General features: G+C 55.9%; 52 protein-coding genes and 1 tRNA gene (1 of these 53 cut by a window edge). 19 read left to right on the top strand and 34 right to left on the bottom strand.

Going from position 1 to position 57,671, the window contains the following annotated elements; translation table 11 throughout:
- Positions 1-23: 23 nt before the first annotated feature.
- Entirely contained in the window at positions 24-1,199 is a 1,176-nt protein-coding gene (gene pncB, locus W822_RS35960) for a nicotinate phosphoribosyltransferase (RefSeq protein ID WP_024005507.1), read from the bottom strand.
- Positions 1,200-1,315: 116 nt separating this feature from the next.
- Here pncB and fdxA point away from each other — a divergent pair, with 116 nt between their 5' ends.
- From fdxA to nth, 5 genes are all read left to right on the top strand, one after another.
- Positions 1,316-1,639, top strand: coding sequence for a ferredoxin FdxA (gene fdxA, locus W822_RS35955; RefSeq protein ID WP_024005506.1), 324 nt, complete (start codon positions 1,316-1,318; stop codon positions 1,637-1,639).
- 20 nt (positions 1,640-1,659) lie between these two features.
- On the top strand, positions 1,660-2,439 hold the full coding sequence (locus W822_RS35950) for a ferredoxin--NADP reductase (protein WP_024005505.1): 780 nt from the start codon (positions 1,660-1,662) through the stop codon (positions 2,437-2,439).
- 257 nt (positions 2,440-2,696) lie between these two features.
- A complete protein-coding gene (locus W822_RS35945) occupies positions 2,697-3,959 on the top strand; it encodes a polyhydroxyalkanoate depolymerase (RefSeq protein ID WP_024005504.1) in 1,263 nt (420 codons plus the stop codon).
- A gap of 73 nt (positions 3,960-4,032) precedes the next feature.
- Positions 4,033-4,737, top strand: a complete 705-nt coding sequence (gene rsxB / locus W822_RS35940) for an electron transport complex subunit RsxB (RefSeq protein ID WP_024005503.1) — start codon at positions 4,033-4,035, stop codon at positions 4,735-4,737.
- A gap of 5 nt (positions 4,738-4,742) precedes the next feature.
- The gene (gene nth, locus W822_RS35935) at positions 4,743-5,489 is read left to right on the top strand and encodes an endonuclease III (RefSeq protein WP_024005502.1); all 747 of its coding nucleotides are present in this window, start codon (positions 4,743-4,745) and stop codon (positions 5,487-5,489) included.
- Positions 5,490-5,593: 104 nt separating this feature from the next.
- Here nth and W822_RS35930 read toward each other — a convergent pair whose 3' ends face one another.
- From W822_RS35930 to W822_RS35915, 4 genes are read right to left on the bottom strand one after another with little or no spacing between them, the layout of a single operon-like run.
- Positions 5,594-6,364, bottom strand: coding sequence for an ABC transporter ATP-binding protein (locus W822_RS35930; protein ID WP_024005501.1), 771 nt, complete (start codon positions 6,362-6,364; stop codon positions 5,594-5,596).
- Positions 6,361-8,211: a branched-chain amino acid ABC transporter ATP-binding protein/permease gene (locus tag W822_RS35925; RefSeq protein WP_024005500.1), complete on the bottom strand. Its 1,851-nt coding sequence runs from the start codon at positions 8,209-8,211 to the stop codon at positions 6,361-6,363. The genes W822_RS35930 and W822_RS35925 overlap by 4 nt, the downstream gene beginning before the upstream one ends.
- A gap of 3 nt (positions 8,212-8,214) precedes the next feature.
- The gene (locus W822_RS35920) at positions 8,215-9,252 is read right to left on the bottom strand and encodes a branched-chain amino acid ABC transporter permease (protein ID WP_024005499.1); all 1,038 of its coding nucleotides are present in this window, start codon (positions 9,250-9,252) and stop codon (positions 8,215-8,217) included.
- Between the two features lie 32 nt (positions 9,253-9,284).
- A complete protein-coding gene (locus tag W822_RS35915; protein WP_024005498.1) occupies positions 9,285-10,454 on the bottom strand; it encodes an ABC transporter substrate-binding protein in 1,170 nt (389 codons plus the stop codon).
- A gap of 319 nt (positions 10,455-10,773) precedes the next feature.
- Here W822_RS35915 and msrB point away from each other — a divergent pair, with 319 nt between their 5' ends.
- The 4 genes from msrB to W822_RS35895 are packed head-to-tail and all read left to right on the top strand — an operon-like array spanning position 10,774 to position 12,887.
- On the top strand, positions 10,774-11,166 hold the full coding sequence (gene msrB / locus W822_RS35910; protein ID WP_024005497.1) for a peptide-methionine (R)-S-oxide reductase MsrB: 393 nt from the start codon (positions 10,774-10,776) through the stop codon (positions 11,164-11,166).
- Positions 11,163-11,756 carry a septation protein A gene (locus tag W822_RS35905; protein ID WP_024005496.1) on the top strand — a complete coding sequence of 198 codons (594 nt, stop codon included), beginning with the start codon at positions 11,163-11,165 and terminating at the stop codon, positions 11,754-11,756. The genes msrB and W822_RS35905 overlap by 4 nt, the downstream gene beginning before the upstream one ends.
- Positions 11,749-12,015 (top strand): BolA family protein, encoded by a 267-nt coding sequence (locus W822_RS35900; protein ID WP_024005495.1) that lies wholly within the window; start codon positions 11,749-11,751, stop codon positions 12,013-12,015. The genes W822_RS35905 and W822_RS35900 overlap by 8 nt, the downstream gene beginning before the upstream one ends.
- A gap of 14 nt (positions 12,016-12,029) precedes the next feature.
- Positions 12,030-12,887 carry a peptidylprolyl isomerase gene (locus tag W822_RS35895; RefSeq protein WP_024005494.1) on the top strand — a complete coding sequence of 286 codons (858 nt, stop codon included), beginning with the start codon at positions 12,030-12,032 and terminating at the stop codon, positions 12,885-12,887.
- Between the two features lie 164 nt (positions 12,888-13,051).
- Here the strand turns inward: W822_RS35895 and ligA are convergent, their stop codons facing one another.
- From ligA to smc, 3 genes are read right to left on the bottom strand one after another with little or no spacing between them, the layout of a single operon-like run.
- Positions 13,052-15,091: an NAD-dependent DNA ligase LigA gene (gene ligA / locus W822_RS35890; RefSeq protein WP_024005493.1), complete on the bottom strand. Its 2,040-nt coding sequence runs from the start codon at positions 15,089-15,091 to the stop codon at positions 13,052-13,054.
- A gap of 12 nt (positions 15,092-15,103) precedes the next feature.
- Complete coding sequence (locus W822_RS35885) at positions 15,104-16,192, bottom strand: cell division protein ZipA C-terminal FtsZ-binding domain-containing protein (protein ID WP_024005492.1); 1,089 nt, start codon at positions 16,190-16,192, stop codon at positions 15,104-15,106.
- Positions 16,193-16,212: 20 nt separating this feature from the next.
- Positions 16,213-19,740 carry a chromosome segregation protein SMC gene (gene smc, locus W822_RS35880; protein WP_024005491.1) on the bottom strand — a complete coding sequence of 1,176 codons (3,528 nt, stop codon included), beginning with the start codon at positions 19,738-19,740 and terminating at the stop codon, positions 16,213-16,215.
- 600 nt (positions 19,741-20,340) lie between these two features.
- Here smc and lplT point away from each other — a divergent pair.
- Positions 20,341-21,654, top strand: a complete 1,314-nt coding sequence (lplT, locus tag W822_RS35875; protein ID WP_024005490.1) for a lysophospholipid transporter LplT — start codon at positions 20,341-20,343, stop codon at positions 21,652-21,654.
- A gap of 45 nt (positions 21,655-21,699) precedes the next feature.
- On the opposite strand, the gene W822_RS45870 is transcribed toward lplT, so the two are convergent.
- Together W822_RS45870 and W822_RS35865 are read right to left on the bottom strand one after the other, a co-directional pair.
- Positions 21,700-22,830 carry a uracil-DNA glycosylase gene (locus W822_RS45870; RefSeq protein WP_081724392.1) on the bottom strand — a complete coding sequence of 377 codons (1,131 nt, stop codon included), beginning with the start codon at positions 22,828-22,830 and terminating at the stop codon, positions 21,700-21,702.
- 5 nt (positions 22,831-22,835) lie between these two features.
- The gene (locus tag W822_RS35865; protein WP_024005488.1) at positions 22,836-24,167 is read right to left on the bottom strand and encodes a bifunctional tRNA (adenosine(37)-N6)-threonylcarbamoyltransferase complex dimerization subunit type 1 TsaB/ribosomal protein alanine acetyltransferase RimI; all 1,332 of its coding nucleotides are present in this window, start codon (positions 24,165-24,167) and stop codon (positions 22,836-22,838) included.
- A gap of 387 nt (positions 24,168-24,554) precedes the next feature.
- Here W822_RS35865 and ompR point away from each other — a divergent pair, with 387 nt between their 5' ends.
- The 4 genes from ompR to W822_RS35845 all read left to right on the top strand — a co-directional run bounded on the left by ompR (position 24,555) and on the right by W822_RS35845 (position 27,987).
- Positions 24,555-25,298 (top strand): osmolarity response regulator transcription factor OmpR, encoded by a 744-nt coding sequence (ompR, locus tag W822_RS35860; protein WP_024005487.1) that lies wholly within the window; start codon positions 24,555-24,557, stop codon positions 25,296-25,298.
- Between the two features lie 14 nt (positions 25,299-25,312).
- On the top strand, positions 25,313-26,710 hold the full coding sequence (locus W822_RS35855) for an ATP-binding protein (protein ID WP_031242846.1): 1,398 nt from the start codon (positions 25,313-25,315) through the stop codon (positions 26,708-26,710).
- Positions 26,711-26,863: 153 nt separating this feature from the next.
- Positions 26,864-27,412 (top strand): peroxiredoxin, encoded by a 549-nt coding sequence (locus tag W822_RS35850; protein WP_024005485.1) that lies wholly within the window; start codon positions 26,864-26,866, stop codon positions 27,410-27,412.
- A 56-nt stretch (positions 27,413-27,468) separates the two neighbouring features.
- Positions 27,469-27,987: a carboxymuconolactone decarboxylase family protein gene (locus W822_RS35845; RefSeq protein ID WP_024005484.1), complete on the top strand. Its 519-nt coding sequence runs from the start codon at positions 27,469-27,471 to the stop codon at positions 27,985-27,987.
- A gap of 50 nt (positions 27,988-28,037) precedes the next feature.
- Here W822_RS35845 and ispF read toward each other — a convergent pair whose 3' ends face one another.
- The gene (ispF, locus tag W822_RS35840) at positions 28,038-28,520 is read right to left on the bottom strand and encodes a 2-C-methyl-D-erythritol 2,4-cyclodiphosphate synthase (RefSeq protein ID WP_024005483.1); all 483 of its coding nucleotides are present in this window, start codon (positions 28,518-28,520) and stop codon (positions 28,038-28,040) included.
- A 133-nt stretch (positions 28,521-28,653) separates the two neighbouring features.
- On the bottom strand, positions 28,654-29,370 hold the full coding sequence (locus W822_RS35835; RefSeq protein ID WP_024005482.1) for a 2-C-methyl-D-erythritol 4-phosphate cytidylyltransferase: 717 nt from the start codon (positions 29,368-29,370) through the stop codon (positions 28,654-28,656).
- Between the two features lie 247 nt (positions 29,371-29,617).
- Here W822_RS35835 and mfd point away from each other — a divergent pair, with 247 nt between their 5' ends.
- The 5 genes from mfd (at position 29,618) to W822_RS35810 (ending at position 37,074) form a co-directional block, all read left to right on the top strand.
- Entirely contained in the window at positions 29,618-33,055 is a 3,438-nt protein-coding gene (gene mfd, locus W822_RS35830) for a transcription-repair coupling factor (protein ID WP_024005481.1), read from the top strand.
- Between the two features lie 43 nt (positions 33,056-33,098).
- On the top strand, positions 33,099-33,974 hold the full coding sequence (serB, locus tag W822_RS35825; RefSeq protein ID WP_031242845.1) for a phosphoserine phosphatase SerB: 876 nt from the start codon (positions 33,099-33,101) through the stop codon (positions 33,972-33,974).
- An 80-nt stretch (positions 33,975-34,054) separates the two neighbouring features.
- The gene (locus W822_RS35820) at positions 34,055-34,405 is read left to right on the top strand and encodes a VOC family protein (RefSeq protein ID WP_024005479.1); all 351 of its coding nucleotides are present in this window, start codon (positions 34,055-34,057) and stop codon (positions 34,403-34,405) included.
- A 64-nt stretch (positions 34,406-34,469) separates the two neighbouring features.
- Positions 34,470-36,356 (top strand): DUF294 nucleotidyltransferase-like domain-containing protein, encoded by a 1,887-nt coding sequence (locus W822_RS35815; RefSeq protein ID WP_024005478.1) that lies wholly within the window; start codon positions 34,470-34,472, stop codon positions 36,354-36,356.
- Complete coding sequence (locus W822_RS35810) at positions 36,346-37,074, top strand: 3'-5' exonuclease (protein ID WP_024005477.1); 729 nt, start codon at positions 36,346-36,348, stop codon at positions 37,072-37,074. The genes W822_RS35815 and W822_RS35810 overlap by 11 nt, the downstream gene beginning before the upstream one ends.
- Before the next feature lie 126 nt (positions 37,075-37,200).
- Here the strand turns inward: W822_RS35810 and W822_RS35805 are convergent, their stop codons facing one another.
- From W822_RS35805 to W822_RS35705, 22 genes are all read right to left on the bottom strand, one after another.
- Positions 37,201-37,707: a DUF2818 family protein gene (locus tag W822_RS35805; RefSeq protein ID WP_024005476.1), complete on the bottom strand. Its 507-nt coding sequence runs from the start codon at positions 37,705-37,707 to the stop codon at positions 37,201-37,203.
- A 13-nt stretch (positions 37,708-37,720) separates the two neighbouring features.
- Positions 37,721-39,205 (bottom strand): NADH-quinone oxidoreductase subunit NuoN, encoded by a 1,485-nt coding sequence (nuoN, locus tag W822_RS35800; RefSeq protein WP_024005475.1) that lies wholly within the window; start codon positions 39,203-39,205, stop codon positions 37,721-37,723.
- Positions 39,206-39,214: 9 nt separating this feature from the next.
- Positions 39,215-40,696, bottom strand: coding sequence for an NADH-quinone oxidoreductase subunit M (locus tag W822_RS35795; protein WP_024005474.1), 1,482 nt, complete (start codon positions 40,694-40,696; stop codon positions 39,215-39,217).
- A gap of 10 nt (positions 40,697-40,706) precedes the next feature.
- Positions 40,707-42,767, bottom strand: coding sequence for an NADH-quinone oxidoreductase subunit L (nuoL, locus tag W822_RS35790; protein WP_024005473.1), 2,061 nt, complete (start codon positions 42,765-42,767; stop codon positions 40,707-40,709).
- A gap of 9 nt (positions 42,768-42,776) precedes the next feature.
- A complete protein-coding gene (gene nuoK / locus W822_RS35785; RefSeq protein ID WP_024005472.1) occupies positions 42,777-43,103 on the bottom strand; it encodes an NADH-quinone oxidoreductase subunit NuoK in 327 nt (108 codons plus the stop codon).
- Entirely contained in the window at positions 43,100-43,738 is a 639-nt protein-coding gene (locus W822_RS35780; RefSeq protein WP_024005471.1) for an NADH-quinone oxidoreductase subunit J, read from the bottom strand. The genes nuoK and W822_RS35780 overlap by 4 nt, the downstream gene beginning before the upstream one ends.
- Positions 43,739-43,758: 20 nt before the next feature.
- Positions 43,759-44,247: an NADH-quinone oxidoreductase subunit NuoI gene (nuoI, locus tag W822_RS35775; RefSeq protein WP_024005470.1), complete on the bottom strand. Its 489-nt coding sequence runs from the start codon at positions 44,245-44,247 to the stop codon at positions 43,759-43,761.
- Positions 44,248-44,259: 12 nt separating this feature from the next.
- On the bottom strand, positions 44,260-45,354 hold the full coding sequence (nuoH, locus tag W822_RS35770) for an NADH-quinone oxidoreductase subunit NuoH (RefSeq protein WP_024005469.1): 1,095 nt from the start codon (positions 45,352-45,354) through the stop codon (positions 44,260-44,262).
- A complete protein-coding gene (nuoG, locus tag W822_RS35765; RefSeq protein ID WP_024005468.1) occupies positions 45,354-47,693 on the bottom strand; it encodes an NADH-quinone oxidoreductase subunit NuoG in 2,340 nt (779 codons plus the stop codon). Before nuoG ends, nuoH begins: the two co-directional genes overlap by 1 nt.
- 8 nt (positions 47,694-47,701) lie before the next feature.
- Entirely contained in the window at positions 47,702-49,063 is a 1,362-nt protein-coding gene (gene nuoF, locus W822_RS35760; RefSeq protein ID WP_024005467.1) for an NADH-quinone oxidoreductase subunit NuoF, read from the bottom strand.
- Positions 49,060-49,554 (bottom strand): NADH-quinone oxidoreductase subunit NuoE, encoded by a 495-nt coding sequence (nuoE, locus tag W822_RS35755; protein ID WP_024005466.1) that lies wholly within the window; start codon positions 49,552-49,554, stop codon positions 49,060-49,062. Before nuoE ends, nuoF begins: the two co-directional genes overlap by 4 nt.
- A gap of 25 nt (positions 49,555-49,579) precedes the next feature.
- Entirely contained in the window at positions 49,580-50,836 is a 1,257-nt protein-coding gene (locus tag W822_RS35750) for an NADH-quinone oxidoreductase subunit D (RefSeq protein ID WP_024005465.1), read from the bottom strand.
- Between the two features lies 1 nt (position 50,837).
- The gene (locus W822_RS35745) at positions 50,838-51,452 is read right to left on the bottom strand and encodes an NADH-quinone oxidoreductase subunit C (RefSeq protein WP_024005464.1); all 615 of its coding nucleotides are present in this window, start codon (positions 51,450-51,452) and stop codon (positions 50,838-50,840) included.
- A gap of 42 nt (positions 51,453-51,494) precedes the next feature.
- Positions 51,495-51,983 (bottom strand): NuoB/complex I 20 kDa subunit family protein, encoded by a 489-nt coding sequence (locus W822_RS35740; RefSeq protein ID WP_024005463.1) that lies wholly within the window; start codon positions 51,981-51,983, stop codon positions 51,495-51,497.
- 24 nt (positions 51,984-52,007) lie between these two features.
- Complete coding sequence (locus W822_RS35735) at positions 52,008-52,367, bottom strand: NADH-quinone oxidoreductase subunit A (protein WP_024005462.1); 360 nt, start codon at positions 52,365-52,367, stop codon at positions 52,008-52,010.
- Positions 52,368-52,754: 387 nt separating this feature from the next.
- The gene (locus W822_RS35730; protein ID WP_024005461.1) at positions 52,755-53,960 is read right to left on the bottom strand and encodes a porin; all 1,206 of its coding nucleotides are present in this window, start codon (positions 53,958-53,960) and stop codon (positions 52,755-52,757) included.
- Between the two features lie 272 nt (positions 53,961-54,232).
- Positions 54,233-54,409, bottom strand: coding sequence for a hypothetical protein (locus W822_RS46335; RefSeq protein WP_155848147.1), 177 nt, complete (start codon positions 54,407-54,409; stop codon positions 54,233-54,235).
- 182 nt (positions 54,410-54,591) lie between these two features.
- Positions 54,592-55,050, bottom strand: a complete 459-nt coding sequence (gene azu, locus W822_RS35725; RefSeq protein WP_031242844.1) for an azurin — start codon at positions 55,048-55,050, stop codon at positions 54,592-54,594.
- 265 nt (positions 55,051-55,315) lie between these two features.
- A tRNA-Leu gene (locus tag W822_RS35720) sits at positions 55,316-55,400 on the bottom strand.
- Between the two features lie 43 nt (positions 55,401-55,443).
- A complete protein-coding gene (gene secG / locus W822_RS35715) occupies positions 55,444-56,007 on the bottom strand; it encodes a preprotein translocase subunit SecG (protein WP_024005459.1) in 564 nt (187 codons plus the stop codon).
- A 47-nt stretch (positions 56,008-56,054) separates the two neighbouring features.
- Positions 56,055-56,825 carry a triose-phosphate isomerase gene (gene tpiA, locus W822_RS35710; RefSeq protein WP_024005458.1) on the bottom strand — a complete coding sequence of 257 codons (771 nt, stop codon included), beginning with the start codon at positions 56,823-56,825 and terminating at the stop codon, positions 56,055-56,057.
- A 66-nt stretch (positions 56,826-56,891) separates the two neighbouring features.
- Positions 56,892-57,671 carry the 3' portion of an NAD(P)H-quinone oxidoreductase gene (locus W822_RS35705; RefSeq protein ID WP_024005457.1) on the bottom strand. 198 nt of this gene lie beyond the right edge of the window, so the window shows 780 of its 978 coding nt (coding positions 199-978); its start codon lies off the right edge, out of view — the gene reads right to left on this strand; its stop codon occupies positions 56,892-56,894.

The raw sequence follows: 57,671 nt of genomic DNA, 5'->3' as shown, positions 1-57,671 counted from the left end.
CGCAAACGGCAAATGATTTTTTCTCAGGCGGCAGGCAGGTCAAAGACGTGACGCAAATAGCTCAGATAGGCCGGATCGTCGCACATGGTCTTTTCGGGCTCGTCCGACACTTTGGCCACCGGCTGCCCATTGCAGCGGACCATCTTCATGACAATCTGCAGCGGTTTGACACCCAGATCGTTGGTCAGATTGGTGCCGATGCCGAATGAGACCTTGCAGCGCCCATTGAAGCGACGGTGAATATCCATGGCCACCGGAAAACTCAGACCATCGGAAAACACCAGCGTTTTGGTGGATGGATCTACCCGGTTATTACGATAATGGGCCAGCAGGCGCTCGCCCCATTCAAACGGATCGCCCGAATCGTGGCGGGCACCATCGAACAGTTTGCAGAAATACATGTCGAAATCGCGTAAAAACGCGTTGGTGCCGTAGACATCAGACAGTGCAATACCAAGGTCGCCGCGATATTCGTTGGCCCATTTTTCCAGCGCAAACACCTGAGAGTCGCGCAGGCGCGGCCCCAAAGCCTGGCAGGCCTGCAAATACTCATGACCCATGGTCCCCAGCGGAGTGACGCCATATTGGCGGGCCATCAGGACATTGCTGGTGCCGGCAAAACTGGCCCCCATCTGTTTTTGAAGCGTTTGCACCACTTCGTGATGCCATTCGCCGGAAAAACGACGACGGGTACCATATTCGGCAACCTTGAAGTTATCCATATCCGGCGCATCGGTAATCAGGCGGATTTTCTCTTCAAGACGCCGCCGCCCTTCTTCGTAATCCAGATCGGGCGCCTTGTTGCGGAAATACACCTCATTGACGATCGCCAGCACGGGGATTTCAAACAGAATCGTATGCAGCCATGACCCTTTGACTTCAATGGAAATTTCGCCCGGTTCCGCACCCGGCGCGACCGAAATGCACTTTTCCGGCAAATGAAAGAGGCCCAGAAATTCGATAAAATCGCCCTTGATAAAACGCAGATTGCGCAAATAATCCAGTTCTCCCTCGGTGAACCGAAGCTGGCACAAATCGTGGATTTCCCTGCGGATTTCTTCAATATAAGGCTGCAGGTCAATGCCTTTGGAGCGGCATTTGAAGCGATATTCGACCTGTGCGCCCGGAAAATGATGCAGTACCACCTGCATCATGCTGAACTTGTACAGGTCGGTGTCTAGGAGAGATTGGATGATCATGATAACGTCAAGGGTGTTTTTATAACCATATCACAGCCATAGGGTTTTGAGCATCTTGGCTGAAAGATTAGGTAAAATCCTAATTTGACAAATAAATAATTTTATCTGGAGTGGTAATGACTCACGTCGTGACCGAAAACTGCATCAAATGTAAGTACACCGATTGTGTCGATGTCTGTCCGGTGGATTGCTTCAAGGAAGGCCCCAATTTTCTGATTATCGATCCGGACGAGTGCATCGACTGCGCCGTCTGTATTCCCGAATGTCCGGCCAACGCCATCTTCGCCGAAGAAGATGTGCCTCAGGACCAGATGAAGTTCATCGCGATCAATGCGGAGCTCAGCGCTGAATTTACCACCATCAGCCGCTCTGTCAAACCGCTGCCCGACGCCGATGAGTGGAACGGGAAAGAAGACAAACTGCAATTTCTGGAACGCTGACCAAGGCCCAAACCCGCTGTATGACACAGGAAAAATATACCCGACAGACCATCACCGCCCGCACCGAGTGGATACCTGGAAAACTGTTTTCCATTACAACCACCCGAGATCCGGCCTTTCAGTTCGTGCCTGGTCAGTTCGCCCGCCTGGGCCTGCCGGAAAACCCCCAGATCAATGCAGCGCCCGACCTCTGGCGCGCCTATTCCATGGTGACGCCGCCCCATGCGAACGAATTGGCATTCTATTCGATCGTCGTGCCCGATGGTCTGTTCAGCCCACGTCTGCGCGACCTGCAGATCGGCGATGCCATCTATATCGACAAAACCGCATTCGGCTTTATGACGCCTGAGCGTTTCCCCCAGGGCGGCCAGTTGTGGATGCTGGCGACCGGCACCGGCCTGTCGGCCTATTTGCCCATGCTGGACGATCCCAATACCTGGCAGCAATTTGAGAAAATCATTCTGGTGCATGGCGTGCGCGAGGCAAACGAATTGACCTACCAGGACGATATCGCGCGCTTTGCCCGCACGCATGCCCGTCATGAAGGCCAGTTCACCTACCTGCCGGCCACTTCACGCGAAAAGCTGCCAGGCGCCCCGCAGGCGCGCATTACCACGCTCATTGAAACCGGTGAACTGGAAAGCCTGGCCAACGCAACACTGGACCCGGCCGTGGCCCGCGTCATGCTCTGCGGCAACCCGGCCATGGTCACGGATGCCCGCAAGCTTCTGACCGACAAGGGGTTTGCGCCCGGCCGCCGTGGCATCCCCGGCTCTCTCGCCGTCGAAAACTACTGGTAAACCGCGCCGGCAGACAGCGTGGCCTGCCGTCTAAACCGAAAAACAGGCAACTCAGTACATAACCGCATGGAATTTTGTCAGATTTGTTGCTAGTATTAGTCGACCATCGTCAATATATTGCATCGCAACAACACTTTGCGCCTTATTTCACGATTCTTAACGGAACGTTGCGATGCATTCATATGAATGAACCAGGGCAATGTTAGAATTTTCACATTAAAACGCCGACCCTCGTCGGATACGGACCCACTATGATTATGCTTTACCAGCTTCATGAGCTCACCCGTAGCATTCTGTCGCCGATGGCATCGTTCACTCAAATCGGCTCCAATCTCTTCACCAATCCCTTCAGCCCCTATACCTACCTGCCCTTGTCAAAAAACATTGCAGCCGGCTTTGAGCTGTTCCACCGCTTGGGCAAGGATTACGAGAAACCCGAATGGAATATTGATTCGGTCACCGTGAATGGCAAAAAAAGCGCCATTACCATGACCACGACCCTGGCCAGGCCCTTTTGCAATCTGATTCATTTCGAGCGCGAGCACAGCTGCATCCCGCAGGGGGATCCCAAAGTTCTGATCGTGGCGCCACTGTCGGGTCACCACGCCACGCTGCTGCGCGATACCGTCAAAACCATGCTGACCCGTTTTGATGTCTATGTAACAGACTGGATTGATGCACGCATGGTGCCGCTCAGCAAGGGTCCCTTTCACCTGGACGACTACGTTGATTACGTGCGCGAATTCATTCGTGTTGTAGGGCCCGACATGCACGTTATGTCCGTCTGTCAGCCGACCGTACCGGTACTGGCCGCCGTCTCGCTCATGGCTTCGGCCGGCGAAAACGACATCATGCCCCGCTCCATGATCATGATGGGCGGCCCCATCGATACACGGCTGTCTCCCACCCAGGTCAACAGTCTGGCCGATAACAATCCGTTTTCCTGGTTCGAGAACAAGCTGATTCATGTGGTGCCGGGTCGCTATCCCGGTGCCGGACGCAAGGTCTATCCGGGCTTTCTGCAACATGCCGGTTTTGTCGCCATGAATCCGGACAAACATATGGAAGCGCATTACGACTTCTATATGAACCTGATGTCCGACCAATTGTCCGAAGCTGACCATCATCGTCGCTTCTACGACGAGTACAACGCCGTGCTGGATCTTCCCGCCGAATACTATCTGGATACCATTCGCGTGGTGTTCCAGGATCATCTGCTGCCCAAAGGCGAATGGAAAGTACGCGACGAGCTGGTCAAGCCCCAGGATATTCACAACAGCCGCCTGCTGACGATCGAAGGTGAAAACGACGATATCACGGGTTACGGCCAGACCGAAGCAGCGCAAAAACTGTGTTCCGGCCTGAAAAAAGAAGACAGAAAGCATTTTCTGGCCAAAGGCTGTGGCCATTACGGAATTTTCTCGGGTTCCAAATGGAGGAAACAAATCTTCCCCGTCGTACAGGCCTTTATCGAAGAAACCGAAGAAAAGTACAACAGTCAGCGCGCTGCAGCCGCCTGAAAGCAACTGGCGCTGCCATTTTCGGTACAATGAGAGGGACGCAGCCAGGCTGCGTCCTTTTTTATTGCCCCCTATGAACCACGCCCAGCTGATTGACCGCATTGATGCGGTCCTACCCCAAACACAATGCACCCAATGCGGCTTTGAAGGCTGCCGCCCCTACGCGCGCGCCCTTGCGGCCGGCGAGACGCTCATCAACCGCTGCCCCCCGGGCGGCGATGCCGGTGTTGCAAAGCTGGCCGCAGTACTCGACACCCCCGTGCTGCCGCTGGATGAATCCTGTGGCCAGCCCGGCCCGCTGTTGCTGGCCGTCATCGACGAAGCGCACTGCATCGGTTGCACGCTGTGTATTCGCGCCTGTCCGGTCGATGCCATCCTGGGCGCCAATAAATTCATGCACACCGTGATTCCAGACCTATGCTCCGGCTGTGACCTGTGTATTGCCCCCTGTCCCGTGGACTGCATAACGATGGTCGACGCGGGTCGGGAATGGACGCAAGCGGATGCCGATGCCGCGCGCACACGCCACGAACAACGCGCACAACGCTTGCAGCGGCAGGCACTGGAAAAAGAAGAACGCCTGCGTCTGGCAAGCGTGAAGGCAGCGAAGGCCAATGAACCCGCCGACGCTGCCCCCACAACAATGCCAATATCTGCAGGGAGCGCCGCTGCGACGCCGCCTGGCGCCGCCTCGGCCGACGACGCTAAAAAAGCCGCCATCGCACAGGCACTTGAACGCGCCCGAGCGCGCCGACAAAAAAACAGCCCCCAGGACTGACCGACATGAACGCAGAAAAACGCCGCCAGATCTTCGAGCGATTGGCCGCCGCCAACACCAATCCGACAACCGAGCTGGAATACGAGAACACATTTCAGCTGCTGATTGCCGTACTGCTTTCGGCTCAGGCGACGGACAAATCCGTCAACCTGGCGACACGCCATATTTTTGATACCTGTAAGACGCCCCAGGACATACTGGATATGGGCCTGGATACGTTCACAGAAAAAGTGCGCACCATTGGCCTGTACAAGACCAAGGCCAAAAACGCGCTGGCCACCTGTGCCATTCTGCAGGAGCAATACAACGGTGCCGTGCCCGACACCCGTGAAGCGCTGGAAGCGCTGCCGGGTGTCGGACGCAAAACCGCCAACGTGGTACTCAACACCGCCTTTGGCCAGCCTGCCATGGCTGTTGACACGCATATCTTCCGCGTATCCAACCGCACCGGCCTGGCGCCGGGCAAGAACGTGAGCGAAGTCGAAGACAAACTGATGCGATTCGTTCCCAAGGAATACCTACTGGATGCGCACCACTGGCTGATCCTGCACGGTCGCTATATTTGCGTAGCACGTGCACCCAAATGCCTGCAGTGCGGTATTGAAGATTTGTGTGAGTTCAAGGAAAAAAACCTGGGCACCCCGCCGAAAAAACGACCCGCAAAAAAGGCTGCGTCTGTGCGAAAGGTGGTCAAAAAAACGCCGGCTGCACGGACCTCAGCAAAAAAGACGACAGGCAAAGATAAGCATTGAAGTATTGCAAAAGTCATCAGCGCCGACCCCGATTTTCAAGGCAGATAAACCGAAAAAAATATGAAAAAATTTATCACCGGTTTTGTGGCGGGTCTTTAAAAAATTTACTTTTCTACGGCCTGCTCCACCTGCCCGGCACTTGCATTCCCAAATCCCAGATAACTCTGTGCCACACCAGGATCGGCGCGCAGGCGCTCGGATTCGCCTGCCATGGCCACCTCTCCCATCTCCAGCACATAACCGTAATCTGCCGCCTGCAACGCGGCGCGGGCGTTCTGCTCCACCAGTAAAATCGACACTCCGGTTTCCCGCAGACGCAGAATGGTGCGGAAGACTTCCTGTACCACACGTGGCGCCAGCCCCAGGCTGGGTTCATCCAGCATCAGCAACGTAGGCTTTGACATCATGGCCCGGCCCACGGCAAGCATCTGCCTTTCGCCACCCGACAGCGTACCGGCACGCTGATCACGCCGCTCAAGCAAGCGGGGAAACAATTGATAAACCTGGTCCAATGTATCGCGCCAGCCGGCCACACGCCGATGATACTGGCGAAAGCCGCCAAGCAACAGATTGTCCTGTACCGACATACTGGTAAAGAGCTCGCGTTTCTCGGGCACCAGGCATAACCCTTCTGCTACCCGCTCTTCAACGGGCATGCGCGAGATATCCTGCCCGCGATAGATGATGCGCCCCTGGGCGCGTCCGGACACGGGCAGCGCGCCCATCAGCGTATTGAGCAAGGTAGACTTGCCGGCGCCATTGGCCCCGATCACCGTGATCACCTGCCCCTGATCCATATGCAGGCTCACATTGTTCACGGCGCGCACTTTGCCATATTGCGCGCTGATATCATGTGCTTCAAGCAGTCTGCTCATGCATGCACCTCATTATTACCTACATTGCCCACAGGCGGTTCATCGACAACCACCTCATCGTCCAGTCCACCCAGATAAGCCTGTAGTACTTTTTCGTTCTGTTGAATCTGCGCCGGGGAGCCTTCTGCAATTTTTGTGCCGAAGTCCATGACCACCAGATGATTGGTCAGCTTCATCACGAAATCCATGTCGTGCTCCACCAGCAGAATGCTCATGCCTTCATCGCGCAGGGCAGACAGTACCTCAGCCAGCTCCTGCTTTTCCAGATAGCGCAGGCCCGCTGCCGGTTCATCCAGCAACAGCAAAGAAGGATCCAGCGCCAGCGCACGCGCCACTTCGACAATGCGCTGTTTACCCAGCGACAGATTGCCCGCCAGTTCATGCATCGACTCGGCCAGTCCAACCCGCTCCAGCTGTATCGCCGCTTCGCGCAGCAACGCTGCTTCATCCTGCCGGTCCAATCGCAAAAGGCTGCGCAGCGCGCCGGCGGAGCGGCGCAGATGCGCACCCAGCGCCACATTTTCCAGCACACTCATCTGTGGCAACAATTGGGTATGCTGAAAGCTTCGGGCAACACCCAAGCGTGCAATTTCTTCGGCCGTGGCAGAGGCCAGCGGTTTGCCGCGGAACACGATAGAACCGGAAGTCAGCGGCAGGACACCGGTAATCAGATTGAAGGTCGTGCTTTTACCCGCACCATTGGGGCCGATCAGGCCGACGATCTGGCCGGCGTTGACGGAAAAATCAATATCATTGACCGCGACAAGGCCACCGAACTGCTTGCGTATGGTCTTGACCTGCAACAGCGTGCTGTCTTTTTGAGGTTTCTCTTTTTTATCCAGCAAAGGCGCTTCGCTCCACCACGATGACGCCGCTGTCACCCGCGTTCCGCCCTTGCGAAACAGACTGGAAAAAAAACCGGTGACGATCGGCCATAAACCGTCACGGGCATGGTGCAGTACGAGCACCACCAGTACGCCGAATACGATCAACTCAAAATTGGTAGAAGTGTCGAACAGGCGTGGCGCAATGTCCTGAATCTGGTCTTTGAGCGTCAGAATAACGGCGGCGCCGAAAATCCCGCCCCATACCGACGCCACACTACCCACCACCATCATAAACAGGTATTCAATCCCGTAATTGATGCCAAAGGTACTGGGGCTGACTGCACGCTGTTCGTGCGCGTAGAGCCACCCGGCCAGGCCAGCCAATACCGCAGCATAGATAAACGCAATCACTTTGTAATGGAAGGTATGCACGCCGAAAGACTGGGCCATTTTTTCGCCATTTTTCAATGAACGAATGGCGCGGCCGCTGCGCGAGTTCAGCAGGTTGATGCCTGTCCAGGCCGCGAGCAAGACCACAAACCAGATCAAATAGTAGATGCTTTGCGCCTGCAGCAACGGGTAGCCGAAAAATGAAATCGGGGGGATGCCAGGGATTCCGTCGTGCCTGCCCAGAAATGGCATATTGCCGTACAGATAATAGAAGATCAGGCACACAGCGATCGTGGCCAGCGACAGATAGTGCCCCGACAGACGCAAGGTGATCTGCGCCAGGATAAAGGCCAGCAGCAACGTCAGCACAATACCCAGGATCAGGCCCAGCCAGGGCGACTGCGCATGAACAGTGGTGAGCCACGCACTCGCGTATGCCCCCACACCGACAAACGTCGCCTGACCGAACGAAGTCAGGCCGCCGACGCCGGTCAGCACCACCAGACCGATTACCACCAGGCTGGCAATCCCGATGGCGTTAAGCTGATTGATCCAGAATTCGGGAACGCCAGGTATCAGCGGCACTACCGCCAGCAAGAGGATAAATACCAGTACAGGCCATTTTTTCATGCCCTACTCCTCTTCGTCGTGACGGCTGGTCACAGACAAAATCAGCAGCACCGGAATAATCAGGCCAAACACAATCACTTCTTTATACTCACTTGCCCAGAAAGTCGAAAACGATTCGATGATCCCCACCAGCAGCGCGCCTGCAGCGGCAATCGGATAACTTATCAGGCCGCCGATAATGGCGCCGACAAAACCCTTGAGCCCAATCATAAAGCCGGTCTCATAGGTAAGAGAAATAAACGACACAATCATAATGCCCGAGAGCACGCCGACAATGGATGACAGCAAAAAGGTCAGGACCCCGGACATGCTGGTGCTGATGCCCACCAGTCGCGCCCCGCGCCGGTTGACGGCAGTCGCGCGCAGCGCCTTGCCGTACAGGGTGTAGCCGAAGAACAGCCACAATGCCACGATAATCACAACCGTCATCGCGATCACAAACAGGCTCTGATACGTCCAGGTCAGCCCGAACAGATCAAGCTGCCCGTCGAAAAACGGCTCGGACACCAGACGCCCTTCTGCCCCGAAGAAAACGAGCCCCATGCCAACAAAAGCAAAGTGCACAGCAATCGACACGACAAAAAGCGCCAGCACCGAACTTTCGGCAATCGGTTCATAAGCCAGCTTGTATAGCATCGGGCCCAGCGGCACGACCAGCAGCAAAGCCAGCAGCGCCTTGATCCACAAGGAGGGTTCCGTCGCCAGAACAGCCGGGACGGCAAAGAATACCGCCAGCGGCAAGGCCAGGCTGAACAACGCAGACCCGATCAGGGTGCCGGCCGGCTTGCCGCGAAACACCAGCCACAGCTCACGCAGGAACACCAGCGCCCCGCCGACCATCAGCAACCAGCGATTGCCGGGCACCTGGTTATCTGCCATCAATGCAAAAGACAGCGCACCATAGGTAACAAACTCGCCCTGCACAATCAGAATAATGCGTGTGACTGCGAACACCAGAACCAGCGATACCGCCAGCAAGGCATAAATGACGCCTGTGACGATCCCGTCCTGCATCAGAATCTTTGCAATTGACCAATCCATTGTCTTTCCGTTATTTCTTTACCGCAAGCCGATCAGTTCAGGTCCTGGGCAAATTCCCATTGACCCTTAGTGACCCGCAGCAAGACCCGTGCGCGCTCGTCCAGTCCGGAATGATCCTTGGGAGACATATTGAACACCCCGTGAACGCCGACAACATCTTTGCTTTTTTCAAGCGCATCACGCAAGGCTTGGCGAAACGCATCAGTGCCGGGTTTAGCTCCACCCGCCAGCGCGACGGGAATCGCAGCAGCAACCAGTGCACCGGCGTCATGCATATGCCCGCCAAAACCGCTAACCGATCCCTTGCCATACTTTGCTTCGTACTGCTGGGTGTAATCCAGACCGGTCTTGCGCATGAGATTGTCATTGGGCAACTGACCGGCGACCAGAATCGGACCCGCCGGCAGAATCAGGCCTTCGCAGGCGCTGCCGCATATTTTGAGAAATTCGCTGTTGCCAGCCCCATGCGTCTGGTAAATCTGGCCCTTGAAACCGCGCTGCTTGAGTTCGCGCTGCGGCAGTGCCGCCGCCGTGCCGGAACCGGCAATCAGGATTGCGTCAGGCCTGGCGGCAATGAGCTTGAGTACCTGCCCGGTCACACTGGTATCTGGACGGGCATAGCTTTCGGTAGCCACAATTTCAATGGATTTACCCTGCAAGGCATTTTTCAGTTCCTTGAGCCAGTTCTGGCCGTAGGCATCAGAAAAACCGATAAAACCGATTTTCTTGCTCCCCGCCTTCTCCATGGCCTGTACGATTGCACCGGCCATCAAAAAATCATTCTGGGGCGTTTTGAACGCCCAGGTGCGAGCGCCATCAACGGGTTCCACAATGGCCGCACTGGCCGCCAGACTGATCATGGGAATCTTTTTTTCCGCAGCAACGTCCACCATGGCCAGGGAGCCCGGCGTGGCAGTCGTGCCGATGATCACATCTGCATTATTTTCACTGATCAGCTTGCGCATATTGCGCACTGCCTGCGTTGCGTCAGTGGCATCATCAAGAATTGTGTAGCTGACCTGGGCATCGCCAATCCGGGTCGGCAGCAATGCCACCGTATTGCGCTCTGCAATGCCCAGCGAGGCAGCCGGCCCGGTCGCCGAGACCACCACGCCGACATTGACCGTTTCTCCAGCAGCCAGCGCAGCAAGACTGTTCACCGTAATCGCAGCACCGATCAGGTAGGGCAGGAACTTTTTCATTATTCGTCTCTCATATAATTTGATTACGCTTCATTACAATCGCCATCGGCGCATTGCGATGCAGGCTATAGTCAGCAGGATACTGACAATAATATGTCACACTTGAACGCGTAATCATACAGTTTTGTCATGGTAATTCCGGAATGCGCCCCCAATATACTTTAAAATAGATCGGGAGCAGCCTGCTTTGCAGGTTATCAGGATGCACCGCCAGGCGATCTGTCTGATGCGCTTCGCGCCAGGCAGATTCATATGAAACCCGGTACGACGCGCCCGATTCTGTTCATCGCGCCGACCGCTTTAGATGTAAAGGCCACCTTTGAAAATTATCAAGTCCGAACAGCAATGGCGTGAACTGCTTTCCCCCGAAAGCTATCACGTTACACGGCAAAAAGGCACCGAGCGCGCCTTCACGGGCGAGTACTGGGATCACTTCCAGCCCGGTATCTATACCTGTGTCGCGTGCGGCACCCCCCTGTTCGCTTCAGATACGAAATTTGACGCTGGTTGTGGCTGGCCCAGTTATTTCGAACCGCTCAATCCACACAACGTTCGCGAAGAAACCGACACATCACACGGCATGGTGCGCACCGAAATCCTGTGCAACGTGTGCGACGCCCATCTGGGTCATGTCTTTCCCGACGGCCCTCCACCCACCGGCCTGCGCTATTGCATCAATTCGCTGTCCCTTCGCTTTGAACCATCAGAATGAAAAAGCTGCTTTTTGATTTCTTCCCGCTTGTCCTCTTCTTTGTAGCATTTAAAGTTGCGGACATCTTTATCGCTACCTGGGTGGCCATCATTTGCAGCGTGCTGCAGATCCTGTGGCTCAAATTGCGTGGCCGTCCCATTGAAGCGACCAACTGGATGAACGTTATCATCATCGTGATTTTTGGCGGCGCTACCATCTATTTCCATAGCGAGACGTTCGTCAAATGGAAACCAACGGTGCTCTACTGGATGTTTGCTTTCATTTTGCTGGGCTCACGTCTGCTGTTTAATAAAAATGTGCTGCGCAAAATGCTGGCGACGCAAATGAGCCTGCCCGATCGCATCTGGGATCGGCTGTCCGACACATGGGCCGGCTTTTTTCTGTTTGCCGGTGCGCTGAATCTGGTGGTCGCGTTTTCCGGCTACTTTACGCTCGATCAGTGGGCCGCGTTCAAGGCCTTCGGCATGACAATCCTGCTCGTCATTTTTGCCATTGGCCAGTCTGTCTGGCTGGGTCGCCATATGCAGGAATTGCCTGCATCGGCAGGCTCGGCGTCTGTTCCTCCTGTCCCGGAGAAAGCCAATGACTGATACCGATCGCATTGCCCTGATCCGCGAGCGTCTTGCTGCACTCGAACCCGCCTCGCTTGATATTGAAGATGAATCGCATCTGCATAAGGGACACGCCGGCGCCAGCAATGGTGCGGGTCACTATCGCCTGAGCATCCGGTCAGCCCGCTTCAACGGCCTGTCGCGGATAGCCAGCCAGCGACTGGTTTACGATGCGCTGGGTGATCTGATCCCCTACCCGATTCATGCATTGTCCATTCAGACACAACCTATTTCTTAACCAAAAGGAAAACTATGAAACGTTTTATTTTACTCGCTGTAACTTGCGCCATGACTGTACCGGCTCTGGCCCAGAACGTGGCCACTGTGAATGGTAAGGAAATTACCAAAGATCAGGTTGATACGGCAGTGAAAACGCTGATTGCACGTGGCGCGACCGACAGTCCCGCATTGCGCGAACAGATTACAGAACAGCTCATCAACAGTGCCGTCTTGTCTCAGGAAGCCGAGAAACAAGGCGTGGATAAGAATCCCGAAGTGCAGTTTGCCATCGAAAATGCCCGCCAGGAAATCCTGATCGGCTCCATGATGCGCGACTGGGCAAAATCCCACCCGGTCAGCGACGACGATATCAAGAAAGCCTATGACGACTTCAAGGCCCAGTCTGCTGGCGAACAGGAGTATCAGGTCAAGCATATCCTGGTCAAAGATGAAACAGCAGCCAATAAACTGCTGAAAGATATCAAGGCCAAGAAAATCAGCTTTGCCGATGCAGCCAAAAAGAACTCGATTGATCCGGGTAGTGGTAAAAACGGGGGCGATCTGGGCTGGGCACCTGCCGAGAACTACGTACCCGAATTTGCCGAAGCGGTAAAAGCCGCCAAAAAAGGCCAGTTACTGGACAAACCGGTAAAAAGCCAGTTTGGCTGGCACATCATTCAGGTGACCGATTCGCGTCCGGTGAAGGTACCAACCCTGGAAGAAGCCAAGCCGCAAATCAGCCAGATGCTGAGCCAGCAATCACTGCAGGAACAAATGAAAAAACTGCGTGATGAAGCCAAGATTGAAAAATCCGCTCCCGAAGGCGCCTCAGCTGACAAACCGGCCGAGGCCCCTGCTGCCGCACCGGCAACTGAAGCACCGAAGCAGTAATTGAGTATGTGCGGGGCAACCATACAGGTTGCCGCGTGACAGATCAATTGCGCGGTAAAAAAATCCCCACATCCGGACATTCATCATGTCCACGATGTGGGGAGTTTTTTATGCACGCCTGGCGTCGCATGCCACCTTGCAGAGCGCCCTGTCCACCCGCCGTACTATCCTTTGAGCAACGCCACCAGCCCTTCTTCATCCAGCACGGGTACCGACAGTTCGCGGGCTTTCTCCAGCTTGCTGCCCGCGTCTTCACCTGCTACCACAAAGCTGGTTTTCTTGGAGACGCTACCCGTCACCTTACCGCCGGCCTCCATGATCAACTTGCCCGCTTCGTCGCGCGTCATGGTCGGCAATGTTCCGGTCAGCACGAACGTCTGACCCTGCAGAACCGTGCTTTTGACGGACTCGGGCATTTTGACCGTCACGCCCGCTGCGCGCAACGCATCCAATACGGCAATATTATGCGGTTCTGAGAAAAAGGCGCGCAGTGATTCGGCAACCACCGGACCGACATCATTGACCCGCAAATACGCTTCTTCGTCGGCAGCGATCAGGGCATCGAGCGAGCCGAAGTGTCGCGCCAGATCCCGCGCCGTGGTTTCGCCGACATGACGGATACCCAGGGCGTAAATAATCCGCGACAGCTCCATGTGCTTGCTGGCTTCGATCGCCGCAATCAGATTTTCAGCCGACTTGCGCCCCATACGCTCCAGGCCCATGACCTTTTCCACCGACAGTGCGTACAGGTCCGCGATGGAGCGAACCCAATCGTTATCCACCAGTTGGTCGATCAGTTTTTCACCCAGGCCCTCGATGTCCAGCGCCTTGCGACCGGCTGCATGCAGCAGGCTTTGCTTGCGCTGTGCCGCGCAAAAAAGGCCGCCGGTGCAACGCGATACTGCCTCATCGGGCAGACGCTCGATGGCAGAACCACACACCGGGCATTCGGTGACCATGACAAAAGGCCGTGCATCGGCAGGGCGCGCCTCCAGTACGGGGCGCAATACCTCAGGGATCACATCTCCCGCGCGACGGACGACAACCGTGTCACCGATCATCACATCTTTGCGGCGGATTTCGTCTTCATTGTGCAGTGTCGCGTTGGTCACCGTGACCCCACCCACAAACACCGGCTGCAAGCGGGCAACCGGCGTGATGGCACCCGTACGTCCAACCTGCACTTCAATATCCAGCAGAGTGGTCGTTGCCTCTTCTGCCGCAAATTTATGGGCCAGTGCAAAACGCGGCGCGCGTGAAACAAATCCCAGTTCGGTCTGAGCCTTCAGCGAATTGACCTTATACACCACGCCATCGATATCGAAAGGCAGTGCCTCCCGGGTCTGGCCGATATGTTCGTAAAACGCGATCAGTGCATCTGGCCCCAGGACGGTCTTGCGATATTTGCCAACCGACAGACCCAGCGAACCCAGCCAGTCCAGCATACCGGAATGGGTATCCGGCAACGGACCATCCAGGCCATCGAGCTGGCCCCAGCCATAGGCAAAAAATCGCAGGGGCCGCCGCGCCGTCAGCCGGGGATCCAGCTGGCGCAGGCTGCCGGCAGCCGCATTGCGCGGGTTGACAAAGACCTTGTCGCCGGCAGCGGCCTGCTGTTTGTTGAGTTTTTCGAAATCGGCGCGATTCATGAGCACTTCCCCGCGCACCTCCAGCACCCGGGGGAAGCCGGCAGACAACGTAAGCGGCACCGAACGCAGGGTCCGGATATTGGCAGTCACATCCTCGCCCGTCAGGCCGTCACCACGGGTTGCCGCGCGCACCAGCTTGCCGTCTTCATAGCGGATACTGATCGCCAGCCCGTCCATTTTGACTTCACAGTTATATTCGACTTTTTGAGCAGGTTCCAGCAATCCGGCCGCCCGCAGCAGATCGCTGACGCGTTTATCGAACGCGACGACCTCTTCCGTGGAAAAGGCGTTACCCAGCGACAGCATGGGAACGGCGTGGCGCACACTTTCAAAAAAGGGTAATGGCGCACTGCCGACCCGCTGCGAAGGCGAGTCGGGATTGACCCATTCGGGGTGCGCGGCCTCGATGGTCAACAGCCGCTGCATCAATCCATCGAATTCACTGTCACTGATGCTCGGGGCATCCAGCACGTGATAGGCATGGTTATGCGCATTGATCTGCGCACGCAGGTTTTCCAGTTCAGCCTGCAACTGTGGTGTTTTTTCCTGCGTCATGGCGCACGCCTCTTAAGAGAAGACTCGCAACGCGCGTGCCGAACCGGCCTGCAGACCCTGCTGCTCCAGCTCTTCATAAATACCGCGAATCTGTTCGTCGATGGCATGTTCAGAGCCTTCCATCACGGGACGGCCGGAATCATCAACCAGCTGACCGTCCAGAGACAGGGCCAGATCGCGCGCCACGGCCATCATGCGTGCAAACGGTGTGTCGTCGGGCGGGCTGCAGGGCACATCGAGCAGCAGATCCACACGACTGACGCCGGCATTGGCCGGATCGTCCGCATGTTCGCCTGCCAGCAGCAGTACAAAACGAGGCAGGCCATCGTGGTTCATCCAGGCCAGCCCATTGCGATATTCAGTAAAGCCTTTGGCGCGGGCCACATCAATGACGCTGCGTACGGGATGAGGCTGCGCCAGTTGCACAGTCAGGCCCACCTGCGTGTCCAGATTGGCACATACTTCGTCGAGCTTGCCGGCACGGCGCAACAAGGCCGGTACGTCGGGACTCTCAACACTGGCATCAAATTCGTGGGCGATTTCATCGGCCTTGGCCCATGCCTGCGACCATTCGATCTCGCCCAGCGCACCAGCGCGGTTGGCCAGTACAATAGCCATTTGCAGGGAGACATAATATTCATCGGCACGCAGCTGGGCGCGATGGATACCCTCTTCAGATTCGGCAAAATAACGCAGCGGCTTGCTACCGGCATGCGAAGCGTTGCGGGTATAGCGATGCAGGTCTGCGCCGCTGACCGGTGCTGCAAAATGCAGGTCGATCACGCCTTCGGTCATGTCGTCGACCCGCTCTTCGTCGTGCAGCTCTTCAGCATCATGCAAGGGTGCTGGTGCGGCGGCTGCGGCTGACACTGGTTCAGCGTCGCGCGCAAAAACAGGGTCCTGTCGGTCTGCGGGAATTTTCTGGGCAGGGGCCAGCGGCTTGCGATCCTTGAGCAAAACATCGGTCTCATGCTCGTCACCCATGCTGAACTGGTCGTGCATTTGCTTGCGTACACGCTGGTCCTGCCACCAGTTGAACAGGAGCACAAGCAGAATCAGAACGATTCCGATCGCAATTAATGCCAGTTGCAAATTACTCATTGTGTGATTGACCCTTTTGTTTACGCTTCGCCAACAAGCTGTACGGCAGACTCGATGTCCACAGCAACAATACGGGAAACCCCTTGTTCCTGCATCGTAACACCGATTAACTGCTTCGCCATCTGCATGGCTATTTTATTGTGAGAAATAAATAAAAACTGCGTCTGTTCGCTCATGCTGCCCACCAGATTTGCGTACCTTTCGGTGTTGGCGTCATCCAGCGGCGCATCAACCTCGTCCAGCAGGCAGAACGGAGCCGGATTCAGTTTGAACAGCGCGAACACCAGTGCAGTGGCTGTGAGCGCTTTCTCGCCACCCGACAGCAAGTGAATGGTACTGTTACGCTTGCCTGGCGGCTGCGCCATAACCTGCACGCCGGCGTCCAGAATTTCTTCGCCCGTCATGCTCAGGCGCGCTTCACCGCCGCCAAACAGTTTTGGAAACAACTCACCAAAATGCCCGTTGACCTGGTTGAATGTTTCCTGGAGCAGATCACGCGTTTCGCGATCGATCTTGCGAATGGCATCTTCTAGCGTATTGATCGCTTCGGTCAGGTCAGCGTGCTGCGCATCCAGAAAGCCCTTGCGCTCGCGTGACTCGTTCAGTTCGTCCAGCGCAGCCAGGTTGACAGAACCCAGGGCTTCGATCTGCCGGGAAATTTTCTGGACTTCCGCATGCAGCCAAGTTACTTTGGACCAGTCTTCCGGCAAATCGTTCATTTCGAGTTTGAGTGCGGCCCGATCCACCTCGGCCTGATCCAGCTGTTCCGAGAACTGTTCGACGGCCAGCCGGGCGGCCTGTTCGTCCAGTTGCAACTGCGTAATCCGGTTGCGACGCGGCTCCAGTGACTGTTCCGTACGCATGCGCGTTTCATCGGCACCGCGCAAGGTGGCAGCCAGATTGTCCAGTTCGAGCCGTGCAGCCGCCAGGGCCTCTTCGCGAATCGCCCGCGCCTCCAGTGCATCCTGCAAGCCGGCCTGTGTGGCCGATTCATCAAAATCAAACAGCTCGGTTTCCAGGTTTTCCAGTTCGTTGCGGGCCTGATTGATCTGATTGCCTGCCAGGTCACGGTTGCGCGTCAGGTCTGCAATGCGGGAGGTCAGGCCACGCTGGGTGAAACCGGCTTCCTGAACACTGCGCTCCAGCTCGCGAATATGCTGGCGTGCGGCTTCGGCCGTTTCGGCCAGCGACTCGCTGGCCATTTCGGCTTCGGCGTAGGCTTCCTGCAGAGTCGCCAGTTCATTGTCCAGCGTCTCGAAACCGGCCTCGGATTCTTCCTTTTGCGCCAGCAGTTCTTCCTGCTGGACGCGGATATCGGCCAGATCTTCGTTGATGCGGGCATGCCGCTCTTCGCTCTGCTGCATTTGCGCATGCAGGCGGGAATGTTCCATTTGCAGGTCATGCGCCCGGCGTGTCAGCTCAGACAAGCGCTGACGGGCGGGTGTCATGGACTGTGACAGCGAGGTCCAGGCGGCTTCGCTGCGTGCCAGCTGCGTCAATGCCTGGTCGGCAATCAGCTGACGGGCCTTGATTTCACGACGCAGATTTTCGATTTCCTGCTGACGGGCCAGCATGCCGGACTGCTCGGAGTCGGCCGCATAGAAACACAGGCCATGCGCGTCAATCATATGCCCTTCGCGGACGACCAGTTGCACGCCGGTGGGCAGGGACTGTCTTTGTCCAAGCGCTTCGGGCAGCGACGAAGCCGTATAGACGCCTTGCAACCAGCGCCCCAGCAGGCTTTTCAGATCGGGATCGGAACAACGGATCAGAGAAAGCAGCGGTGTGCGGCCAGCCAGCGGTGCAGGCAGCGCTTCGGCTGTCGGCTTCTGGTAAAACGCCAGGCGCGACGGCGGCGGGTCATCGGTAAAGGCGCGTGCCATGTCCAGGTCGCGCAGCGGCAGCGCAGTCAGTCTTTCGCGCAGCGCCGATTCCAGAGCGGCTTCCCAGCCCGGTTCAATATGAATCTGCTGCCAGAGACGGCCGAAACTGCCCAGATCGTGCTTTTGCAGCCACGGTTCGAGCGCCCCCTTTTTCTGCACATCTTCCTGCAATGCGCTCAGCGCGGTCAGCCGGGCTTCGAGCCGGGCCACGTCCTGGGTTTCCTTTTGCGAGGCGGTCTGCGCCGCACGACGGGCATCGTCCAGTTGCGGCAGGCGCTCTTCCATGTCCTGCAGAGTGGCCTGCACTTCTTCCAGTTGCGTTTCTGCGGCGTTGCGATCACCGGTCAACTGCTCAAGGCGCCCTGCCTCCGGACTTTGAATTTCGCCCAGCTCCCGTTCCAGTCGTTCGCGGCGCTGTTCCAGTTGCTGCAATTGACGGTCTGCGTCGCGCTGCGCCTGCGCTGTCAGCGCGAGTTTTTGTTCAACCCGCGCCAGTTCGCTGCGCATGGTCTCGCGTGCACCCGAGGCGCTGCGCACCTTGTCGTCCAGGTCTGGCATATCGGCCTGGCGCGCTTCCAGCTCGTCCTGCGCCATAGCGGCGCGCTCGGCCGCCGCGGCCAGTTCTTCTTCCAGTTCGGCAATCTGTTCTGTGCAGTGGGTCAGCTGGTCCTGCCACTCCTGCATTTGCGTATTGAGCGTAGCCTTGCGTGCCTGCAGCCGATTGCGTGCGTCGACCACATGGCGAATTTCCGTTTCCAGGCGGCTGACCGCGGTATTGGCCTCATACATGGCTGCCTGGGCTGCGTGCACTGCGTCGCTGGCCTGATAATGCGCCTGGCGGCGTTTTTCCACTTCGCTTTCCGAGGCGCGCAATTCGGCCAGAGATGCTTCGAGTTCGGTTTGCGCCTTTTCAATTTCTTCGGCTTTTTTCTGCTGATCGGCACGGGCGTTTTCTTCCCGGATCAGCCAGAGAACATGCTGTTTCTTTTCTCCGTCGTGCTGCAGGTCACGGTACTTGCGCGCCACCTCGGCCTGGGCTTCGAGGCGCGTCAGCTGCGACTCAAGCTCACGCATGATGTCTTCGACGCGGGTCAGATTTTCCCGGGTATCGCCCAGCCGGTTCTCGGTTTCACGGCGGCGCTCTTTGTAGCGGGACACGCCGGCAGCCTCTTCCAGATAGACGCGCAACTCTTCAGGCTTGGCCTCGATCAGGCGATTGATCATGCCCTGACCGATAATGGCGTAACCGCGTGCGCCCAGACCCGTGCCCAGAAAGATATCGTGGATATCCTTGCGTCGAACCTGCTGGTTGTTGACGTAGTAACTGCTCGTGCCGTCGCGGGTCAGCACACGTCTGACGGCAATTTCACTGTAAGTGCTCCACTGGCCGACGGCACGGCCCTCAGAATTATCAAAGACCAGTTCGACCGATGCCCGTGCCGCGGGCTTGCGATTGCCCGAGCCATTGAAAATGACATCCTGCATGGACTCGCCGCGCAATTCAGAAGCGCGTGTTTCGCCCAGCACCCAGCGCACCGCATCGATAATATTGGATTTTCCGCAGCCGTTGGGACCGACCACGCCCACCATCTGGCTGGGCACCGGTATGACGGTGGGATCAACAAATGATTTGAATCCGGCAAGTTTGAGTTGGGTAAGGCGCACGTGTGGAACAATACAAAAGAAAAAAAATGCCTTCCGACGCAACCGGAAAATCGTCCGACGCGGCGCGCGAGGCTCCAGCCCCGTATGATAACCCAGGCGACCCGATTTGATGGTAAACAAAAGTCATCAAAGCAATATTTGCGTGGCCCCAAATAGCGGGGCCTCCCCGAAAAGCCGACACCCCTGATTGCCAGCCAAATGCCCGCCAGGCCTGGTTTTCGTGCAACATGCCCGGCCTCCCGACTATGCACTACCTGCGCGCGGAGAGGACAAATTGCGTCTGACGGGCAATTATTTCAGGTCAATACAACGCCATACGAAAGACCAATCCGACTGCATACTCATAGCGCCATAGGCAAAACATTGATCCTGGCGTACCAGCAGAAATCGTCCGGAGCCCAAATCATCGATTGCGCGTCGCAATTCGTTACGTGCCGCCGCCGAACCTGATATTATGTTGCGATTAAGCGCCACGGGTACGTCGATGTTCGCGCCGGCGGGTCGGCTGCGCTCGTTTCACAACCGAGACATATTTCTGCCCTACTGTCGGGTGCATTCACCAAATTCGGGTAAGCGGTAACAGTTAAAACGGGATTCAGTTTGAAAAAAGGTTTCTTTCTTGTCATGCTGGCACAGGCGCTGTCGTCCCTGGCCGACAACGCACTTTTTATCGCTGCCATCGCCCTGATCGCCGAACTGTCCGGACCGGACTGGATGACGCCGGCCATGAAATGGTTCTTTGCCTTTGCCTACGTGATCCTGGCCGCGTTCGTGGGCGCCATTGCCGATTCCTTCCCCAAAGGGCGGGTCATGTTCGTGACCAACGCCATCAAAATCTCCGGCTGTTTGCTGATGTTTGGCTTCGCCCTGCTGGCGCCCGCCGACAAAAGTCTGCATGCCTATATCGTCTGTTTTTCCTATGCGCTGGTGGGCATCGGCGCGGCCGCCTATTCCCCAGCCAAATATGGCATCGTGACCGAATTGCTGCCGCCACGCGATCTGGTCAAGGGCAATAGCTGGATCGAAGGACTGACGGTTCTGTCGATTATTTTTGGCGTCGTACTGGGCGGCAAGCTCATCGAGCCGCCCCTTTCAGATTTTCTGCTGGCCCTGCCAGGCATGTCGGTTCTGGCCAAAACGCCGGCTGAAGCGGCCATCGTCGTCATTGGCGGCATTTACATCCTGGCGGCAATCTGCAATCTGCTGATTCCCAATACCCACTTTGTCTATCCGAAACAGGAAACCAATCCGGTTCGACTGCTGAGCGTGTTCGCCAGTTATGTACGTATTCTATGGCATGACAAGGTCGGGCAGATTTCCCTGGCAGTGACGACACTATTCTGGGGTGCAGGCGCCACGCTTCAGCTCATCGTGCTGCAGTGGGGACGCGATCATCTGCATTTGACCATCGCCCAGTCGGCCAATCTGATGGGAGTTGCCGCCATCGGCACCATCGTGGGTTCAGTGCTGGCGGGCAAGGTTCCCCTGACGCGCGCGTTGCACGTGCTGCCTATCGGGGTCGTGATGGGCTTTTCGGTCATGCTCATGACGATCGTCAAGCAGGACTGGGCCGTCTACGCGACGCTGATCCTGGTCGGGGGTCTCTCGGGATTTTTTGTGGTTCCCCTCAATGCCTTGCTGCAGCATCGCGGTCACGTGCTGCTTTCCGCAGGCCACTCGATTGCCGTACAGAATTTCAACGAACAACTGAATATTCTGTTTATGGTCGCCATGTACTGGTTCATGCTCGAGATGAACCTGCATATCAATACCATTATTGTCATTTTCGGCATTATTGTGGCGGTATTAATGGCTCTGGTCATTATCTGGTGCTACCGCAATCAGCGCCGCTATCCGGCCACATTCGCCGAGATCGGCGAGGAAGGGCACGGCCGGGCGCAGGCGGGCCACTGACGCTCGGGTTGCGCCGTCTGCGTGGCTTGTCACCTGTTTTTTCGTTTACGCCTGGAGCATGTTTCTGACGCGCTTCAGATCTGTCCACGCCAGCGGCTTGGCCGCCTGATTGGCCATCAAATGGTTCGGATGGAACGTCACCACCACGGGAATCCGCCGTCCCTGAACCTCAATAGCCAGTTCCGGCGTTTCCCGTAACTGCCCCACAGACTGCGTCGTATTCAGGATCGACTGGGCAGCATTGCCGAACAACAGCAGACATGCCGGTTGCACCAGCGCCAGTTGCTGCTGCAAATGAGTGGCACACGCCTCTATTTCATTGGGCTCCGGCGGCCGATTCACCATTGGCCTGCATTTGACCACATCCGTAATAAATGCCGATTCGCGATCAAAGCCGATGGCCGCCAGCATATTGTCAAGCAAACGACCGGCCTGCCCGCTCAGGGGCTCGCCGCTGACCTCATCGCGTGCGCCCGGCGCCTGGTCAATGATCATCAGACGCGCGGGTATCGGTCCGGTACCAGGCACCGGCTGGCGCGCATGTTCGGATAAGCCGCAAGCCGCGCATTGCCGGATGGACGCGGCCAGATCCACCCATTGCTGATTGGCATCCTGCTGATTCAGTGTATTGGCTGCCTGGGAAGAAACATCCCCCCTATGCCCCGCTTCGGAAACAGTATGGTCATGCGCCGGTGGCGATGTCTGCACAGCTGTGCCTGCCATGGTGCCCGGCGGCGTTGTCGGCACCGATGTCTCCTGCACGTTCGCAGTCCGCTGTGAGTCGGTCGCGCCACGCTGGGCAGGCCGCCCGCGCTGGCGCGCCATTTGCTCGCGCAACTGCGCCAGGGCCTGGCGCGCAGCAGACGTGCTGCCGGGTGCCGATGCACTGGCTGGCACCACCGGCTCCCTGGCTGCACCGATCTCGGGCGCCGGCGGGCTGGTGACCGCGACGCCCGCCGCCGCCGGGCCTGCCGGGGGATGAGGCTGCGTCGCTTCGGATCTGAGCTGGCCTGACTCCTTTTTGCTAACATCGGCCACAGTGGAGGCCGCCAGCGGGCGACCCCACAATCGATCAATGCCGCTTTCCTGCAACCATAAAAGTTGCAGGGGGTTGACCGTCACATTGACAGGATGCATGGGCGGCTGTGCCGCAGAAGGGACTGATGAAGAATTCATGCCAATCAGGATACCACGGCTTTCTGTAAAACCAGCGCGTCTTCGCTCTGACCCCGTCCGGCAGGATAGTAGCCTTTGCGCACACCGATCTGCTCATATCCCCAGCGTCGGTAAAAGGCGATGGCGCCGGTATTGGACGGCCGCACTTCCAGCACCTGTGTCTGCAGATCACGCAGTAGCAACTGGTTTTCTCCCCAGGCCAGCAGGCCCGTGCCTACGCCATTGCCCTGGCTGTCGGGGCGCACGCCAATCAAGAGCAGATGCGCCACATCGGGCGCCATCAGTTGCAGGGAAAAAGCAATGACCTGCTGCCCGTGACACACAACCCAGGCTTCATAGCCGGCTTTGAGCGCATCACGAAAATTGCCCGCTGTCCAGGGCAACGACTGTACCGCGCATTCAATGCGCACCACCGCGTCGATATCCTCTTCAGTCATGGGTCGGATCAAATGAGTTTGCTGCAAGGTCTCTATGCAGTGCCGGCGCATGCGCCCTGCCGACGATTCCGTACCACCTTGCGCATCCTGCCCTGAGTCGTTCTCTGTGAGCAGAGGCGTTGCACGGGGGTTGCCCCCCTGCCCATCCGCCCGCTCCTGTGTCGTAAATGCGACCTTGTCACGCACATACAGGGGCGCGGCCTGATCTGCCGGTATGAAACGACCATCCAGCCAGGCACGCAGTCCGATCCGTGCCATGACGGCCGCATGCGGCTGTACATCGGGGTAACAGCGCGTTCCCGCCAGCGCCGTCGTACCGGCGCTCACATGAATACCCGAACCGGCGACGACAATCTCCTGCGCAGACTGGGTCTTCGTATGCGACGCGTCATCGCCTTCGCCAGCACCGTCCTGCACATCACGCAGCCACAGCGGCACCTGTTCGGCACTCACCAGGCAGGGATTTTGAAAAATCTCCAGTTCGGGCTGACCGGTTTCCCTGAAGCCAGCCAGAAACACTTCCTGCATGCGGGCATCCAACACACTGACAATTCGCGTGAAGGGTGCGACAGGGCGCACCGCCTCGGCAACCGCCAGCAGCGATGACACCGGAAAAACGGGAATATCCAGTCCCAGTCCGAGCCCTTGCGCCATGCCCGCAGCGATTCGCAGGCCGGTAAACCCGCCCGGGCCCTGGCCAAAAACCACCCCATGAATGTCGCTGCGCGACAGCGACGCCTCATTCAGCAACTGCTCGATCATGGGCAGCAACTGCTCGGCATGCCCCTGACTGCTGTCACTGACCTTTTCCGTGATCTGTGGCGAACCATCCTGATAGCGCAAGAGGGCCGCCGACGAACAGGTGGCCGAGCTTTCAAGAGAAATCAGATTGACATTCATACGACTACGTAATTGTTCAGGAAAAGGAAGGAATCGCCGCCAGCAGAAACGTGTTCATCGCAGCCCGGCAATGCCGTCATTATAAACAGGAAGCCTCTAATAAATAGGAAGGCACTTGCCAGCAGGTACAATTGCGCTAGAATGCATCATTTCGCTACAGACCCACTTTTCGGCGTCCACAATCGATGCGCAAACAGCTTGCAGTTGCGCTTGATATCGTTTCATAATGTAAAATAAAGAATACAGCTGTATCACAATATATGCACTTTTCTAGAAAAATATTTTTAGTGTAACTGATGGTGAATTTTCAGCCATCGACGCTGGCAGAAACTGTAACATGTGCTCAAATAGTCTCCTCACTTCTCTGGAAGCTCTCAACCATTTAGTATGAATACACCACAAACCGCAACGTCAACCCCCCCCCGCAAAATCCTGGTCGTCGACGATGACCCTCGACTTCGCGACTTGCTGCGCCGTTACCTGACTGAACAGGGTTTTAATGTGTTTGTTGCCGAAGACGGGAAGGAAATGACCAAGCTCTGGCAGCGCGAGCATTTCGACCTGCTCGTTCTGGATCTGATGCTGCCCGGTGAAGACGGCCTGTCCATCTGTCGCCGCTTGCGTGGGGCCAACGACAACACGCCAATCATCATGCTGACCGCCAAGGCCGAAGAAATCGATCGTATTCTGGGTCTGGAAATGGGGGCTGACGATTATCTGTCCAAGCCGTTCAATCCTCGCGAATTGCTGGCCCGGGTCAATGCCATTTTGCGCCGCCGCGGGTCTGAAGAACACCCCGGCGCGCCAAGCCAGGAAAACGAATCCATTGCTTTTGGTCCGTATACGCTGAATCTGTCCACCCGTACCCTGTCCAAGGGCGAAGAAGTGGTGGCCATTACGACCGGCGAATTTTCCGTGCTCAAAGTATTTGCACGCCACCCCAAGGTACCTCTGTCGCGCGACAAATTGATGGAATTGGCGCGTGGCCGCGAGTACGAAGCTTTCGATCGCAGTCTCGACGTTCAGATCTCGCGCCTGCGCAAACTGATCGAACCCAATCCCGCAAAACCCGTCTTTATTCAAACTGTCTGGGGATTGGGATACGTCTTTGTTCCGGACGGCGGTAACTAAAAGATAGCGCCGCCATGGCCCCTGCTACCGTGCCGCGACTGCAGGACTTCTCATCAAAGATCCGGCTGAGTTTGTTCAGCCGGTCTTTTTTCCTGCTCGCCGCTTTGCTGGCCGTCAGCCTGACCTGCTGGCTCGTCGTGTTTTTCAATATGCAGGAAGAGCCACGCGCATCACAAATGGCCGAGCGCGGCATCACCGCGCTCAAAATCACTCGCAAGTCACTGGCCTACGTGCCGCCGGTTGATCGCAATGCGCTGGTGATCGACCTGGCGACCACCGGTGACATCCAGGTCTTTCCACGGCAACTGGACGACGTTCTGGAGCCGCTGCCTGACACCACTTTCTGGCGCATCTTTGCCGACAAAATCCAGCGCTCGGACACGCAACACGAAATCAAAATCGCCTCCAGCATGAACGGGGAACCCGGCATCTGGATCAGTTTCAATGTGGGCGACGAACTCTACTGGTTGCTGCTCAAATCCTCCAGCGATACGCTGCCGCAAATGCGCGAGTGGATTGGCTGGGGCGTGATTGCCCTGCTGCTGGCGCTCATTGGCGCGGCCATCAGTGTCCGCTTCGTCAACACCCCCCTGTCGCGGCTGGCCAAGGCTGCCCAGCAGGTCGCGCGCGGAGAAAATCCGGCGCCACTGCCCGATGACCAGGGCCCGCTGGAAATCCGCGATCTCAATAACGCCTTCAACCGCATGGCTCGGGACATCCGCCAGACAGAGGCCGATCGGGAATTGATGCTTGCCGGTATTTCCCATGACCTGCGCACTCCGCTGGCGCGGATGCGCCTGGAAATCGAACTGAGCAATGTCAGCGACGAAACCCGCAGCGCCATCGATGAAGACCTGGGACAAATCGATCACAGTATCGGACAATTGATGGAATATGCCCGCCCCGCAGGCGTGCTTCCCGAAAGGGCCATCGATGTCTCAAGCATTTTGCATGACCTGACCGAAAGAGAACGGGCTCACACCGAATCCCTGGGCGGCACCTTGCGCACACTGATCCAGCCCAATCTGTATGCGCGTATCGGCGAGCTGAACCTGAAGCGAATTGTCAGCAACCTGATTGAAAACAGCCGGCGCTACGGTCGTTCGATGTCCGATGGACAACCCCATATTCTGGTAAGGGTCCGGGAAAAAGCCAGCATAATCGAAATCGAGGTCTGTGATAGCGGTCCGGGCATCAATGCCAAGGACACGGAACGCTTATTGCGCCCATTCTCACGTGGCGAAGCTGCCCGCACCGGCGTCTCTGGCGCCGGGCTGGGATTATCCATCGTGGAGCGCCTTCTGCAGCACGTGGGCGGCACCCTGAAACTGCAGCCAAATCAGCCCACCGGACTCATCGGACACATAGAAATTCCCAAAGCTCGAGATAGAAATTATCAATTAGACAGCTAATTTTGATAGTGTAAAATGTTAGTGGAACGAATTTAAGAGACGGGCGGCGCCGAAACCCGGTTGCCCGAACGTCTCTCTTGCCGGCCGAAGGCGCCGGCAATAAGCAGGCCTGGCTTGTCCGGGCGGGTGTTCAACTACTTATGAGGAACAGTTATGAAAACAGTTGGTGAAAAGCTCGAATCGTTCAAAGTTGTCGGCGTCAAACCTGGTTTCAACAACCACGAAGAAAACGGCGTATCTGCATTCGAAGACATTACAGAATCCTCTTTCCCCGGAAAATGGAAAGTGATCTACTTTTATCCGAAAGATTTCACTTTCGTATGTCCTACTGAAATCGTTGGCTTCAACAACCTGGCCAAAGACTTTGAAGACCGTGACGCCGTCCTGATGGGTGGGTCTGTCGACAACGAATTCTGCAAACTGGCATGGCGCCGTGAACACCCGGATCTGAACAAACTGGGTCATTACTCTTTCGCCGATTCTACCGGTTCGCTGATCGACCAGTTGGGTGTGCGTGAACGCAATGAAGGCGTTGCGCTTCGTGCCACATTTATCGTAGACCCGGACAACGTCATTCAGCACGTTTCCGTCAACAACCTGAACGTCGGCCGCAGCCCTGAAGAAGTCCTGCGTATTCTGGACGGTCTGCAGACAGACGAACTGTGCCCTTGCAACCGCTCTGCCGGTGGCGATACACTGTAATCTGTATTCAACCCGGTTCGCCGGGTTTTTAAACCTCTTTTTGATAGAGAAAAACTATGGAATTTCTAACCGCGATTAAGAATGAGATCCCCGACTGGGCCAAGGATATCCGTCTGAATCTGGATGGCACCATTGCCCGCTCCTCGCTCAAGCCCGCTGATGCGGTCGGGGTCGCGCTTGCCGCCGCCTTTGCGGCCAAGAATCCGTTTCTGATTGAACAGTTCAAGTCCGGTCTGTCGGACGAAGATGCCAATGGCGTACTGACTGCGGCTGCCCTGATGGGCATGAACAATATCTGGTATCCGTACGTGGAAATGACCGGCGACAGCCAACTCAAAACACTGCCCCCGCTCTTGCGCATGAATGCCTATTCTTCACATGGCGGGATCGAGCAGGATCGTTTTGAATTGTTCGCCCTGGCTGCCTCTATCGTCGGCAAATGTCATTTTTGCGTAAAGTCGCATTTTGACAATCTGAAAAAAGCGGGTTTCAGCATTGAGCAACTGCGCGATGCGGGACGCATTGCCGCTGTCGTCAATGCTGCAGCCCTTGCCCTGACGGCGACCGGAAAATAAACCAGACCCCGAACTGGTTGTGCCGTGGCCATTGCGTCACGGCATTTTTTTTAGCGGGTCAGCAATGCCACGGCCGTGGCCGCAATGCCTTCCTTTCTGCCCAGATAGCCCAGATGTTCGTTGGTCTTGCCTTTGACGTTTACGCAGGTGACATCCAGCCCCAGGTCGCTGGCAATATTGTCCACCATGGCCTGGGCAAACGGCATAATCTTTGGCGCCTGAGCATGGATCGTGGCATCCACGTTCACGACCGTCCAGCCGGCGTCACGCACCCGCCGGTAAGCTTCGCGCAATAACACCCGGCTGTCGCTGCCTTTGAAAGCAGGGTCGGTATCCGGGAACAACCGGCCGATATCGCCCAGCGCGGCCGCGCCCAGTATGGCATCGGTGATTGCATGCAACAGCGCATCGGCGTCCGAATGCCCCATCAAACCATGCGTATGCGGAATCGTCACGCCGCCCAGTATGAGCGGCCGCCCTTCCTGCAGCGCGTGTACATCAAAGCCCTGCCCGACCCGTAAGCCAATTGTCATACGAACTCCCTCTTTTTATCCTGAATACATCCCTGTTCAAACCGCAAGCTGCCACCTGATCGCTTCATGGTCCGGTTATGCATGTGATTTGTCCTGATCACTACTGAATCTATCGAAACGCGACCTTGCCTGCTTACAGCCACTTTTCCATCATGGCAAAGTCGGCTGGCCAGGTCACTTTCATGTTTTCTGTCGAGCCCCGGACCAGCAATGGCTGCACACCTGCAGCTTCCATGGCGGAGGCTTCGTCGGTGATGTCCAGGCCTTCGCACACACCCGCCCTGAGCGCCGCCAATAGCGCCCGGGCTGGAAACATTTGCGGCGTCTGCGCCAGCCAAAGGCCCTCGCGCGGCACGGTACGCAACGCACACACCTGCTGCTGCTCATCCACAGTCGCCAGTTTGACGGTATCCGGCACGGGCATGGCCAGCAGGCCGCCTTTTTGTTGCGCCAGGCAGGTATCGATCAATGCCGTCAGGGAGGCCGGCTGCAAACCTGGTCTGGCAGCATCATGCACCAGTGCCCAGGCCTGTTCGCGAGCCTCCTGCAAGCCCTCCTGCGCCAGTGCCGCCTGTAGCGTACCGATCACCGTCAGGGCACGTGTAGCACCGGCAACGCGATGGATATGCACGCGAGCGCCCAGGTCCAATTGATCGATCCAGCTATCCTCGGCCGTCACACCGATATGCACCGAGCTGACCCGGCTATCCCTCTGCAGCGCTGCTACCGCCTGCGCCAGCATAGCCACACCATTGATGGTGCAGTACTGTTTGGGAATCTGCCGGTCAGCAGTCACAGCACGCGCGCCGATGCCACCGGCTGGAATAATTGCAAAGAGGGTGTCAGACATAAAATAGACCGGATCCGCCCGGCATTCATCGTATTTCGTATGGCGGATAATATCATGTGTAAGTGAGTCCTTACTATTAAGTGTATGTATGGACTTACATACTTCCATCGAGTGTCTGCCCATGTAAAACGCCACCGAAGCACCGATCCTGCGTCTGTGGGCGCTCTTGTCTTGCATCATTCGCGTAGCGACGACGAATCCCCGCTTCTGATAAAATGGACAGATTCGATTCCCAGCTTCCGTCCTTGTGTCTAACACCACCCTTGCCCCCCTTCTGAACGCGCTCAAACCCGGTCAACGCTACAGCTATCCGCGCCCGCCCGGCTCGGGTGACGCCTGGCTGGCTGCGGCCCTTGCGCGCGCTGCCGGCAAACCCCTGGTGTTGTTATGCGCCGATCCGCTGCAGGCACAACGACTGCACGATGAAGTTGTGCTGTTTGACCCCAAGCTGCGGGTGCGTCAGTTTCCCGATTGGGAAACCCTTCCCTATGACGGTTTCTCGCCGCACCAGGACCTGATCTCCGAAAGGCTCAAAACCCTGTCCGCGCTCATGCAGGGCAATGTAGATGTCCTGACAGTACCGGTCACCACCGCCCTTTATCGCCTTGCGCCCACGTCCTTTCTGGCAGCCTATTCGTTTTCCTTCAAAAAAGGCGACCGGCTGGATGAACAAGCGTTGCGCGACCAGCTGACGCTGGCCAACTACGCGCATGTGTCCCAGGTTGCGGCCCCCGGGGAATTCTGTATTCGCGGCGGACTCATCGACCTGTTCCCCATGGGGTCGGTGCTGCCGTACCGAATTGATCTTTTCGACGATGAAATCGAATCGATCCGCAGCTTTGACATGGACACCCAGCGCAGCCTGTACCCTGTCAACGACGTGCAATTGCTGCCCGGTCGCGAATTTCCCATGGACGAAGCGGCCCGCAACCATTTTCGCTCGCGCTTTCGGGATCTGTTCGAAGGCGATCCCTCGCGTGCCGTCCCCTACAAAGACGTCGGCAATGGCATTGCCTTTGCCGGTATCGAGTATTATCTGCCGCTGTTCTTTGACGACACCGCCACGCTCTTCGACTATCTGCGCCCCGAAACCATCACGCTGACGGTCGGCAATATAGAAGAAGCCATCCTGCGCTTTTACGAAGACACCCGCAGTCGCTATCGGTTTCTCAAAAGCGACCGCGAGCGCCCGGTTCTGCCGCCCGAACACTTGTTTCTTTCCGAAGAGCAGTTCTTCGTGCACCTCAAATCCTTTGCGCGCCTGCACCTGGATGAAAAAACGCCCAACCCCGCGTTTGCCCCGGCGCCCGACATTGCGGTACTCAGACGCCATGACGATCCTTTCCAGCGCCTGCGCAGCTGGCTGGATCGTGGGGAACAGCGCCTGCTGCTCTGTGCCGACTCGGCCGGCCGCCGCGAAACGCTGCTGCAATTGCTGCGCGAACAGCATCTGGAACCGGCAGCGGCCTTTGACAATCTCCAGGACTTTATCGATTCGGATATTGATTTTGGTATTGCCATTGCCCCACTGAACACCGGTTTCATTATTCACGACAGGCAGCTGTGCCTGGTCACGGAAAATGATCTGTACCCCGGCTCGGCCTCGGTGGCCCAGCGCCGGCGCAAGAAACAGGAACGCAGTAGCAATGTCGACGCCATGGTGCGCGATTTGTCAGAACTGCGCGAAGGCGACCCGGTCGTACACGTGCAATACGGCATCGGGCGCTATCATGGCCTGGTCACCATGGACCTGGGCGAAGGCGATATCGAGCTATTGCACCTGCAATACTCAGGCAACAGCACGCTGTACGTTCCCGTTTCGCAATTGCATGTGATTTCACGCTATAGCGGCACGGACCCGGAACATGCCCCCTTGCACCAACTGGGTTCGGGACAATGGGACCGCGCCCGCAAGAAAGCCGCCAAACAGATCCGCGATGCCGCCGCTGAGTTGCTGGCCCTGTACGCCTTGCGCGCCGCGCGCGAAGGGTTCTCTTTCAAGCTGCCGTTCTCCGATTACCAGACTTTCGTTGAAGGCTTTGGCTTTGAAGAGACCGCAGACCAGCAGGCCGCAATCGACGCAGTCATCGGCGATATGACCTCGGGCAAGCCCATGGATCGCCTGGTTTGCGGCGACGTGGGTTTCGGCAAAACCGAGGTCGCTTTGCGCGCCGCCTTTCTTTGCGTCGCCAATGGCAAGCAGGTCGCCCTGCTTTGCCCCACTACCCTGCTGGCCGAGCAACATGCCCAGACCTTTGCCGACCGCTTTGCCGACTGGCCGGTGCGCGTGGCTGAGCTCTCGCGCTTTCGCAGCACAAGGGAAGTGAAGGCGGCGCTCGAAGGGCTGGAAGCCGGCACCGTGGACATCGTCATCGGCACACATAAGCTGCTGGGCAAGGAAGTCAAATTCAAGCGTCTGGGTCTCGTCATTATCGACGAGGAACACCGCTTTGGCGTGCGCCAGAAAGAAGCACTCAAGGCCTTGCGTTCGGAAGTGGATATTCTCACGCTGACCGCCACTCCCATCCCGCGCACGCTGGGCATGTCGCTCGAAGGCATCCGTGATTTTTCCGTGATTGCCACGGCGCCGCAAAAACGCCTGGCCATCAAGACATTCGTACGACGCGAAGACGGCAGCACCATTCGCGAAGCCGCCCTGCGTGAACTCAAGCGCGGCGGCCAGGTTTATTTTCTGCACAACGAAGTAGAAACCATTCAAAACCGTCGCGCACGCCTGGAAGAACTGTTGCCCGAAGCACGTATTGCCGTTGCCCATGGCCAGATGCCAGAGCGCGAGCTGGAAGAAATCATGAAGGGCTTCTACCAGCAACGATTCAACATCCTGTTGTGCACCACCATCATCGAAACCGGCATTGACGTGCCCAGTGCCAACACCATTATCATTCACCGTGCCGACGGGCTGGGCCTGGCGCAATTGCATCAATTGCGCGGCCGTGTGGGTCGCTCTCACCATCAGGCCTACGCCTATCTGCTGACGCCCGGTGAAGATGCCATTACCAGCAACGCAAAAAAACGGCTTGAAGCCATCCAGTCCATGGAAGAATTGGGATCCGGTTTCTTTCTGGCCATGCACGATCTGGAAATCCGCGGCACCGGCGAAGTGCTGGGCGAATCGCAATCAGGCAACATCAACGAAATCGGTTTCACCATGTACAGCGACTTGCTGAACGAAGCGGTCCGCGCCCTGAAAGCCGGCGAAGAGCCCGATCTGGAAACGCCGTTCAATGCCGTCTGCGAAGTCAAGCTGCACACCTCGGCCCTGCTGCCGGCGGACTACTGCACCGATATTCACGCCCGCCTGTCGCTGTATAAACAGCTGGCCCATGCCAAAACCGAAGACGATTTGCTGGCCATTCAGGAAGAACTGACTGATCGCTTCGGCAAAATGCCTGACCCGGCCCGCATGCTGATTGCCACGCACCGCTTGCGGATTCTGGCCGAAGCGCTGGGTATCATCAAAGTGGATATCAGCGACGAACAGGCCCTGCTGGTTTTCGGCCCCAAAACCACGGCCGATCCGCTCAAAATGATCGAGCTGGTACAAAAGCAGAAACACATCCGTTTTTCAGGCGCCGACAAACTGCGTATTGAACTGAACAACATGCCCGATATCAATCGCCGGATCGACACCATTCGCCTGCTGCTCAAAACGCTCGCAGCCTGACCTTCAGACTCTTTTTATTTTCCTGCACCTGGATTTTTTTATTATGCATCTCGTTCTTCAAGCGCCCGGCATCCGTCATGACCTGATCGAACAGGCCGCAGCGCTGGTCAGCGCCAATCGTATCACCCCGCTGAACGCCAGCGCCATGCGTCTGGAGGATATCGACCCGGCTGCATTGCCCGAAGTCCGGCAGTGGGCGGCTGCCAAGCATGTAGACATCGGACCGCTTGAAAGGATTCGCCCCTTGCATGAAATGAAAATTCTGGCGATGGACATGGATTCGACCCTGATCAATATCGAATGTATTGATGAAATCGCCGATATGGTCGGCAAAAAAACCGAGGTCTCTGCCATTACCGAAGCAGCCATGCGCGGTGAAATCACCGATTTCAGCGAAAGCCTGCGGCGGCGCGTCGCCTTGCTTCAGGGCGTTGCCGAAGCTGACCTTCTGCGCGTTTACAACGAAAGATTACAACTGAATACCGGTGCCGAAAAACTGATTCGCACCATGAAAGCGGCCGGCGTCCATGTCATGGTGGTGTCTGGCGGCTTTACGTTTTTCACCGAAAAACTGCGTGCGCGCCTGGGGCTGGACAGTGCACACGCCAATTTCCTGGAAGTGGATCATGGCCGCTTGACCGGACGGGTTTATGGCGATATTGTAGATGGCAACAAAAAAGCAGCGCATCTGCAAGCTCTGGCCCAGACATTGAACGCGACACCCGACCAGCGCATCGCAGTCGGGGACGGTTCCAACGATCTGGCCATGTTGAGCCACGCAGCCTACTCGGTTGCCTATCGCGCCAAGCCCGTCCTGCGGGAAGCCGCCGCATTCCAAATCAACTATGCCGGCCTTGACGCGATCCTGAACTGGTTCGATACCAAAGAGGCGATACAGGCGCTGCGTCAGGACAAATAAGCGCGCGTTGGCACATTAATCACACCGGGCAATCATGCCGGTTCAATGTGCGCAGCGCGGCCAGCACAGGAGCCATGCGAATGAAAGTCAAGCGTATTGTTGCCAACATTGCCTGCACCAACGTGTCCGCTGCCAAAACGTTTTATCAGGACGTACTGGGCCTGGAGCTACTGATGGACCATGGCTGGATCGCCACTTACGGAACCGATCAGACCATGCGTACCCAGATCAGTATCGCCAGCGAAGGCGGATCAGGCACTGACGTTCCCGACATATCCATCGAAGTAGACGATTTGGAGCAAGCCCTGCAACGCTGTCGGGCCGCTCAAATAGAACCGGAGTATGGCCCTGCAACCGAACCCTGGGGAGTCCGCCGTTTCTATGTCCGCGATCCCTTCGGCCGCCTGGTCAATATTCTGATGCATCTCTGACACAGGAAGCATCGCACCATCGACCACAGCCAGCACATTGGAATATCGACCAGGGGGAACACACATGGAGCTTAACCGGGCCATTGTTGAGCATCTGAAGGCTTTCCCGCCATTTCAGACAATGCAGGACGACGTGCTCGCCAGGCTGGCAAGCCAGTTGACCATCAATTACTTTGAAAAGGATGAGGTCATCATACCGGCCAACGCCCCCGCGCCGCAGACATTTTATATCGTCAAACAGGGTATTGTGCAGACCGAGCAGCTTGCCAGTTCTGCCCGTCAGTACCGCGATACATTCGAATTGCATGAAGGCGAATGTTTTCCACTCGGCGCCATATTGGCCGGGCGACCCGCCGGCAGTCAGTTCGTTGCCGCGACCGATACCTTTGTCTATGAACTCACGCTGGCCGGCTTTCAGCAATTGCGTCATGATTCGCCGGTTTTCCGCGACTACTGCGAACAGCGCACCGCCCTGCTCCTGGAATATTCCAAACAAATCATCCAGGCTCAATACAGCCGCAGTCACGCCGAACAACCCGCACTCACCATGCCGCTGCAGGCGCTCATACGTCGCGAACCCGTCACCTGCACCCTGACAGCAACACTGCGCGACGCATTGCAGTGTATGAACGAGCAACAGGTCGGTTCCATTATCGCAGTTGATGACAGCCATCAGGTGCAGGGCATTTTCACTCTTCAGGATCTGCTGAGCCGCGTCGCGCTGGCCCAGGCTGATCTGGACGCCCCGTTCAGCTCATATATGACGTCCGACCCGGTTTCCCTGCCTCCCACCGCACCTGCCGCTGAAGCCGCCCTCATCATGGCCAAATATGGGTTCAGGCACATTATCGTTGCCGACCCGGAAACCGGTAAACTGCATGGCATGGTGTCAGAAAAAGATCTGTTCTCCCTGCAACGGATCAGTCTGCGGCAAATCAACCTGCACCTGCAGGCAGCGCAATCAATTGACGACGTGGCGGCCTGCTGCCAGGACATTCGCAAGCTTGGCGACAATATGATGGCCCAGGGCATTGCGGTCGAACAGATTACGCGGATTATTTCAACCCTGAACGACGTGACGTTGTGCCAGCTGTCGCGCCTGATACGTGCGCAGCACCCGCAAGTTGCTCAGCTGGACTATTGCTGGCTGGCACTGGGTTCCGAGGGACGCATGGAGCAAACGCTCTATACGGACCAGGATAACGGTATTATTTTTCACGCCGACAGTGAGCAAGAGCGCGAAGAAAAGCGCCAGATCCTGCTCGCATTCGCACAGGACGTCAATCAGGCACTGGCAACTTGCGGCTTTCCGCTATGCCCGGGCAATATCATGGCATCCAATCCTCAATGGTGCCTGAGCACCGACGAGTGGCGCAACCGCTTCTTGAGCTGGATCAGCAACCCGAACCCCAGCGGGATCATGCATTCAGCGATCTTCTTTGACTTCAGATCACTGGACGGCGATAGCCAGTTGGCGGTTGACTTAAGGCGATGGTTAAACCAGACGCTGCGTCAGCACCCGGTCTTTCTGCGCTTTCTGACACAAAATGCGCTCTCGCGCAGACCCCCGCTGGGCATTTTCCGGGACTTCGTCACCAGTCACGACGATACACTGGATCTGAAAACCCAGGCGGCCGTGCTGTTTGTGGATGCAGCCCGCATACTGGCTTTGCAAACAGGCAGCGAACAGACCAATACCGTCCTGCGTCTGAAAGAAGCAGGTCCCAAGGCCGGTCTGCGTCCGGAACAAATCAATGCCTATGCAGAATCATTCCTGTATATACAGTTGCTGCGCATGCAGCTGCATCACGCATCGGCAGCAAAAGACACACCCTATACCAACCAGATCAATCCGGCGACACTGAACGCGCTGGACAAACGTATCCTGCGCGAAGCATTCAGACTGGCTAAGTCGTTGCAAAGCATGCTGGGGGCCAAATATGCGCTGTAACGCACTGGTCGGTGCGCTCAAGCGTTTGACGCGAACGCCTGTTCAACATCCGCGCCCCGCCGCCCTGACACAGCGGTTTGAAGCATGGCGTGCGCTCGCACCCACCGACGGCAGGCAGAGCGTGCGTGACAGCAGACTGGTTGTGCTGGATGTCGAAACCAGCGGTCTGGACATGAAAAAAGATACGCTTATTGCCATCGGTGCCGTCGCCATCACGGGCGGCCGTATCATGCTGGAAGACAGCTTTGACATGGTTCTGCGCCAGGAACAGCCAAGCAGCAAAAGCAATATTCTGATCCATGGCATTGCCGGCGGCAAACAGCGCAGCGGCACCGAACCCGCAGAAGCACTTATGCAATTGCTTGAATACATTGGCGGAGATCCGCTGGTAGCCTTTCACGTGGCTTTTGACCAGACCATGCTGGAAAAAAGCCTCGCCATCTGGCTGCAGACCAATCTGAAAAAAAGGCAATGGATTGACCTGGCCTATCTGGCGCCTGCGCTCTATCGTGAACATGCCCTGAACCACCGGACACTGGACGACTGGATGCGCGTGTTTGAAATTACCAACCATCGACGCCACAATGCCGTGGCCGATGCGTTGGCCACGGCACAGCTGTTTCTGTGCCTGAACAAAAAGTGTGAAAACCAGGGCTGGCACACGCTCAACGAACTCGGCACGGCTGAAAGACAGTACCGACTCGTGCGTGGTCAATAACGGGTGTCGCCATTTCTGACGAAAAACGAAACATGCGTCCGCGGCATGACTACGCGTTGCCAACGCCCAAAGAAAAACCGGCTCGTATTTCTACGGCCGGTGTTCGTATATCACCCCGATTGCTGATCAGGCCGACTTATGACGACGCACCGGATGCTTCATCAAATGACGCCATACAAAGCCGGGATACGCCAGCACCACATAAAGACAAGCGGCAATCGTGTAAAACTCCCAATTCTTTACTGAGGGATTGGCGTAATTGGCCTCGATTGCAAAACCAATCGCCCCCACAACAAAGTAGCCGACGAGCACCTCAATCAGACGCGTACTGACATGCTTGACGGGAACATGAGGCGTCACCATCGCACCAGGTGCGTACAACGCAATCCCAAGCAGCAACACCCCACCCAGCATATAGACCAGATTGCCTGCCTGGGTAGCCAACAGCCAGCAACCAGCGGCGATAACCACATAAGACAGCACGGCGCGCAAGGTGCAGAACCAGAACGGCTTTTCCTGCTCACCCGTTTGCCGCCATGGCGTAAAGATAAAAGCGCGTTCCGTCAGAAACGGCGCCATGGCAAACATAAACGCCAGAACAATAAAAATCCAGATCGATTCAGAGGGATACATAATCGTCCGTTGCTCAGAACTTCAGCGAAGCATCAATAACCTGCACACACAGCGCCATCAGTCCACCGGGCAAAATACCCAGCAGAATGATCAGCGCCCCATTGACCGACATGACACCGCTGCGGAAAGACCAGGACGTATCCGGGCCGGGAACGCCTTGCGCCGGATCATCGAAGTACACAACCTTGACCACGCGCAGGTAATAGAACGCACCGATCAGTGAGCAGATCACGGCATAAATAGCCAGCCAAACGTGCCCGGCAGAAATCACTGCCTGCAGTACGACCAGCTTGGCGTGGAAACCCACCAGGGGTGGAATGCCTGCCAGAGAAAACATCAAGAGCAGCATACCAAAGGCCATGACCGGATTGCGCTGGTTCAGGCCTTTCAGATCATCAATTTCCTCGCATTCAAAACCCTGACGACTCATCAGCAGCACCAGGCCAAAGCTGGCCAGCGTTGTCAGCACATAGGTCACGATATAAAACAGCGAAGAAGCATAGGCGCCGCTTTGCACGGTACCATTGGCAGCCACGCCGGACAGCAGACCCAGCAGGATGAAGCCGACGTGTGAAATCGTCGAATAGGCCAGCATGCGCTTGAAGTTAGTCTGCATGATCGCCGTCAGGTTACCAATCGCCAGCGACAGCACCGCCAGAATAATCAGCATGGGCTGCCAGCTCAGCGCTACGCCATTGAGCCCTTCGATCAACAAGCGCAGCGTAATGGCCAATGCGGCCAGTTTGGGTGCGGCACCAATGGTCAGGGTAATCGCCGTTGGCGCACCCTGATAAACATCGGGAATCCACATATGAAACGGCACCGCGCCCAGCTTGAACGCCAGACCCGCCACAATAAACACCGTACCCAAAACCAGCGTCATCTCGCCGGCCTGACCGCTGCGAATGACCTGAGTCACGCCTGCCAGATCCACATGACCTGTGGCACCGTAAACCATGGAAATACCGTAAAGCATGAACCCGGATGCCAGGGCACCCAGTACAAAGTACTTCATGGCCGATTCCGTCGCCACCAGCGAATCACGACGCAAGGCGACCATGGTATACAGGGCCAGCGACATCAATTCCAGGCCCAGATAAATAGTCAGCATGCTGCTGGCCGAAATCATGACCATCTGGCCGAGAAGCGCGCACAGCGTCAGCGGATACAGTTCGCCCGACTTGGACATATCGCGATCCACCACGTACTGCCGGCTGTAGATTAACGTGACCAGCACCGCCAGGTAAGAGGCAATTTTCAGGAAATGAGCCAGCGGGTCGGCCACATACATGCCGTAAAACGTGGTACCGGCAATGCCGCCATTCCACTGCATCAGTGACACAACGGTCAGAATGATCAGCGCGCACAATGAAAACACATACGTGGTTTTGCGCGTAGCTTCATGACTGAATGCATCGTAAACCAGAATGCCCATGGCCATAATCACAAGAATGATTTCAGGCGCCGCAAGTGCAAAATTAAATTGATTTTCCATGATGACTCAGTCTTACAGTTTAGAAACGGCCACGTGCTCCAGCAACTGCTGGACAGACACGTGCATAACGTCGGTAAACAGTTTCGGATAGATACCCATTACCAGCACGAAGATGGCCAGAATGGCCAATATTGCATATTCGCGGCAGCTGACGTCTTTCATCTGCTTGACCGCTTCATTGGTGATTTCACCGTAGGCAACGCGCTTGACCATCCAGAGTGAATAGGACGCCCCCAGAATCAGTGCGGTTGCAGTTAACAGGCCGATCCAGAAATTGTGCTCCACAGCACCCAGGATGACGTAGAACTCTCCCACGAATCCACTGGTCGCAGGCAAACCGCTATTGGCCATGGAGAACAATACGAAAAACGTCACAAACTTGGGCATGGTGTTAATCACGCCACCGTAATCGGCGATGCGACGGGTATGCAGGCGGTCATACAGCACGCCGATACACATGAACATGGCACCAGATACAAAGCCATGAGAAATCATCTGAATGATCGCACCTTCCATTCCTGCCGTATTGAACAGGAAAAAGCCCAGGGTAACAAAACCCATGTGCGCAACAGAAGAATACGCCACCAGTTTTTTCATATCGTCCTGGACGATCGCCACCAGACCAATGTAGATCACCGCAATCAGCGACAGGGCAATCATCAGCCCCGCCATGCTATGCGACGCATCAGGTGCAATCGGCAATGAAAAGCGCAGAAAGCCGTAAGCACCCAGTTTCAGCATGATGGCGGCCAGTACGATCGAACCGCCTGTAGGCGCTTCCACGTGAGCATCAGGCAACCATGTATGCACCGGCCACATCGGGACTTTCACAGCGAAAGCGGCCAGCAGCGCAAAGAAAATCAGCATCTGCGGCGTATAGCCCAGCTTGGCCTGCTGCCAGGTCAGAATATCGAACGAGCCGGTCTGTGTGTACAGATAGATAAATGCAACCAGCGTCAACAACGATCCCAGCAGCGTGTACAGGAAAAACTTGAACGCGGCATACACCCGGTTCGGACCACCCCATACCCCGATGATGATATACATCGGAATCAGCGTGGCTTCAAAGAAGATATAGAACAGCAGACCATCCAGCGCGGCAAAAACCCCGACCATCAGGCCCGACAGGATCAGAAATGCAGCCATGTACTGCGCAACGCGCTTGGTAATGACTTCCCAGCCCGCCAGCACAACGATGACCGTGATAAAGGAGGTCAGCAGTACCAGCCACATCGAGATACCATCCACGCCCAGATGGTAGGTCGCAGAGAATGCATCGATCCAGGGTGTCTGCTCCACAAACTGCATTTGTGCCGTAGACCCATCGAAGCCGAAATAAATCGGCAGCGTAACCAGGAATCCGATGACAGAACCGAAAAGTGCCAGCTTGCGCGTAAAGTCCGCGCGCTCATCGCTGCCCATGATCAGAACCAGAATACCGGCAACGATCGGCACAAAAATAGCCAGGGACAGCCAGGGTAAGGTAGAAGTCATTTCGCCCATCTTAAAGTACCAGCACAAATATTGAAATGAAGGCAATTACGCCAACGATCATGGCGAACGCATAATGGTAGATGTATCCGGACTGCAGATGACGGCTGATCGCAGCCACCAGGCCAACCAGACGCGTACTGCCCGAAACCAGCCCGCCATCGATGACCCCCTTGTCGCCCACATTCCAGAAAACCGAACCCAATGCGCGTGCGCCACGAGCAAAAATATTCTCGTTGACCCAGTCCACATAGTATTTGTTTTCCAGAATCCGGTTGACACCCGACAGTGAACGATACAGCCGGGCAGGCACGGCAGGATTGATCAGATAGCAATACCAGGCAACCACCAGGCCGGCGATCATCAGCCAGAACGGAATCGTGCTGAAGGAATGCATTGCATAGGCAAACCAGCCATGGAACTCATGCGCCAGTTCTTCCATCGCGGGGTGATGTTCGGATACCGTAATCACACCCTTGAAGAAATCGCCGAACAGCAGCGGGTTGATCGCCCACGCACCGGCAATGACCGAAGGAATGGCCAGCAGCACCAGCGGCAAGGTAACAACCCAGGGAGACTCGTGCGGTGTACCACCGTGATGATGGTCGTCATGACCATGGCTATCCTGGGCATGTGCATCGTGTGCCGACGCATGCGCTTCATCATGGTGACCATGAGCGTGACCGTCTGTATTGAAGCGTGGCTTGCCATGGAAAACCAGGAAATAGACACGGAAGGAATACAGCGAAGTGACAAATACGCCAATGAGCGTGGCCCAGTATGCGAAACCACTGCCCCATACCGTCGCGGCACCGGCCGCTTCAATGATATGTTCCTTGGAATAGAAACCGGCAAAGAACGGCGTACCGACCAGCGACAGCGTGCCGATCAGGAACGTGATCCAGGTGATCGGCATGTATTTGCGCAGTCCGCCCATATTGCGAACGTCCTGGTCATGGTGCATGCCGATAATCACGGAACCGGCGCCCAGGAACAGCAGGGCTTTGAAAAACGCGTGCGTCATCAGGTGGAAAATCGCGATCGGGTAGGCCGAGGCGCCCAGCGCCACAGTCATATAGCCCAGCTGCGACAGTGTAGAATACGCAACCACGCGTTTGATGTCGTTCTGGATAATGCCCAGAATACCCAAAAACAGCGCACCGATACTACCGATCACAATCACAAAGGACAGTGCCGTGGGCGACAGTTCAAACAGGGGTGAAAAACGGGCTACCATGAAAATACCGGCAGTCACCATGGTCGCCGCGTGAATCAGCGCAGAGATCGGTGTCGGGCCTTCCATGGAGTCAGGCAGCCAGGCATGCAAAGGCACCTGGGCTGATTTACCCATGGCACCGATGAACAGGCAAATACATGCCACGGTAATCAGATGCCAGTCTGTTCCGGGAAAGGCTGTTGCCGCCAGTTTGTCCGATTGGGCAAACACGTCGGAATAGTTCAGCGATCCGGTATAGGCAAACAGCAGACCAATACCCAATACAAAGCCGAAGTCACCTACGCGGTTGATCAGAAACGCCTTCATATTGGCGAAAATCGCCGTGGGACGGGTATACCAGAAACCGATCAGCAGATAAGAAACCAGACCCACCGCTTCCCAGCCGAAAAACAGCTGCAGCATATTGTTGGCCATCACCAGCATCAACATGGAGAAGGTAAACAGCGAGATATAGGCAAAGAAACGCTGGTAGCCCGGATCGTCCGACATATAGCCGATGGTATAGATATGCACCATCAGCGAGACCGAGGTCACGACAACCATCATAAGCGCAGTCAGCGAATCCACCAGGAATCCGACCTGCGCAACCCGCGTACCGATCAGGCTCCAGGTATAGACCGTGTCGTTGTAGTACGCAGCGTTGACCGCCACCTGATACAGGACGTAGGCGGATCCGAAGAACGATATGGCCACCAGGACGATGGTGATCATGTGGGAAGCCCGACGGCCGATCGAGCGGCCGACGAAACCGGTTCCGAACAGGCCGGTAATGATGGCGCCCAGCAAGGGAGCCAGGGCGATGACCAGAAGCAGTGAAGATGATAAGGCGTTGTTCATTCCGGATCCTTACCCTTTCAAACGACCGATGTCGTCCACATTGATTGAATTGATTTTACGGAACAGCATCACAAGAATCGCCAGACCAATAGCCGCTTCGGCAGCCGCCACTGTAAGGATGAAAAAAACGAATACCTGTCCGGCGGTATCGGGCATGCCATTGGCGCCCGGCAACCAGCTGGAAAAAGCCACGAAATTGATATTGACTGCCAGCAGCATCAGTTCGATCGACATGAGCAGGCTGATCAGATTGCGGCGGTTCAGGAAAATCCCGAACACGCCCATGGCAAACATAATGGCACCAAGAATCAAATAATGAGCAAGTGATATGGTCATTTGCCTTCCCCTACTGGTTTTGCGGCATCGGCGTCTGCTGCCGGCACTTCTCGCTGTGAAGGAATGTTGACCATTTTCAGGCGGTCGCTCGCCTTCACATGCAGTTGCTGATCGGAGGTCACGTACTTGCGGTTGCGACGTTCACGCAAGGTCAGCGCGATTGCCGCAATCATCCCGACCAGCAGCGTCACCGCACCGACCTGAATTGCATACGAATACTGTGAATACAGGGCAATGCCCAGCTCACGGGTGTTGTTGTACTCTGCCGGCATGGCGATGGACGGGCCGGAACCCAGGTACATATTGCCAAGCACGAAGGCGATTTCCAGCACCATGACGCCACCGACCACCAGCCCCAGGGGAAGATAGGTCTTGAACCCTGAGCGCAGACCGGATGGCGTAATATCGATCATCATCACCACAAACAGGAACAGCACCATCACGGCGCCCACATACACCAGAACAAGCAACAATGCCAGGAACTCCGCGCCCAGCAGCATCCACAACATGGAGGCCGTAAAGAACGTAAGGATCAGGTGCAACACCGCCGTCACCGGACTGGTCGCAGTAATGACCCGCGCCCCTGCAATGATCAGGATAACGGCCAGAATATAAAAGAGAACAGTTGTAAACATGGTTATCTTCTCATTTGCCTTTATCGATACCGGGCATCAGCTTCGCGGCGCGCAGCGATCTCGGATTCATACTTGTCGCCTACCGCCAGCAGCATATCCTTGGTGAAATACAGGTCGCCCCGTTTCTCTCCGTGGTATTCATGGATATGCGTCTCGACGATGGAATCGACCGGGCAGCTCTCTTCGCAGAAGCCGCAGAAAATACACTTGGTCAGATCAATATCGTAGCGCGTGGTGCGACGGCTGCCGTCATCACGCTCTTCCGATTCAATGGTGATGGCCAGCGCGGGGCATACCGCCTCACACAACTTACAGGCAATGCATCGCTCCTCCCCATTGGGATAGCGACGCAGCGCATGCAGTCCACGGAACCGCGGCGACGCGGGTGTCTTCTCGTACGGATACTGCAACGTAATCTTGCGTTTGAAGAAGTACTTGCCCGTCAGACTCATGCCTTTCAGCAACTCAGTCAGTAACAGGCTGCCGAAAAAATCTTTAATTGCACTCATGTCTCTGTCAGCCTATTTCCAGATATTAAAGGGTGTCTGCATCCAGATCGCCACAACCAGCAGCCAGATCCCTGTGAGCGGAATAAATATTTTCCAGCCCAGACGCATGATCTGGTCATAGCGGTACCGCGGAAAAGAAGCGCGGAACCAGATGAACAGCGACACCACAAAAAATGCCTTCAGACCCAGCCACAACCAGCCGGGAACCCAGGTAAAGGGCACGATATCGAGCGGCGCAGACCAGCCGCCCAGGAACATCACCGAAGCGATGGCGGACAGCAGAATCATATTGGCGTATTCAGCCAGGAAGAACAGGGCAAAACCCATCCCTGAATACTCCACCATATGACCGGCCACGATTTCGGACTCGCCCTCGACCACGTCAAAGGGGTGACGGTTGGTTTCAGCCACAGCCGAAATAACATAAATAACAAACAGCGGCAACAACGGCAGCCAGTTCCATGACAGGAACGTCAGGCCGTGCGAGGCAAACCAGCCCTGCATTTGGCCTTGTACGATGCCGTTCATGTTCAGCGTGCCTGAGACCAGCAGTACGGTCACCAGAACAAAGCCCATGGCCAGTTCATAGGACACCATTTGTGCAGATGCGCGCATCGCACCCAGGAAAGCGTACTTGGAGTTTGACGCCCAGCCGGCGATGATCACCCCATATACCCCGACAGAAGTAATGGCCATCACATACAGCAGACCCGCGTTAACGTTGGCCAGCACCACTTCGGGACCGAAAGGCACCACCGCCCAGGCGGCCAGCGCCGGGATCAGGGTCAGCACCGGTGCAACAAAATACAGAATTTTGTTCGCCTTAGCCGGCACGATGACCTCTTTGGTCAGCAGCTTGAGCACGTCGGCAAAGGGCTGCAGCAACCCGCCAGGACCGACCCGATTCGGGCCGCGCCGTACGTGCATGTAACCGATCATGCGGCGCTCCCATAAGGTCAGGAAAGCCACACAGATGATGATGGGCAACGCAATGACCACGATCATGACCAGCGTCCAGATGACAAGCCATACGATCGGGCCAAGCAGATCTGTTCCCCAGGCATTGACTGCCCTGACGCCATCGGTAAACCAGGACCAGATATCCATCAAAGTTTCTCCACGAATACGTTACCGAAAGCACTGCCGAGTGCGGCAGTTTGTGCAAAGCCCTGGGCGATGCGCACTGTATTGTCTGCCAGGCGATTGTCTTCCTGCGCCTGGATGCGGATCTGATTACCGTTGCCGCCGCGAATCTGCACGTCCTCACCACTCTGAATACCGAGACGGGTCAGCGTCGCGGCGTTCAGACGGGCAACGGGTACGGCACTGGCCGGCGCCTGTTGCAGGGAACCGGCACGACGCACGATGGCATCGGTGCGGTAGATCGGCAAGTCGGCGACACGCTGCAGTCCGGCAGCGGCATCCGCTGTTTGTGCGGACGCAACCGCTGTTGCAGTGACCCGATTGGACAAGCGTGACGTAAAGCCGTTGAGCAGCACGCTGTCGCGAACAGACTCGGAAGTCTCGTCTTCGAAGTCAGCCAGTTTCAGGATATTGCCCAGCACCCGCAACACTTTCCATGCAGGACGGCTTTGGCCCAATCCGGCAACCACACCCTTGAAGCTCTGGGCCCGCCCTTCGGCATTGACGAAGGTGCCCGATGTTTCGGTAAACGGTGCAACCGGCAGCATAATGCGTGCCCATTTTTCAGCGGCAGACTTATAGGACGTCAATGCAATGGAGAATGCACCAGCCAGCATTTTTTCGGCCTTGTCTCCGTCGTTCATGTCAAGCGACGGTTCGGCGTGCAGAACCAGATAGGCTTTCAGAGGGTTGTCCATCATTTTGACAACGTTCATGCCCTCTTCCGTCGCCACCGCACCGGCCAGATAACCACCCACCGTATTGGCGCCGGCGGTCAGAAAGCCCAGCGTGCCTTTGGCGTTATCGGCGATCGCCTGTGCCTGGACGGCCAGCTGTGTCGCCTGGGGCGCATTCACCGCCATATTGCCCAGAAAGACTGCGGCTTTTGTACCGGAACCCATGATGTCTGCAATCTGCGCAGGCGTCAGGGGTGCGTCAGCAGATTGTACGGCGCTACCCTGCCCGTTCTGATCGGCCTCGGCGCTCGTGCCTGCAATCTGCGCGATCGTGTTCAGCAATTGATCGGGCGCAACGGTCAGCCGCTTCGCTGTCGGAATCAGTGGATCTTCACCGGTGGTGTCGATAATGACAATTTGCGTTCCGTGCTTGGCTGCCTGGCGCAGGCGCTGTGCAAACAACGGATGATCCTTACGCAGCACCGAACCGATAATCAACACGCGATCAAGGGTATTGAGTTCGGCAATGGGCATGCCCAGCCAGGGAGCGCCTTCCAGGGCTCGCTCAAAGCCGACATCGGTCTGACGCAGGCGGAAATCAATATGTTGCGAACCCAGACTACGTGTCAGACGGGCAAGCAAAGCCAGCTCCTCGACAGTCGAATATTCAGTGGCCAGGGCACCGATCTGACCATCGCCATGCGTCTGATTGATGCGTTCCAGCACCTGGGCAGCGGCAGTCAGCGCTTCGCTCCAGGAAGACTCGCGCCAGACACCGTCATCACCCTTGATCATGGGCGTTTCAAGACGGTCCTCGGCATTGAGCCCTTCGTAAGACCAGCGATCCTTGTCGCTGATCCAGCATTCGTTGATCTCCTCATTCTCGAAAGGCACCACGCGCATCACGCGTTCACCCTTGACCTGCACCACCAGATTGGCACCGACGCTGTCGTGCGCACTGATAGAGCGACGGCGCGCCAATTCCCAGGTCCGGGCCGTATAACGGAACGGTTTGGACGTGAGGGCGCCGACCGGACAGATATCGATCATATTGCCTGACAGTTCTGACTCGATGGCCTTGCCGACAAACGTCTGGATTTCAGAGTGCTCGCCACGATTGAGCATGCCCAGTTCCATGACGCCGGCCACTTCCTGGCCGAAACGTACGCAACGGGTACAGTGAATGCAACGACTCATTTCCTCGGCGGACACCAGCGGGCCGACATCCTTGTGGAACACCACGCGCTTTTCTTCGCGATAGCGGGATTCGTCGCTGCCGTAACCGACGGCCAGGTCCTGCAACTGACACTCACCGCCCTGGTCGCAGATCGGGCAATCCAGCGGATGATTGATCAGCAGAAACTCCATCACGCTTTTTTGCGCAGCGACTGCCTTGGCCGAGCAGGTGTGCACCACCATGCCCTGTGTGACAGGAGTGGCGCAAGCCGGGAGCGCTTTGGGCGCTTTTTCCACTTCAACCAGACACATGCGACAGTTGGCAGCGATGGACAGCTTTTTGTGGTAACAGAAATGCGGAACGTACAGCCCCAGTTCGCTGGCGGCATGCATGACCATGCTGCCTTCGGGCACTGATACGGGTTTTCCGTCTATGGTAAGTTCAACCATGCTTTGACCTACAGATATTGAGGAACCACACATTGCTTATGCTCAATGTGGTATGCGAATTCATCGCGATAATGCTTCAAAAATCCGCGAACCGGCATTGCTGCCGCGTCGCCCAGCGCACAAATGGTGCGGCCCATGATATTGCCGGCAATGGTATCGAGCAGATCCAGATCTTCCTGGCGCCCCTGCCCGTGTTCAATGCGATTGACCATGCGATAGAGCCAGCCGGTGCCTTCACGGCAAGGCGTGCACTGGCCGCAGCTTTCTTCGAAATAGAAATACGACAGGCGCAACAGCGACTTGACCATGCAACGGGTTTCGTCCATGACAATGACCGCGCCGGAACCGAGCATTGAACCGGCCTTGGCGATGGCATCGTAATCCATGGTGGTGTCCATCATGATATCGCCAGGTAATACGGGCGCACTGGATCCACCTGGAATCACAGCTTTCAGCTTGCGACCATCGCGCATGCCGCCGGCCAGCTCCAGCAGTTTGGAAAACGGCGTGCCCAGCGGAATTTCGTAGTTGCCGGGACGCTCGACATCACCGGTAATGGAAAACAGCTTGGTGCCGCCATTATTGGGCAGCCCGATGTCCAGATACTGCTGGCCGCCATTACGGATGATCCATGGGACCGCCGCAAAGGTTTCGGTGTTGTTGATCGTCGTCGGCTTGCCGTACAGGCCGAAACTGGCCGGAAACGGTGGTTTGAAACGGGGCTGGCCTTTCTTGCCTTCCAGGGATTCGAGCAATGCCGTTTCTTCGCCGCAGATATACGCACCGTAACCATGGTGCGCATGCAGCTGGAATGAAAATTCAGAACCAAGGATTTTGTCACCCAGAAATCCGGCGGCGCGCGCTTCTTCCAGCGCTTCTTCAAACCGTTCGTAGATTTCGAAAATTTCACCGTGGATGTAGTTATAGCCCACCGTGATGCCCATGGCATAGGCGGCAATCGCCATGCCCTCGATCACGATATGAGGGTTGGAGCGCAGAATATCGCGATCCTTGAACGTACCGGGCTCGCCTTCATCGGAATTGCAGACCAGATATTTCTGTCCCGGAAAATTACGGGGCATGAAACTCCATTTGAGGCCTGTCGGAAAACCGGCACCGCCACGGCCACGCAGACCCGAGGCTTTGACTTCGGCGATGACGTCTTCCTGCGTCATCCCGGTGGTCAGAATCTTGCGCAAAGCTTCGTAGCCGCCCCGTTTGACGTAGTCTTCAAGACGCCAGTTGTCGCCGTTCAGATCAGCCATGATTTGTGGCTGGATATGACGGCCGTGCAACGCCATGGACGAATTCAGATCGCCTGCAGGGTTGGCGTTCAGACCTTGTGAATACTTGCTCAGAATGACGCTCATGCAGCATCTCCTTGTTGTGCAAGCTCAGCCAGCATGGCATCGATTTTTTCCGTCGACATCCGCACGCACATATGGTGATTGTTCACGATCAGCACGGGGGAATCGCCGCAAGCGCCCATGCACTCGCCTTCCTGAAGGGTAAACAGGCCGTCGGCCGTTGTTTCACCCAGCTCGATACCGAGTTTCTGTTTCAGGTAATCGGCCGTCTTTTCCCCATCGCGCAAGGCACAGGGCAGATTGGTGCACACACTGATCTTGAACCGGCCCATGGGCTTAGTATTGAACATGTTGTAAAAGGTGGCTACTTCCTGGACCGCGATGGGCTCCACGCCAATATACCGTGCAACATCAGCAATGATGTCTGCCGATACCCAGCCTTTTTCCACCTGCGCGATGCGCAGGGCCGACATAATGGCGGACTGACGCTGATCGGCCGGATATTTGGCCAGCTCTTTGTCTATCCTTGTATACGCCTGTTGAGAAAGCAACATTTTTTAATCCAGTAATCCGCTGCAGTCAGCGGTCAATTTCACCAAACACGATATCCTGAGTGCCGATAATCGTGACAGCATCGGCCAGCATATGGCCGCGGGACATTTCATCCAGCGACTGCAGGTGTACAAAGCCCGGCGGACGGATTTTAAGGCGATACGGTTTGTTCGCGCCGTCTGACACCAGGTAAATACCAAACTCCCCTTTCGGGTGTTCGACCGCAGAATACACTTCACCGGCAGGCACCGGAAAGCCTTCGGTAAACAGCTTGAAGTGGTGGATCAGCTCTTCCATATTGGATTTCATGCTGGTCCGCTTCGGCGGCGTGATCTTGTGGTTATCACTGATAACCGGGCCGGGATTATTACGCAGCCAGTGCACACATTGAGAAATGATGCGATTGCTTTCGCGCATTTCGGCAATCCGTACCAGATAACGGTCGTAACAGTCGCCGTTGGTGCCCACCGGAATATCGAACTCCAGGCGATCGTAGACTTCATAGGGCTGCATGCGACGCAGGTCCCAGTTGACACCGGAGCCACGCAACATGGGGCCGGTAAAGCCCAGCGCCATGGCCCGGTCAGGATCAACCACCCCGATCCCCACCAGACGCTGCTTCCAGATCCGGTTGTCGGTAAGCAGTGTTTCGTATTCGTCCACGCATTTGGGGAAACGTTCCGTGAAAGCTTCGATAAAATCAAGCAGCGAGCCCTGACGGGTTTCGTTGAACTGCTCGATTTCGCGCTTGCTGCGGTATTTGGAATCCATCTTGTGCTGCGGCATGCTATCGGGCAGATCGCGATATACGCCACCAGGACGGTAGTAAGCCGCGTGCATGCGGGCACCGGAGACCGCTTCGTAGCAGTCCATCAAGTCTTCGCGTTCGCGGAAGGCATACAGCATGGCCGCCATGGCACCCACGTCCAGACCGTGCGTGCCGACGCTCATCAGGTGATTGAGCAATCGGGTAATTTCGTCGAACATCACGCGGATATACTGGGCGCGCAGAGGCACCTCAATACCCAGCAGTTTCTCGATCGCCATCACATAGGCGTGTTCATTGCACATCATGGACACATAATCAAGACGGTCCATATAGGGCAGCGCCTGGATATAGGTCTTATGCTCGGCCAGCTTTTCGGTAGCGCGGTGCAGCAGCCCGATATGGGGGTCGGCGCGCTGGATCACCTCGCCGCTGAGTTCCAGAATCAGCCTAAGCACCCCGTGTGCTGCCGGGTGCTGGGGGCCGAAGTTCAGCGTGTAGTTTTTGATTTCTGCCATTTTAACGTCCTACTCCGTAACCTTCCTCGCGGATCACGCGAGGGGTAATTTCGCGCGGCTCGATCGTAACGGGTTGATAGATCACTCGCTGAGAAGCCTCGTCGTAACGCATTTCAACATAGCCGGACAATGGAAAATCCTTGCGGAACGGATGACCGATAAAGCCATAGTCGGTCAGAATGCGACGCAGGTCGGGGTGCCCCTCGAACACAATGCCGTACAGATCAAATGCTTCGCGCTCGAACCAGTTCACCGCAGGCCAGACATCGATCAGGCTTGGCACCACCGGAAACTCATCATTCGGCACCCAGGCCCGCACCCGCAAGCGCCAGTTATGCGTCACAGACAGCAACTGAACTGCTACCGCAAAACGGGACGGAAATGTCGGTTTGACATGTGCGCCGGGCTGGCCATAAGTAAGGTAATCTACGCCACACAAGTCAATACAGGATTCGAACCGAAACGCAGCATCATCACGCAGAAACTGACAGGTTTCTATCCATTTGTCGGCTGGAATGTCCAGGTTAAGCTCGCCAAAGGCGCTTGTCAGCACAAACGATTCTTGATCGCCGAACTGTGCGCGCAGGGCTTGTTCCAAGGTTTCTAAACGGGTCATAGCATTGACGCTTCTACAAAAAGAGGTGCGGCCATCAGCCGGTTACGCTTCGCGTGCGATAGTATTGGTGCGACGGATCTTGTTCTGCAACTGCAGCAGACCATAAACCAGCGCTTCTGCCGTGGGCGGACAGCCCGGGACGTAGATATCGACCGGCACAATGCGGTCACAGCCGCGGACAACGGAATACGAATAGTGGTAGTACCCGCCACCATTGGCACAGGAGCCCATGGAGACCACCCAGCGCGGCTCGGCCATTTGGTCATACACCTTGCGCAATGGCGGCGCCATTTTATTACACAATGTGCCGGCAACAATCATGACGTCAGACTGCCGCGGGCTGGGCCTAAAAATAATACCGAACTGGTCAAGGTCATAGCGGGCGGCGCCGGCGTGCATCATTTCTACCGCACAACAGGCCAGACCGAAGGTGACGGGCCACATGGAGCCCGTTTTCACCCAGTTGAGCACGGCGTCGGTTGATGTAACCAGAAAGCCCTGCTTGTTCAATACGTTTTGTTCAGAAGACATAGCGACTTACACTCCGGGGATCGGTTAATCCCAGTCCAGTGCACCTTTTTTCCATTCATAAATAAACCCGACGGTGAGCACCGTCAGGAACACGATGACTGTCCAGAAGCCGACCAGACCGACCTGCCCGTTGGCAATCGCCCAGGGGAACAGGAACGCAATTTCCAGATCGAACAGAATAAACAGGATAGCCACCAGGTAATAGCGAACATCGAAGCGCATGCGCGCATCTTCGAAGGCATCAAAGCCACACTCGTAAGGAGCGTCTTTTTCAGCGCCAGGCTGACGGGGGCCAAGAAACGATCCCATGGCCAGCAACGCAACGCCAATAATGGCAGCGACCACAATGAAAAGAAGGACCGGGAAGTATTCAGCGATAGACATAAAACGCCGCCACAAAGATTGAGGATGAAATTCTATAAACTTTTAGATTGTATCATTTCACAAACAACCGCGCGCGGTTTCATCCGGTAAAAAACAGATAATTCACCCCTTGCCGGGACCTTGATACAACAGTTATGAGGGGAACTGAATCACAGCTTAATAGATTGAACTTTCAAGCAAATTAACACCGGTATTTTTTAGAATTGCGGCGCCGCACACAGAGCAATTGGCGGCAAAAATCATCACCCCCCGAATATCGATTTATCTGCCCGAAAGCAAACTACGAAACAACGAGCGTCCTCAGAAAATTGGCTCGGAAACGCAAAAAACCACCCCGAAGGGTGGTTTTTCTTGCTCTATGAAAGCATCGCTAAGCGATGCGTTTCATTAGAAGCGGTGTTGCATACCTACACCAACCAGAGTTGATTTCAGTTTAACTTTTTCGTTTACGTCGCTGTCGTCAAACTTCAGTTTGCCAGAGCCGTAAGAAGCGATGGCATACAGGCTTGTACGCTTAGACAGGTTGTGTACATAACCCAGGCTGAAGATGTGCAGGTTGCCTTTTACACCATCAAATGCGTCGCCAGTGTTTTTGGAAGTGTTGCCCTGGTAAGAGAACAGTACTTTACCATCATCACCAACAGGTGCAGTCAGACCAGCCATCCAAGACTGTTGACGATAGCCGTTAGTTTGTGTGTAGTTCAGACCATCAGTACGCATACCGTCGGTGAACTCAGCCAGCGCGCCATTCAGACCAACGCTACCAACACCAGCTTCAGCAACTACGTCGTTAGCTACAGAACCACGGATCTGACCGTAGCCCAGGTGCAGTTTAACAACGTCGAAGTCATACGCACCGAACAGGTTCCACATGTGTGTAGTACCTTTGAAGTCACCGTCTGTACCACGTACGTCTGTGCGGAAACGGTCATAAGAAGCAGCTACAGAGATCGGGCCATTGTAGTAAGCCAGACCAGCTGTGATCCAGTTGGATGTATCGCGCTCTTCGAAGTCGTTACCGAACATGTCTTCAGAAGTGGTTTTGGTGTTTTTACCAGCGTAACCAACAGCAGCTTTGAAACCTGCGAAATCAGGTGTCATGTACTTGATAGAGTTGTCCATACGGGCAGATGGAGATGCACCGAATGCACCGTCAGTCACGCCAGCCTGGAAGAAGCTTGTACCGAATGGATCGATTGGAGAGATGAAATCATCAGCAACGTTGTACTGACGACCCAGAGTCAGCGTACCCCAGTTGTCACCAGTCAAACCAACGATTGCTTTACGACCGAACAGACGACCACCTTGTGATGAACGACCATTACCCAGATCAAAGCCGCTTTCCAGTTGGAAAATAGCGCTTGTACCGTTACCCAGATCTTCGGTACCTTTCAGGCCCCAACGGTTGCCGTTTTTAACGCCATTGATCAGACCGATATCGCGTGTTTTTGTGAACGCATCACCCTGAGTGACTTTGGTTTGTTGGTAACCAATACCAGCATCAACCAGACCGTACAGCGTTACTGAAGTTTCTGCGTGAGCCACACCAGCGAAGCCGGTAACCAGAGCCGCAGCAAGCAAAGTCTTTTTCATTTGTTAAATCTCCGTAGATTTTGAGTGATCAGAGCAGCGATCAAGACGTTATGTTCTACCGCTCTATAAAACTCCGCGAAGGGAAGTTGTAGTTATTGCACCAAATTTTTAAGCATCTGGCTACCTTGATCTGCATCAAGAACCCTTTTTTTTGCTTTTCTGTAGGCTGTGTGCAACAAAACAGCAAATTCCGGGGTCAGTAACAACTGTAAAATCAAAAGAAAGATGCAACTATTCTAGAAATTACTTTAACTTGCAGAAGCCTATAAAAATCAGATACCTATAGCTAAACTGTGTTTCCCTGAAGTAATAATACGGCAGTCTCGTAGCAAAAAATCCACACCTTCACATATAACGCCATCAAAACCAGGAATGCGTTGTTTTTTTAAAACAAAACGTTGTTTAAACACACACAATCTGCCAGTGATTTGATCAGCAAATACAGACAACCCATTCCCCTACCCCAAGCGGCCGGCGAAGTGATCAAAATCGCCGCCCGATTTACTTGACCCAAATCAGCCCCCCCCCAAAAAAAACAATGCCCTCAAAAAAACAAAAACCTCCCAAAGGGAGGCTCTCAAGCATTGGCACTCTATGTGCGCCAGCATGACCGGCGCACTACGCCGGGCGATCAGTCAACGAGCTTGACCGTACCCTTCATCATGCTGCCGTGCCCAGGAAATGAGCAAAAGAACACATCATCACCCGTCAGCTTATCCACAGGCACCTTGACGGAATCAGATTCGCCGCCACCGACCAGTTTTGTGTGGGCAATCACGCGCTCGTCGCCGTCTTTAACGTAATTTTTGTCGGCGCCGGCAGCAATGCCATCAGTTTCGACAGCCTGCATATCAGCAGACTTGGTAATCACAATATTGTGCCCCATTGCCGCTTTAGGCAACTGCCCCGTGTGCTTCAGATTAATCGTGAATTCCTTGCACGATTTACTGACAGTAATTTCCTTGGTATTGAACTGCATGGCGTCATTGGCCTCAACATCAACCGAGCACTCCGCCGCCATTACGGGCAGAGAAGCCACAGACAATGCGGTTGCAACCAATAAATGTTTCAGTTTAAACGTAAAAGCCATTATGCTCTCCCTTAGGTTGTTGAAACAGAATAATCGACATAACTATACCATCTTCGTATATGCCACGGTACGAATACAGCAGCCGCAACTGATCCATATCAACCCACCCATATTGCCCTGCCACCTCACCGGATTGAGCCACCACATCAGGGCCATCAGCCCACAACAAGAAACAGACACAAAAGCACAAGCCAAAAACCAAAAAGCCCCTGTTCTAATTTGAACAAGGGCTTGATGACTACGGAATACGACTTGATTTAACAGTTGGTGCTCACGGCGAGACTCGAACTCGCACAGCTCTCGCCACTACCCCCTCAAGATAGCGTGTCTACCAATTCCACCACGTGAGCATCTGTAAAGACAGAGGATTATAGCATCAAATAATTAAAACAATTACTGTTTTGAGTCGGAATTTTCACCTGACCCCGTATTTGGTGCTGTCGGTGTTGTATTTTCCGCAGGTGCCGGACTTTCTGCAGGCGGCGTCGTTTCAGGCTGAGCAGCAGGAGCAGCAGACACACCAGAAGCCGATGGCGCAGACTGAGTTGCAGGGGCTGCCGGCATATCAGGCGTTGATGGCGCAGCCGGTGTCGCAGGCGCGGACGGCAAATCATTCGACGGCGCCTGCGCAGGTGCCGGCGCACTTGTAGACGGCGCAGGCGCTTCGTACCCTTGCATGACACCACCGCCAGTCGCCGGGCTGGCGTTGCGGTTCACATTGCTACCGAGATAGGCCAGACCCAGCGTGCAGGCAAAAAACAGAATCGACACCCATTTTGTTGCGCGCGAAAAAAAGTTGGCCGCACCGGTGGCACCGAAAAGACTCCCGGCCGATCCACCACCGAAAGACGACCCCATATCCGCGCCCTTCCCTTGCTGCAACAGCACTAGGACAATTACCGTCAAGGCAGACAGCACCTGCAAGACAGCCAGTAAAGGGTATATAAACGATGGCATTTAAGTATTACTCCAGAAAAATTCTATATAAGGGAAACGCCACGCCATCATGCGTCGGCAATTCCCTGAAAATCGGTCGCAACCAGCGAAGCGCCGCCTACCAGCGCACCATCAATATCTTCCTTGGCAAACAGGCTGGTCGCATTCGCCGCCTTGACACTGCCGCCATACAACACGCGCTGCTCGGGCGCCCCGGCCGCAGCCAGCAGCTTGCGAATATGTGCATGCACTTCTTGCGCCTGCTCTGGCGAGGCCGTCAGTCCCGTACCAATCGCCCAGACCGGCTCATAAGCCAGCACCATGTTCTTCACTGCATCTGCGCCCAGCGCCAATACAGGCGCCAGCTGCTCATCAATAATCTTCAGCGTATCACCCGCTTCCCGCTCAGCCTGAGTTTCACCCACGCAGACTACCGGCGTGAGGCCGCCCTGAATGACTGCGGCAGCCTTGCGCGCCACGACATCGCTGGTCTCGCCATGATAGGCGCGACGCTCGGAATGCCCGACCAGAGCCCATGAGCAACCAAACTCGGCAAGCATGGCGACCGACACTTCGCCGGTATAAGCGCCTTTGGCGTGTTCGCTGGCGTCCTGCGCACCCCATGTAATACCGGTACCCTTGAGCGCATCGGCGACCTGCGGCAGGTAAGGAAACGGCGCGCATACTGCCAGCTCGACATCCGCCCCCTTAGTCCCATCATCCGCACCAGCGCCGCCGACTTTCTGCAAGTTGACCAGATCTGACAACAACTGCTGGTTTTCAGCCCTGTTGCCATTCATTTTCCAGTTCCCGATGACCAGTCGCCGACGCATACTCATATTATTCCCGGTATAAGGTTTTTTACAAAACCAGAGATTATAACCTTTTCATATCTAAAAGGAAACTCAAAATGTCAGGACGATTTTCCCGATATTTTCGCCCCCTTCCATCATGGCATGCGCATCACTGGCCTGCGCCAGCGGAAAAGTCGCATGAATAACCGGCCTGATCTTGCCTGCCGCCAGCAAGGGCCAAACCCTTTCCTGCAACGCGCGGGCAATTTGGGTCTTGAACGCTGCGCTGCGCGGACGCAATGTAGAGCCGGTAATTGTCAGGCGACGCCGCATGACCTGCGACGTATCAATCGTTGCTTTACTGCCACCCAATTGCGCAATAATGACAATACGACCATCATCAGCCAGGCACTTGATATCACGATTGATATATTCACCCGATACCATGTCCAAAATCACATTGACTCCCTTGCCATCTGTCAATACCTTGATCTCCTCCACGAAATCCTGTGTCTTGTAATTGATTGCCCTGGTCGCTCCCAGCGCCTCGACGGCCGCAGCCCGCTCATCACTTCCTACGGTGACATACACCTTGTGCCCCAGCGCACGAGCAATCTGAATAGCCGTTGTCCCGATGCCGCTTGCACCGCCATGGACCAGCAGCACCTCACCATCAGCCAACTCACCGCGGTCAAACACATTTGTCCAGACGGTGAAAAACGTTTCAGGCAATGCAGCCGCTTCCACATCACTGAACCCCTCGGGAATGGGAAGACAGTTGCCCGCAGGCGCCACGCAATATTCCGCATAACCACCACCCGGCGTCAGCGCGCACACCCGATCTCCAATCTTGAAAGACGTACCCCCAACATCGCCCTCAACAATCTCGCC

Origin of the sequence: Advenella kashmirensis W13003 (assembly GCF_000506985.1) — a bacterium.
Lineage (GTDB): Bacteria > Pseudomonadota > Gammaproteobacteria > Burkholderiales > Burkholderiaceae_B > Advenella > Advenella kashmirensis_A.
This window is presented reverse-complemented; position numbering and strand designations above follow the sequence as displayed.

Coding starts and splice junctions, on each gene's coding strand:
- pncB (WP_024005507.1), bottom strand. CDS start 1,199: ATGATCATCCAATCTCTCCTAGACACCGACCTGTACAAGTTCAGCATG.
- fdxA (WP_024005506.1), top strand. CDS start 1,316: ATGACTCACGTCGTGACCGAAAACTGCATCAAATGTAAGTACACCGAT.
- W822_RS35950 (WP_024005505.1), top strand. CDS start 1,660: ATGACACAGGAAAAATATACCCGACAGACCATCACCGCCCGCACCGAG.
- W822_RS35945 (WP_024005504.1), top strand. CDS start 2,697: ATGCTTTACCAGCTTCATGAGCTCACCCGTAGCATTCTGTCGCCGATG.
- rsxB (WP_024005503.1), top strand. CDS start 4,033: ATGAACCACGCCCAGCTGATTGACCGCATTGATGCGGTCCTACCCCAA.
- nth (WP_024005502.1), top strand. CDS start 4,743: ATGAACGCAGAAAAACGCCGCCAGATCTTCGAGCGATTGGCCGCCGCC.
- W822_RS35930 (WP_024005501.1), bottom strand. CDS start 6,364: ATGAGCAGACTGCTTGAAGCACATGATATCAGCGCGCAATATGGCAAA.
- W822_RS35925 (WP_024005500.1), bottom strand. CDS start 8,211: ATGAAAAAATGGCCTGTACTGGTATTTATCCTCTTGCTGGCGGTAGTG.
- W822_RS35920 (WP_024005499.1), bottom strand. CDS start 9,252: ATGGATTGGTCAATTGCAAAGATTCTGATGCAGGACGGGATCGTCACA.
- W822_RS35915 (WP_024005498.1), bottom strand. CDS start 10,454: ATGAAAAAGTTCCTGCCCTACCTGATCGGTGCTGCGATTACGGTGAAC.
- W822_RS35905 (WP_024005496.1), top strand. CDS start 11,163: ATGAAAAAGCTGCTTTTTGATTTCTTCCCGCTTGTCCTCTTCTTTGTA.
- W822_RS35900 (WP_024005495.1), top strand. CDS start 11,749: ATGACTGATACCGATCGCATTGCCCTGATCCGCGAGCGTCTTGCTGCA.
- W822_RS35895 (WP_024005494.1), top strand. CDS start 12,030: ATGAAACGTTTTATTTTACTCGCTGTAACTTGCGCCATGACTGTACCG.
- ligA (WP_024005493.1), bottom strand. CDS start 15,091: ATGACGCAGGAAAAAACACCACAGTTGCAGGCTGAACTGGAAAACCTG.
- W822_RS35885 (WP_024005492.1), bottom strand. CDS start 16,192: ATGAGTAATTTGCAACTGGCATTAATTGCGATCGGAATCGTTCTGATT.
- W822_RS45870 (WP_081724392.1), bottom strand. CDS start 22,830: ATGAATTCTTCATCAGTCCCTTCTGCGGCACAGCCGCCCATGCATCCT.
- W822_RS35865 (WP_024005488.1), bottom strand. CDS start 24,167: ATGAATGTCAATCTGATTTCTCTTGAAAGCTCGGCCACCTGTTCGTCG.
- ompR (WP_024005487.1), top strand. CDS start 24,555: ATGAATACACCACAAACCGCAACGTCAACCCCCCCCCGCAAAATCCTG.
- W822_RS35855 (WP_031242846.1), top strand. CDS start 25,313: ATGGCCCCTGCTACCGTGCCGCGACTGCAGGACTTCTCATCAAAGATC.
- W822_RS35850 (WP_024005485.1), top strand. CDS start 26,864: ATGAAAACAGTTGGTGAAAAGCTCGAATCGTTCAAAGTTGTCGGCGTC.
- W822_RS35845 (WP_024005484.1), top strand. CDS start 27,469: ATGGAATTTCTAACCGCGATTAAGAATGAGATCCCCGACTGGGCCAAG.
- ispF (WP_024005483.1), bottom strand. CDS start 28,520: ATGACAATTGGCTTACGGGTCGGGCAGGGCTTTGATGTACACGCGCTG.
- W822_RS35835 (WP_024005482.1), bottom strand. CDS start 29,370: ATGTCTGACACCCTCTTTGCAATTATTCCAGCCGGTGGCATCGGCGCG.
- serB (WP_031242845.1), top strand. CDS start 33,099: ATGCATCTCGTTCTTCAAGCGCCCGGCATCCGTCATGACCTGATCGAA.
- W822_RS35820 (WP_024005479.1), top strand. CDS start 34,055: ATGAAAGTCAAGCGTATTGTTGCCAACATTGCCTGCACCAACGTGTCC.
- W822_RS35815 (WP_024005478.1), top strand. CDS start 34,470: ATGGAGCTTAACCGGGCCATTGTTGAGCATCTGAAGGCTTTCCCGCCA.
- W822_RS35810 (WP_024005477.1), top strand. CDS start 36,346: ATGCGCTGTAACGCACTGGTCGGTGCGCTCAAGCGTTTGACGCGAACG.
- W822_RS35805 (WP_024005476.1), bottom strand. CDS start 37,707: ATGTATCCCTCTGAATCGATCTGGATTTTTATTGTTCTGGCGTTTATG.
- W822_RS35795 (WP_024005474.1), bottom strand. CDS start 40,696: ATGACTTCTACCTTACCCTGGCTGTCCCTGGCTATTTTTGTGCCGATC.
- nuoL (WP_024005473.1), bottom strand. CDS start 42,767: ATGAACAACGCCTTATCATCTTCACTGCTTCTGGTCATCGCCCTGGCT.
- nuoK (WP_024005472.1), bottom strand. CDS start 43,103: ATGACCATATCACTTGCTCATTATTTGATTCTTGGTGCCATTATGTTT.
- W822_RS35780 (WP_024005471.1), bottom strand. CDS start 43,738: ATGTTTACAACTGTTCTCTTTTATATTCTGGCCGTTATCCTGATCATT.
- nuoI (WP_024005470.1), bottom strand. CDS start 44,247: ATGAGTGCAATTAAAGATTTTTTCGGCAGCCTGTTACTGACTGAGTTG.
- nuoH (WP_024005469.1), bottom strand. CDS start 45,354: ATGGATATCTGGTCCTGGTTTACCGATGGCGTCAGGGCAGTCAATGCC.
- nuoG (WP_024005468.1), bottom strand. CDS start 47,693: ATGGTTGAACTTACCATAGACGGAAAACCCGTATCAGTGCCCGAAGGC.
- nuoF (WP_024005467.1), bottom strand. CDS start 49,063: ATGAGCGTCATTCTGAGCAAGTATTCACAAGGTCTGAACGCCAACCCT.
- nuoE (WP_024005466.1), bottom strand. CDS start 49,554: ATGTTGCTTTCTCAACAGGCGTATACAAGGATAGACAAAGAGCTGGCC.
- W822_RS35750 (WP_024005465.1), bottom strand. CDS start 50,836: ATGGCAGAAATCAAAAACTACACGCTGAACTTCGGCCCCCAGCACCCG.
- W822_RS35745 (WP_024005464.1), bottom strand. CDS start 51,452: ATGACCCGTTTAGAAACCTTGGAACAAGCCCTGCGCGCACAGTTCGGC.
- W822_RS35740 (WP_024005463.1), bottom strand. CDS start 51,983: ATGTCTTCTGAACAAAACGTATTGAACAAGCAGGGCTTTCTGGTTACA.
- W822_RS35735 (WP_024005462.1), bottom strand. CDS start 52,367: ATGTCTATCGCTGAATACTTCCCGGTCCTTCTTTTCATTGTGGTCGCT.
- W822_RS35730 (WP_024005461.1), bottom strand. CDS start 53,960: ATGAAAAAGACTTTGCTTGCTGCGGCTCTGGTTACCGGCTTCGCTGGT.
- azu (WP_031242844.1), bottom strand. CDS start 55,050: ATGGCTTTTACGTTTAAACTGAAACATTTATTGGTTGCAACCGCATTG.
- secG (WP_024005459.1), bottom strand. CDS start 56,007: ATGCCATCGTTTATATACCCTTTACTGGCTGTCTTGCAGGTGCTGTCT.
- tpiA (WP_024005458.1), bottom strand. CDS start 56,825: ATGAGTATGCGTCGGCGACTGGTCATCGGGAACTGGAAAATGAATGGC.